Annotated in this window: 40 protein-coding genes and 1 tRNA gene (2 of these 41 only partly in view); 24 read left to right on the top strand and 17 right to left on the bottom strand. The window is 69.3% G+C overall.

Going from position 1 to position 57,671, the window contains the following annotated elements:
• The 5 genes from ilvD to DY023_RS13170 form a co-directional block, all read left to right on the top strand.
• On the top strand, positions 1–1,710 hold the 3' portion of the coding sequence (gene ilvD / locus DY023_RS13190) for a dihydroxy-acid dehydratase (protein ID WP_116242793.1). 12 nt of this gene lie to the left of the window's left edge; the window shows 1,710 of its 1,722 coding nt (coding positions 13–1,722); its start codon lies off the left edge, out of view; the stop codon is at positions 1,708–1,710.
• A gap of 48 nt (positions 1,711–1,758) precedes the next feature.
• On the top strand, positions 1,759–3,561 hold the full coding sequence (locus tag DY023_RS13185) for an acetolactate synthase large subunit (protein ID WP_116242792.1): 1,803 nt from the start codon (positions 1,759–1,761) through the stop codon (positions 3,559–3,561).
• A 2-nt stretch (positions 3,562–3,563) separates the two neighbouring features.
• On the top strand, positions 3,564–4,073 hold the full coding sequence (gene ilvN, locus DY023_RS13180) for an acetolactate synthase small subunit (RefSeq protein ID WP_116242791.1): 510 nt from the start codon (positions 3,564–3,566) through the stop codon (positions 4,071–4,073).
• A gap of 79 nt (positions 4,074–4,152) precedes the next feature.
• The gene (gene ilvC / locus DY023_RS13175) at positions 4,153–5,181 is read left to right on the top strand and encodes a ketol-acid reductoisomerase (protein WP_116242790.1); all 1,029 of its coding nucleotides are present in this window, start codon (positions 4,153–4,155) and stop codon (positions 5,179–5,181) included.
• A gap of 99 nt (positions 5,182–5,280) precedes the next feature.
• Positions 5,281–6,549 (top strand): alpha-L-fucosidase, encoded by a 1,269-nt coding sequence (locus tag DY023_RS13170; protein WP_116242789.1) that lies wholly within the window; start codon positions 5,281–5,283, stop codon positions 6,547–6,549.
• 3 nt (positions 6,550–6,552) lie between these two features.
• Here DY023_RS13170 and DY023_RS13165 read toward each other — a convergent pair whose 3' ends face one another.
• On the bottom strand, positions 6,553–7,221 hold the full coding sequence (locus DY023_RS13165; RefSeq protein ID WP_245958700.1) for an ROK family protein: 669 nt from the start codon (positions 7,219–7,221) through the stop codon (positions 6,553–6,555).
• Between DY023_RS13165 and DY023_RS13160 the strand changes: the two genes are divergently transcribed.
• Positions 7,186–7,737: an alpha-L-fucosidase gene (locus DY023_RS13160; protein ID WP_245958699.1), complete on the top strand. Its 552-nt coding sequence runs from the start codon at positions 7,186–7,188 to the stop codon at positions 7,735–7,737. The genes DY023_RS13165 and DY023_RS13160 overlap by 36 nt on opposite strands.
• On the top strand, positions 7,734–8,495 hold the full coding sequence (locus tag DY023_RS13155) for a copper homeostasis protein CutC (RefSeq protein ID WP_116242787.1): 762 nt from the start codon (positions 7,734–7,736) through the stop codon (positions 8,493–8,495). The genes DY023_RS13160 and DY023_RS13155 overlap by 4 nt, the downstream gene beginning before the upstream one ends.
• A 22-nt stretch (positions 8,496–8,517) precedes the next feature.
• On the opposite strand, the gene DY023_RS13150 is transcribed toward DY023_RS13155, so the two are convergent.
• From DY023_RS13150 to DY023_RS13135, 4 genes are all read right to left on the bottom strand, one after another.
• A complete protein-coding gene (locus DY023_RS13150; RefSeq protein WP_116242786.1) occupies positions 8,518–11,847 on the bottom strand; it encodes an ATP-binding protein in 3,330 nt (1,109 codons plus the stop codon).
• Between the two features lie 81 nt (positions 11,848–11,928).
• Positions 11,929–14,829, bottom strand: a complete 2,901-nt coding sequence (locus DY023_RS13145) for an FG-GAP repeat domain-containing protein (RefSeq protein WP_116242785.1) — start codon at positions 14,827–14,829, stop codon at positions 11,929–11,931.
• Positions 14,826–17,372, bottom strand: a complete 2,547-nt coding sequence (locus tag DY023_RS13140) for a S8 family serine peptidase (RefSeq protein WP_116242784.1) — start codon at positions 17,370–17,372, stop codon at positions 14,826–14,828. The genes DY023_RS13145 and DY023_RS13140 overlap by 4 nt, the downstream gene beginning before the upstream one ends.
• A gap of 188 nt (positions 17,373–17,560) precedes the next feature.
• Positions 17,561–18,472 carry a hypothetical protein gene (locus tag DY023_RS13135; protein WP_245958698.1) on the bottom strand — a complete coding sequence of 304 codons (912 nt, stop codon included), beginning with the start codon at positions 18,470–18,472 and terminating at the stop codon, positions 17,561–17,563.
• 75 nt (positions 18,473–18,547) lie between these two features.
• On the opposite strand from DY023_RS13135, the gene DY023_RS13130 reads away from it, so the two are divergent.
• The 3 genes from DY023_RS13130 (at position 18,548) to serA (ending at position 21,123) form a co-directional block, all read left to right on the top strand.
• Positions 18,548–19,054 carry a hypothetical protein gene (locus DY023_RS13130; protein ID WP_116242783.1) on the top strand — a complete coding sequence of 169 codons (507 nt, stop codon included), beginning with the start codon at positions 18,548–18,550 and terminating at the stop codon, positions 19,052–19,054.
• Positions 19,051–19,392: a hypothetical protein gene (locus DY023_RS13125; RefSeq protein ID WP_245958697.1), complete on the top strand. Its 342-nt coding sequence runs from the start codon at positions 19,051–19,053 to the stop codon at positions 19,390–19,392. Before DY023_RS13130 ends, DY023_RS13125 begins: the two co-directional genes overlap by 4 nt.
• 126 nt (positions 19,393–19,518) lie before the next feature.
• A complete protein-coding gene (serA, locus tag DY023_RS13120) occupies positions 19,519–21,123 on the top strand; it encodes a phosphoglycerate dehydrogenase (protein WP_116242782.1) in 1,605 nt (534 codons plus the stop codon).
• 117 nt (positions 21,124–21,240) lie between these two features.
• Here serA and DY023_RS13115 read toward each other — a convergent pair whose 3' ends face one another.
• The gene (locus DY023_RS13115) at positions 21,241–21,783 is read right to left on the bottom strand and encodes a TetR/AcrR family transcriptional regulator (protein ID WP_116242781.1); all 543 of its coding nucleotides are present in this window, start codon (positions 21,781–21,783) and stop codon (positions 21,241–21,243) included.
• 102 nt (positions 21,784–21,885) lie between these two features.
• On the opposite strand from DY023_RS13115, the gene DY023_RS13110 reads away from it, so the two are divergent.
• From DY023_RS13110 to DY023_RS13065, 10 genes are all read left to right on the top strand, one after another.
• Positions 21,886–23,415: an MFS transporter gene (locus DY023_RS13110; RefSeq protein ID WP_116242780.1), complete on the top strand. Its 1,530-nt coding sequence runs from the start codon at positions 21,886–21,888 to the stop codon at positions 23,413–23,415.
• A 34-nt stretch (positions 23,416–23,449) separates the two neighbouring features.
• Positions 23,450–24,499, top strand: a complete 1,050-nt coding sequence (locus tag DY023_RS13105; RefSeq protein WP_116242779.1) for a 3-isopropylmalate dehydrogenase — start codon at positions 23,450–23,452, stop codon at positions 24,497–24,499.
• Between the two features lie 53 nt (positions 24,500–24,552).
• Positions 24,553–25,665 carry a branched-chain amino acid aminotransferase gene (locus tag DY023_RS13100; protein WP_116242778.1) on the top strand — a complete coding sequence of 371 codons (1,113 nt, stop codon included), beginning with the start codon at positions 24,553–24,555 and terminating at the stop codon, positions 25,663–25,665.
• A gap of 143 nt (positions 25,666–25,808) precedes the next feature.
• Positions 25,809–26,579 (top strand): fumarylacetoacetate hydrolase family protein, encoded by a 771-nt coding sequence (locus tag DY023_RS13095; protein ID WP_116242777.1) that lies wholly within the window; start codon positions 25,809–25,811, stop codon positions 26,577–26,579.
• Positions 26,576–27,841 carry an MFS transporter gene (locus DY023_RS13090; protein WP_116242776.1) on the top strand — a complete coding sequence of 422 codons (1,266 nt, stop codon included), beginning with the start codon at positions 26,576–26,578 and terminating at the stop codon, positions 27,839–27,841. The genes DY023_RS13095 and DY023_RS13090 overlap by 4 nt, the downstream gene beginning before the upstream one ends.
• Positions 27,838–28,596, top strand: coding sequence for a class I SAM-dependent methyltransferase (locus DY023_RS13085; protein ID WP_116242775.1), 759 nt, complete (start codon positions 27,838–27,840; stop codon positions 28,594–28,596). Before DY023_RS13090 ends, DY023_RS13085 begins: the two co-directional genes overlap by 4 nt.
• Before the next feature lie 44 nt (positions 28,597–28,640).
• Positions 28,641–29,390 (top strand): class I SAM-dependent DNA methyltransferase, encoded by a 750-nt coding sequence (locus DY023_RS13080; RefSeq protein WP_116242774.1) that lies wholly within the window; start codon positions 28,641–28,643, stop codon positions 29,388–29,390.
• Between the two features lie 43 nt (positions 29,391–29,433).
• Complete coding sequence (gene gltX / locus DY023_RS13075) at positions 29,434–30,945, top strand: glutamate--tRNA ligase (RefSeq protein WP_116242773.1); 1,512 nt, start codon at positions 29,434–29,436, stop codon at positions 30,943–30,945.
• A gap of 85 nt (positions 30,946–31,030) precedes the next feature.
• Complete coding sequence (locus tag DY023_RS13070) at positions 31,031–32,320, top strand: threonine/serine exporter family protein (protein WP_116242772.1); 1,290 nt, start codon at positions 31,031–31,033, stop codon at positions 32,318–32,320.
• Between the two features lie 91 nt (positions 32,321–32,411).
• A tRNA-Gln gene (locus DY023_RS13065) sits at positions 32,412–32,483 on the top strand.
• Between the two features lie 47 nt (positions 32,484–32,530).
• Here the strand turns inward: DY023_RS13065 and DY023_RS13060 are convergent.
• Both DY023_RS13060 and DY023_RS13055 read right to left on the bottom strand, forming a co-directional pair.
• Positions 32,531–33,139, bottom strand: coding sequence for a GH25 family lysozyme (locus DY023_RS13060; RefSeq protein WP_245958696.1), 609 nt, complete (start codon positions 33,137–33,139; stop codon positions 32,531–32,533).
• Between the two features lie 144 nt (positions 33,140–33,283).
• Complete coding sequence (locus DY023_RS13055) at positions 33,284–34,516, bottom strand: glycosyltransferase (RefSeq protein WP_116242771.1); 1,233 nt, start codon at positions 34,514–34,516, stop codon at positions 33,284–33,286.
• Between the two features lie 96 nt (positions 34,517–34,612).
• On the opposite strand from DY023_RS13055, the gene DY023_RS13050 reads away from it, so the two are divergent.
• The gene (locus tag DY023_RS13050) at positions 34,613–35,485 is read left to right on the top strand and encodes an LLM class flavin-dependent oxidoreductase (protein ID WP_116242770.1); all 873 of its coding nucleotides are present in this window, start codon (positions 34,613–34,615) and stop codon (positions 35,483–35,485) included.
• 66 nt (positions 35,486–35,551) lie between these two features.
• Here the strand turns inward: DY023_RS13050 and DY023_RS13045 are convergent, their stop codons facing one another.
• The gene (locus tag DY023_RS13045) at positions 35,552–37,402 is read right to left on the bottom strand and encodes a bifunctional metallophosphatase/5'-nucleotidase (RefSeq protein WP_116242769.1); all 1,851 of its coding nucleotides are present in this window, start codon (positions 37,400–37,402) and stop codon (positions 35,552–35,554) included.
• A gap of 85 nt (positions 37,403–37,487) precedes the next feature.
• Between DY023_RS13045 and msrA the strand changes: the two genes are divergently transcribed.
• Positions 37,488–38,045, top strand: a complete 558-nt coding sequence (msrA, locus tag DY023_RS13040) for a peptide-methionine (S)-S-oxide reductase MsrA (RefSeq protein ID WP_116242768.1) — start codon at positions 37,488–37,490, stop codon at positions 38,043–38,045.
• A 56-nt stretch (positions 38,046–38,101) separates the two neighbouring features.
• On the opposite strand, the gene DY023_RS13035 is transcribed toward msrA, so the two are convergent.
• From DY023_RS13035 to DY023_RS13020, 4 genes are read right to left on the bottom strand one after another with little or no spacing between them, the layout of a single operon-like run.
• Positions 38,102–38,512 carry a DUF7144 family membrane protein gene (locus DY023_RS13035; RefSeq protein ID WP_116242817.1) on the bottom strand — a complete coding sequence of 137 codons (411 nt, stop codon included), beginning with the start codon at positions 38,510–38,512 and terminating at the stop codon, positions 38,102–38,104.
• A 32-nt stretch (positions 38,513–38,544) separates the two neighbouring features.
• The gene (locus DY023_RS13030) at positions 38,545–40,908 is read right to left on the bottom strand and encodes an arylsulfatase (RefSeq protein WP_116242816.1); all 2,364 of its coding nucleotides are present in this window, start codon (positions 40,906–40,908) and stop codon (positions 38,545–38,547) included.
• Positions 40,909–40,913: 5 nt separating this feature from the next.
• Positions 40,914–41,228, bottom strand: a complete 315-nt coding sequence (locus DY023_RS13025) for an SHOCT domain-containing protein (RefSeq protein WP_245958695.1) — start codon at positions 41,226–41,228, stop codon at positions 40,914–40,916.
• Positions 41,229–41,266: 38 nt separating this feature from the next.
• Entirely contained in the window at positions 41,267–41,704 is a 438-nt protein-coding gene (locus tag DY023_RS13020) for a DUF6325 family protein (protein ID WP_116242766.1), read from the bottom strand.
• A 216-nt stretch (positions 41,705–41,920) separates the two neighbouring features.
• Between DY023_RS13020 and DY023_RS13015 the strand changes: the two genes are divergently transcribed.
• Positions 41,921–42,262: a carboxymuconolactone decarboxylase family protein gene (locus DY023_RS13015; RefSeq protein WP_116242765.1), complete on the top strand. Its 342-nt coding sequence runs from the start codon at positions 41,921–41,923 to the stop codon at positions 42,260–42,262.
• Between the two features lie 8 nt (positions 42,263–42,270).
• Here the strand turns inward: DY023_RS13015 and DY023_RS18290 are convergent, their stop codons facing one another.
• The 4 genes from DY023_RS18290 to DY023_RS12995 all read right to left on the bottom strand — a co-directional run bounded on the left by DY023_RS18290 (position 42,271) and on the right by DY023_RS12995 (position 57,090).
• On the bottom strand, positions 42,271–44,481 hold the full coding sequence (locus DY023_RS18290; RefSeq protein WP_116242764.1) for a LuxR family transcriptional regulator: 2,211 nt from the start codon (positions 44,479–44,481) through the stop codon (positions 42,271–42,273).
• Between the two features lie 53 nt (positions 44,482–44,534).
• Positions 44,535–45,584, bottom strand: a complete 1,050-nt coding sequence (locus DY023_RS13005; protein ID WP_245958694.1) for an AI-2E family transporter — start codon at positions 45,582–45,584, stop codon at positions 44,535–44,537.
• Between the two features lie 213 nt (positions 45,585–45,797).
• Complete coding sequence (locus DY023_RS13000) at positions 45,798–54,770, bottom strand: DUF5979 domain-containing protein (RefSeq protein WP_147303305.1); 8,973 nt, start codon at positions 54,768–54,770, stop codon at positions 45,798–45,800.
• Positions 54,771–54,846: 76 nt separating this feature from the next.
• The gene (locus DY023_RS12995; protein WP_116242761.1) at positions 54,847–57,090 is read right to left on the bottom strand and encodes an MMPL family transporter; all 2,244 of its coding nucleotides are present in this window, start codon (positions 57,088–57,090) and stop codon (positions 54,847–54,849) included.
• 77 nt (positions 57,091–57,167) lie between these two features.
• Here DY023_RS12995 and DY023_RS12990 point away from each other — a divergent pair, with 77 nt between their 5' ends.
• Positions 57,168–57,671: the 5' end (the start) of a heavy metal translocating P-type ATPase gene (locus DY023_RS12990; protein ID WP_116242760.1), read on the top strand. It continues 1,383 nt past the right edge of the window; 504 of the gene's 1,887 nt are visible here — the first part of the coding sequence; the start codon lies at positions 57,168–57,170; its stop codon lies off the right edge, out of view.

The following is a 57,671-nucleotide window of genomic DNA, read 5'->3' as shown; positions in this document are numbered from 1 at the left end:
GAAGCACCCGACGCCGCTCCAGCGATCGACATCAAGCCCCGCAGCCGCGTCGTCACCGACGGGATCGAGGCCACCACGTCCCGCGGCATGCTCCGCGCCGTCGGCATGGGCGACGCCGACTGGGACAAACCCCAGATCGGCATCGCATCCAGCTGGAACGAGATCACGCCCTGCAACCTCAGCCTCGACCGCCTCGCGCAGGGCGCGAAGGAGGGCGTGCACTCCGGCGGGGGCTACCCGCTGCAGTTCGGCACCATCTCCGTCTCCGACGGCATCTCGATGGGCCACGAGGGCATGCACTTCTCGCTGGTCTCGCGCGAGGTCATCGCCGATTCCGTCGAGACGGTGATGATGGCGGAGCGACTGGACGGCTCCGTGCTGCTGGCGGGCTGTGACAAGTCGATCCCCGGCATGCTCATGGCCAGCGCCCGCCTCGACCTGTCCAGCGTCTTCCTGTACGCCGGCTCGATCGCGCCCGGCTGGGTCAAGCTCTCCGACGGCACCGAGAAGGACGTCACGATCATCGATTCGTTCGAGGCCGTCGGCGCCTGCCGCGCCGGCCTCATGAGCGAGGAGGACCTCAAGCGCATCGAGTGCGCCATCGCACCCGGTGAGGGCGCCTGCGGCGGCATGTACACCGCGAACACGATGGCGTCGGTCGCCGAGGCCCTGGGGCTCAGCCTGCCCGGCTCCGCCGCCCCGCCGGCGGCCGACCGCCGTCGCGACTACTACGCGCACCGCTCCGGTGAGGCCGTGGTCGAACTGCTCCGTCAGGGCATCACCACCCGCGACATCCTCACCAAGGAGGCGTTCGAGAACGCGATCGCCCTGGCGATGGCGCTCGGCGGCTCGACCAACGTCGTGCTGCACCTGCTCGCGATCGCCCGGGAGGCCGAGGTCGAGCTCAGCCTGCACGACTTCAACCGGATCGGCGACAGGGTTCCGCACGTGGCCGACATGAAGCCGTTCGGCAAGTACGTCATGAACGATGTCGACCGGCACGGCGGCATCCCGGTGATCATGAAGGCGATGCTCGACGAGGGCCTGCTGCACGGCGACGCGCTCACCGTGACCGGCAAGACGCTCGCGGAGAACCTCGCCGAGCTCGACCCGCTGCCGATCGACGGCGAGGTCATCCACACCTTCGACAACCCGATCCACGCCACCGGCGGTCTGACGATCCTGCACGGTTCGCTCGCGCCTGAGGGTGCTGTCGTGAAGACCGCCGGCTTCGACGCCGCCGTCTTCGAGGGCAAGGCACGCGTGTTCGAGCGCGAGCGGGCGGCGATGGACGCGGTCGCGGAGGGCTCGATCGAACCGGGCACCGTCATCGTGATCCGCTACGAGGGTCCCAAGGGCGGCCCCGGAATGCGCGAGATGCTCGCGATCACCGCGGCCATCAAGGGCGCGGGGCTCGGAAAAGATGTACTACTCTTGACAGACGGACGATTCTCAGGCGGCACAACCGGCCTGTGCATCGGCCACATAGCACCCGAAGCGGTGGACGCTGGTCCTATCGCCTTCGTGCGCGATGGTGATCTTATTCGGGTCGATATCGCGGCTCGTGCTCTCGACCTACTCGTCGACGAGTCCGAGCTGAGCTCCCGCCGTGAGGGCTGGGAGCCGCTTCCCCCGCGCTACACCCGAGGCGTTCTCGCCAAGTACTCCCGACTCGTGCGCTCCGCTGCAGAAGGAGCCACCACCGGTTGAGTGCCCAGGCATCCCGACGAATCCGCCAGATCACATCAGGAATGACACATGACTGCTGACACCGCACCGGCCGTGCCACGGCCACCCGCCCGTCCTGCCGCCGCCCCGGACATCTCCGGGGCCGAGGCCGTCGTCCGCTCGCTCGAGAAGCTCGGCGTCACCGACGTCTTCGGCATCCCGGGCGGCGCGATCATGCCCGTGTACGACCCGCTGATGGACTCCACCGGTGTCCGCCACGTGCTCGTCAGGCACGAACAGGGCGGCGGGCATGCGGCCGAGGGCTACGCCACGGCATCCGGCAAGGTCGGCGTGACCATCGCGACCTCCGGCCCCGGTGCGACCAACCTCGTGACCGCGATCGCGGACGCCTACATGGACTCGATCCCGATCGTGGCGATCACCGGACAGGTGTTCTCCACGCTGATGGGCACCGACGCGTTCCAGGAGGCCGACATCGTCGGCATCACCATGCCGGTGACGAAGCACTCCTTCCTGGTGAAGGACGCCACCGAGATCCCCGGGGCCATCGCCGCCGCGTTCGAGATCGCCTCGACCGGCCGCCCCGGCCCGGTGCTCGTGGACATCACCAAGGACGCCCAGCAGCAGGTCGCACCGTTCGTGTGGCCCCCGAAGGTGGACCTGCCCGGCTACCGCCCGGTGACGAAGGCGCACGGCAAGCAGATCCAGGCCGCGGCCGCGCTGCTGGCCGAGTCGAAGAAGCCGGTGCTCTACGTCGGCGGCGGCGTGATCCGCGGCAAGGCGTCGGAGCAGCTGTACGCGCTGGCGGAGTCGACCGGTGCACCGGTCGTGACCACGCTGATGGCGCGCGGCGCGTTCCCCGACTCGCACCAGCAGCACCTCGGCATGCCCGGCATGCACGGCACGGTCCCGGCCGTGCTGGCGCTGCAGGAGTCCGATCTCATCGTGTCGCTCGGGGCACGGTTCGACGACCGCGTCACCGGCAAGGCATCACTGTTCGCGCCGAACGCGAAGGTCGTGCACGTCGACATCGACCCGGCGGAGATCTCCAAGATCCGTACTGCTGATGTGCCGATCGTGGGTGACCTGCGCGAGGTCCTCGTCGATCTCGACACCGCCTACCGCGGCATCACCTCGGGGGCGAAGCCCGACATCGAGGAGTGGTGGTCCTACCTCGACGGCCTGCGCACCGAGTTCCCGCTCGGCTACTCGCAGCCCGAGGACGGCCTGATGTCGCCGCAGTACGTGATCCAGCGCATCGGAGAGCTCACCGGCCCCGAGGCGGTCTACGCCGCCGGCGTCGGCCAGCACCAGATGTGGGCCGCGCAGTTCATCAAGTACGAGCGCCCCAACTCCTGGCTCAACTCCGGCGGCGCCGGCACGATGGGGTACTCGGTCCCGGCGGCGATGGGCGCCAAGGTGGCCGAGCCCGACCGTGTGGTGTGGTCGATCGACGGCGACGGATGCTTCCAGATGACCAACCAGGAGCTCGCCACCTGCGTCATCAACAACATCCCGATCAAGGTCGCGATCATCAACAACTCGTCGCTCGGCATGGTGCGGCAGTGGCAGACGCTGTTCTACGACGGCCGTCACTCGAACACCGACCTGAACACCGGGCACGGCACCGCCCGCATCCCCGACTTCGTCAAGCTGGCCGAGGCCTACGGCTGCCTCGCCCTGCGGGTCGAGAAGGAGGAGGACGTGGACGCCGCGATCCAGACGGCCCTCGAGACGAACGACCGCCCGGTGGTGATCGACTTCGTGGTGAGCGCCGACGCGATGGTGTGGCCGATGGTGCCGCAGGGCGTCAGCAACAGCTACGTCCAGTACGCCCGAGACCACGCCCCGGCGTTCGACGAGGAGGACTGATCATGTCGAAGCACGTGCTGAGCCTGCTCGTCGAGGACCGTCCGGGTCTGCTGACCCGCGTCGCGGGGCTGTTCGCCCGCCGCGGCTTCAACATCGAGTCCCTCGCGGTGGGGGTCACCGAGGTGCCTGGCGTCTCGCGCATCACCGTCGTGGTGGATGTCGAGGACCTGCCCCTCGAGCAGGTCACCAAGCAGCTGAACAAGCTGATCAACGTGATCAAGATCGTCGAGCTCGAGCCGACGGCGTCGGTGCAGCGCCATCACATGCTCATCAAGGTGCGCACCGACAACAACACCCGTTCGAACGTGCTCGAGGTCGTGAACCTGTTCCGCGCCTCCGTCGTCGACTACGCCCCGGACGCCCTGGTGGTCGAGGTCACCGGCGACAAGGGCAAGGTCGAGGCCCTGCTGCGCGCCCTCGAGCCCTTCGGCGTGAAGGAGCTGGCGCAGTCCGGGCTCGTCGCCATCGGCCGCGGCGGCAAGAGCATCACCGAACGCGTGCTGCGCGGCTGATCCGCGGAAACCATGCTTGCCCGCTCGATTGCTGAGCGAGCGAAGCGAGACGAAGTACCACTATCAAGGAGAAATACAAGTGAGCACCGAGATCTTCTACGACGCTGACGCCGACCTGTCGATCATCCAGAGCAAGAAGGTCGCGATCGTCGGCTACGGCTCGCAGGGTCACGCCCACGCGATGAACCTTCGCGACTCGGGTGTCGAGGTCGCGATCGCCCTCAAGGAGGGCTCGAAGTCGATCGCCAAGGCCGAGGAGGCCGGCTTCCCGGTCAAGTCCGTGGCGGATGCCGCCGAGTGGGCCGACCTGATCATGATCCTCGCGCCGGACCAGCACCAGCGCGGCATCTACTCCGACTCGATCAAGGACAAGCTGGCCCCGGGCAAGACGCTGGCCTTCGCGCACGGCTTCAACATCCGCTTCGGCTACATCGACGCGCCCGAGGGCGTCGATGTGATCCTGATCGCCCCGAAGGCGCCCGGCCACACGGTGCGCCGCGAGTTCGTCGCCGGCCGCGGCATCCCGGACATCATCGCCGTCGAGCGCGACGCATCGGGTCAGGCCTGGGACGTCGCACTGTCGTACGCGAAGGCGATCGGCGGCACCCGCGCCGGCGTCATCAAGACCACGTTCACCGAGGAGACCGAGACCGACCTGTTCGGCGAGCAGGCCGTGCTGTGCGGTGGCATGAGCCACCTCGTGCAGGCCGGCTTCGAGACCCTCACCGAGGCGGGCTACCAGCCGCAGATCGCCTACTTCGAGGTGCTGCACGAGCTGAAGCTCATCGTGGACCTGATGTGGGAGGGCGGCATCGCCAAGCAGCGCTGGTCGATCTCCGACACCGCCGAGTTCGGCGACTACGTCTCCGGCCCGCGCGTCATCGACGCCGGCGTGAAGGCCCGCATGGGCGAGGTGCTGGCCGACATCCAGTCCGGCGCCTTCGCGAAGCGCTTCATCGAGGACCAGGACAACGGCGGCGCCGAGTTCCTCGCCCTCCGCGAGAAGGAGCAGGGACACCCGATCGAGGCGACCGGCAAGGAGCTGCGCGCTCTGTTCGCCTGGAAGCAGTCGGACGAGGACTACGTCGAGGGCAGCGCTGCGCGCTGACCTGACAGACACCGGAGAAGCGGATGTCGCCCAGCGGGCGGCATCCGCTCTTCTGTCTTCACCGACACAGACATCCGATGTCTGTGCCAGGATGGAGGTATGCGGCAGCAATGGTTCGATGAGGCCCGGTTCGGGATGTTCGTGCACTTCGGTGCGTACAGCGTGGCGGCGCGGCACGAGTGGGTGCAGAACTACGAGCGCCTGACGGATGAGGACTACCGGCCCTACGTGGAGCACTTCGACCCGGATCTCTTCGACGCACGGGCGCTGGCCCGCAGGGCGAAGGAGACCGGCATGGGCTACGTGGTGCTGACGACCAAGCACCACGACGGGTTCTGCCTGTGGGACACCGACCAGACCGACTTCTCGTCGGTCACCACCTGCGGGCGCGACATCGTGCGCGAGTTCGTCGACGCCGTGCGCGCCGAGGGGCTCCAGGTCGGCTTCTACCACTCGTTGCTGGACTGGCATCACCCCGACTTCACCGTGGACTGGAACCACCCGCGCCGTGACGACGTCGATGCGGCTGAGCTCAACGAGAGCAGGGACATGGCGCGTTACCGCGCCTATCTGCACGCGCAGGTGCGGGAGCTGCTCACACGCTACGGCACGCTCGACTACCTGTTCTTCGACTTCAACTACCCGGAGAGCCGGGACGGCTGGGCCGGAAAGGGCCCCGAGGACTGGGGATCCGAAGAGCTGCTGGCCCTGTGTCGCGAGCTGCAGCCGGACATGCTGGTCAACGACCGGCTGGGCATCCCCGGCGATCTGGTCACGCCCGAGCAGTACCAGCCGACCTCGCCCCTGGTCGACCGGAACGGCGTACCCCAGGTGTGGGAGGCCTGTCAGACCCTGAACGGCTCCTGGGGATATCACCGCGACAACCACGACCAGAAGTCCTCGACCCTGCTCGCGCAGATGCTGGCGGACTCGGTGTCGATGGACGGCAACATGCTGCTCAACGTCGGTCCGAACGGGCGCGGCGAGATCGCACCGCGCGACGAGGCGACGCTCGCCGAGATCGGGGAGTGGATGCGGCTGCACCGGGACGCGATCGTCGGAGCGGGGCACGCCGACTTCGTGCCGCCCCGCGAGGGCGTCTACACGCGCCGCGGCGACCGGCTCTACCTGCACCTGTTCTCGTGGCCGCTGGGCTTCGTGCACCTGCCGGATCTCGGTGGTCGCGTGAGCTTCGCGCGGCTGCTGAACGACGGCTCGTGGCTGCGCACGTCCGTGATCGACCCCGACCAGCAGGCGGTGAACATGACGCCCGCGGGGCAGGCCGAGGGCACCCTCACCGTGCACCTGCCCGTGCAGCGGCCGGACGTGCTGATCCCGGTGATAGAGCTGACGCTCATCGGCGTGTGAGCGTCAGGGGGCCCGCAGTTCGAGACCGTCCATCGCCAGCCGGGCTGCGCCCTGCAGGATGGCGTCCGCTCCCGTGCGCGCGGCCTCGATGCGCAGGGTCTGCGTGACCAGTGGGTGGCAGGCCTCGTAGACCCTGCTGCGGACGGCGGCCAGGAACGGCTCGGACGCGCTCATGCTGCCGGTGAGGAACAGAGCGTGCGGGTTGAAGAAGTTCACCACCCCCGACAGCGCCTGACCGAGGTGGTTGCCCGCCGTGCGCACGAGCGTGGTCGCATCCGGGTGCGCGTCCCTGGCGAGCGCGAGCACGTCCTCGGTGGTGTGCACCGTGCTGTAGCCGCGCTCGTGCATCTGCCGCACGAGGCTGGCGCCGCTGGCGACCGTCTCCAGGCAGCCGGTGTTGCCGCAGGAGCACGGGATGTCGCCGCTGCCGTCGATCCTCGTGTGCGTGATGTCACCGGCGGCTCCGGTGGCCCCGCGATGCACCCGGCCGTCCACGATGATGCCGCTGCCGATCGCGGTGCCCGCCTTGACGGTGATGGAGTGCTTCTCCGCACCGAATTGCGCGGTGTGCTCGCCGAGCGCCGCCAGGTTCGCGTCGTTGTCGACGGCCGCGGGGACGCCGTGCCGGGCGCGCAGGTGCTCGCCGACACGGAATCCCGGCCAGCCGGGCATCCGGGACGGCTGATCGACCGAACCGGTCGTGACGTCGACCGGACCGGGGATCAAGCGCGTGGGGGCCGTGACGGAGGCAAGGGCGACGACGACTTCGCCGTCGCCGCGCTGCTGATCCGCATGCTCGTCGACGTCGTCTCGAAGAACGGCAACCTGCTGATCAACGTCGGCCCCGCGGCTGACGGCTCGATCCCGCCGCTGCAGCTGGCCGCCATGCGCGCGATGGGTTCCTGGCTGGGCGAGAACGGCGATGCGATCTACGGCACCCGGCCATGGGTCCGCTTCGGCGAACCGCTCGCTCCCGTGCGGTACACGGCGTCGTCCGCGGGCGTCTATCTGCACGCGCTCGATCCGGCGACCGGCGAGGTGACGCTTCCGCCCGAGCTGGCCGGACGCGAAGCCCGGTGGGCGGACGGATCGATCGCCGCGGCGACGTCGCACGCCGACGGCACCGCGACCCTGAGCATCCCGGACGGACTGCGCGGCGCGGCCGTCGCGGTGGCGACGATCGGATGATCACCGCCCAGGGCCGGGAGCATCGCGTTCAGCTGGAGATCGCCGTGCAGGACGCCGCCGGTGCGCGCACCGCGTTCGGTGCCGGCGCGGATCGCGTCGAGCTGTGTCAGGCGCTCGCGGAGACCGGCGGACTCACACCATCCGCCGGTGCCGTCGAGGCGGTGCTCGCTGTCGCGGGTCATGCTGATCGCGTCGCAGTGCTCGTGCGCCCCCGGCCCGGCGGCTTCGTCTACGACGCCGACGAGATCTCTGTGGTCACCGCCGACGTGCGTGAGGTCGTACGTCGCGGGGCAGGAGCGGTGGTCATCGGAGCGCTGGACGCCGAGGGCGGGATCGACGTGGAGGCGCTCAGGCGCTGGGCGGATGCCGCAGAGGGCGCCGAGGTCGTCTTCCACCGCGCCATCGACACGCTCAGCACCCCGGAGGACGCCATAGATCGGCTGGCCGAACTCGGCGTCCGCCGTGTGCTGACCAGCGGAGGCGCCGCGCGCAGCATCGACGGACGAGGCACGATCGAGGCGCTCGTCCGCAGGTCCGCCGGCCGCGTGCAGATCATGCCAGGCGGGGGAGTCCGCGCCGTGGACATTCCCGCACTCGTGTCGGCAGGGGCGGTCGCGGTGCATCTCTCCGCCCGCCGACCCTCCGGCGACGCCGCGCCGAGCGGCCCCGGCGGAGGAGCGGCCGGATTCGATGCGACGGACGCGACGATCGTCGCCGCAGCGCGTGCAGCGATCGATCGGGTGAACGCCGCACCCTGAGACGGAACGAGGCCACGAGTTGTCACCGGCGTGCGCGTGCGCGCGCCAACTGGACCAGCGCAGCCGGGTACGGCAGTCGCGTCGCGAGCTCCTCCGCCTCGGCGAACTCCTCGTCCGCGCGCGGTCCCAGACCCTGGGCGGCGAGCGCGGCGGCGTGGGCGATCCTCGCATCGACCTCGGAGAGCAGCTCGCCGCCGGTCGCAGAGCGCGCGATCTCGGCGGCGGAGAGCTCGGCGGCAGCGGCTGCATCGCCGAGGCCGAGGTGCGCCCACGCCTCCGCAGTCGCTGAGCCCCTGGTGAGTCCTCCGAGGACGCGCAGGGCCTCGTCATACGCGCCCGTCTCGATCAGCCAGGTCGCCCGCGCCCTGCCGGCTTCGTCGATTGCCTGACGATCGGCCGAGGCCTCTGCAGCGCGCTGAGCCTCATCGAGGACTGCGGAGGGGTCCTGTTCGCGCCGTATGAGCACGAGTGCGCGCGAGACCAGCGCGTAGGGCGTGGAGAGACCAGCCTGATCGGGAGGCGCGGTGCACGCCGCATCCGCCAGTTCGGCTGCGACGTCGACCTCGTCGACGAGGAGGTGCAGCTCGGCGAGATTCGCCTGCTCGAACGCCTGCGACAGCCGCTCGCCGGATCTCTCGGCGAGCTCGAGCGCCTGGCGCCCCATCGCCAGTGCATCGTGCAGGCGGCCCGAGCGTCGCGCCTGCTCGCGCCGGACGGACAGCACCGAGGCGAGGATCTGCGGGTCTCCGTAGGCCTCGGCATGGGGAAGTGCCTCATCGGCGACGGGGCCGGCCTCTGCGACTCGCCCGGCAAGGGCCAGCGACACCGCCTGGAACTGGAGCGCGCGGGCGATCAGGCCGCCGCGGCGCTGCTCCGGCACCTGACCGGCGGTCTGCTGCGCGCGGGCGGCGAAGTCCACGGCGTCGGAATAGCGACCTGTGACGAGCAGCGCCCTGGTGCGTGCCAGGTGGTGCGTGGTGGCCGCCAGCGCGCCGGATCCCGCAGAGACAGGCGCGGTGTCGAGCGTCGCCAGTGCATCGTGCGGCGAGGCCGTGCTGATCAGCACCTCCGCCATCCGCGCCGTGGCGAGGACGACGCCGTCATCGTCATCACGACGCCGGAGATCTCCGAGCGCCTCGGTGAGCACCGCCAGCGCCTCGTCGAACCGGCCGGTCCGCTGCAGGATGACGCTGCGCTCGAGCCGCACCCACGCGGCCTCCGCGCTCACGGCGTCGAGGCGGCTGATGAGCTCCGAGTAGTACAGATCGGCCGTGTCATTGGCGCTCAGTGCGGCTGCGCGTTCGGCTGCCTGACGAAGGTACGTCGTCGAGCGTGGGTCATCGGCACGGGAGAGGTGGGTGGCGAGCGTGTCGACGGCGTGCGGACGCCGGCGGAGCACCACGTCGGCGAAGGCACCGTGCAGCACCTGACGGCGCGCCTGGGAGAGCTCGTCATAGGCGGTGAGCCGCACGAGCGGATGCTGGAAGACGAGGCCGGGCACGGGCCGGCCGTCGATGACGAGGTCGCGCTCGAACAGTACGGATGCGTTGAGGGCCGCGTCGACGGCCTCCGCGGCCTCGCCGTTCGAGAGCGGAGGGTGCAGGGCGTGCGTGGCGACGTCGATCACCTCGGAGACCGCCGCCTCACCGCCCGCGATCGCGACCACCTCTGCGACACGACGCGCGGTGAGCGGCAGCCGGGCCAGGCGTGCCGCGACGAGCGGACGCACCCCCGACGATCCAGGGCTCCTCGTACCGAGATCGCCCGCCTCGCGCGCGAGCTCGATCGCGAACAGCGGGTGGCCGAGCGACAGCTGCCAGACGCGGTCGGCGACCGCGTCGCCGGCGATGTCGAGCGCGAGGGCGCGGCAGTCCTCACGGTCGAGCCGGGGCACGGCCACCTCCGCGGCGACGCCGTCATGCTGCAATCCGTCGAGGATGCCGCGCCGCGCGTCGTCGGCGACGAGTTCGTCATCTCGGAAGGTCGCGATCGCGCGCCAGCGCGCGCCTGTGGCTGTGGCCCGGCGGGCCAGGCTGCTGAGCAGCTGCACGGTGCCGAGGTCGGCGGTGTGCAGGTCATCGAGCACGAGGAGCACGGGAGCCGTCGCGGAGAGGTCGCCGAGCAAGGCGTCCGCGGCGAGGAACAGGCGGCGGCGTTCGTCGTCAGGGCTGCGCTGCAGGGTGGGCGAGGCCGAGCCGAGGCTCGGGAGCAGCGCCGCGAGTTCGGGGTACTCGCCGCCGACTCTCGCCCGCTCGGCGGCCGGACGGCCGGCCAGCCACCCGTCGAGTGCCTCCACCACGGCGCCGTACGGCGTGTGCGCATCCGCATCGCGGGCGGCGCCCCAGAGCACGAACGATCCGGCGTCGAGCATGCGACGGGCGGCCTCGGTGACGACCCGCGTCTTGCCGATCCCGGCCTCACCCGTCACGAGGAGCACGGCGGGCGCGTCATCGGCGGCGAGCCGAGCGACGATGGCATCTCGGCCTCTGAGAGGGCTCGCCGGCGGAGTCCGCAGCACAGGCGGCGGCAGCACGGCACCGTCGACGGAGCGATTCGCACCGGGGTGGCGCACATCGAGCGCCTGCAGATGCAGCGCCTCGGTCTGCGGTCCCGGGCGCACGCCCAGCTCGTCATCGAGCGCCTCGCGGCAGGCATGGTACTGATGGATGGCCTGACGCCGGAGCCCCTGGGACAGGTACGCGCGCATGATCGTGCGGTGCGCCCGTTCTTCGGCGGGGTATGCGGAGAGCGCCTCTCTTGCCGCTGCGACCGATTCCTCCGTGCGTCCCGCGTCGAGCAGTGCGTCGGCGAGCTGCAGCTGCACGCGGGTGCGGGCCTCGGCGAGTCTGCGGCGGAGCGGCTGGGACCACTCGGCGTAGCGATCCTCGGGCAGCAGATCGCCGGCGAGCGCCGTGGCGGCGGCCGTCAGTTCGGGGACGCCGCCGTCGGCGAGCGCCGCCGCGGCAAGTGCCTCGGCCTGGTCGGCGTCGATCTCGACGGTCGCCGTCTCGAGCCGGAGCAGGGCAGCGTCTGTGGTCAGGTAGCTCGATGGCTGCCGCGCCGCGAGTTCGGGCTCGAGTGCACGGCGCGCAGCGTGCAGAGCGACGCCGAGGCTGCGCTGGGCGGCCTCCGGTGTCGCGTCCGGCCAGCAGACGGCGATGATCTCGTCCCGATGCAATCGGTGCCCCGGTGCGACGGCGAGCAGCTTCACGAGGGTGCGTGCGCCGGGCCGCGTCCACTGCTCGGGCAGGGGCGGTCCGTCGTCGCGCGACGCACGGAAGCCGCCCAGCAGGTGCAGGTGAAGGCGCGGTGCGCCCGGTGCCACCGCCGGGGCGTCCTTCGCACTTGCCATGTAACCGAGATTAGTCGCCGGAACGGCCCGTGGCCCCTCGCCGGAGGGCGAGAGGCCACGGGCCGCGTGCGCTCCCGCCGGTCAGGGTGCGTCGACGGACACGACGATGAACTTGCGCATCGCCGTGAACGGCGTGGAGTAGGCCGAGCCGAAGAGCCCAGCCGCCCGGTCGGTGCCGCGCGCGTTGTAGTTGAGCGACACCGCCTCGACGCGTCCGTCGCCGTCGAGGTCGCCGAGCGCCAGCTCGCGTGCGGCGATCGCGTTGATCGAGGCCACAGAGGGCAGGAAGCCGGGCGAGTTCACCGTCAGATTCGACGCAGGCCACGACGAGAGGCCACCCTCCGAGCCCGCGACGACGATGCGCTCACCGCTCGGAGCCGTCGCGAAACCGGCGTCCACGAGGGTCGGCACGGTGCGCATGATGGTGTCGTCACCCTCCGCGCCGAACGTGGTGATCGCGCCGGTCGTGACCGCCATGAGGCCTTCGGGACCGGTGAACCAGCCGCCGAGGTTGTGCGGCCCGCCGAGGCGCGCCGAGTGCAGAACCTCACCCGAGCGACCGTCACGGATCTCCATGAACATCGCCGGCGGGAGCGCGGGGGTGGGGCGGCTGAGCCACGTGTACACGACGGCGTGCCCGTCGGCGTACGGGATCTCCGGCGACGCGAAGGTCGCAGCGCGCTGGGTGGCGCCGTAGACGGTGCCATCGAGGCCGAGCCCTTCCGGCACGGTCGGCGTCTCGCGCCAGACGACCGCGCCGTCGCGCGCCTTCAGCGCGACGGCGCCGAGTGCGATCTCGGACGCGGGGAGCCCGAGCGAGCCACGCGACGCGTACTCCGCGTAAACCCGGTCGCCGTCGAACGAGACGTCGCCGAACACGACGCCGTCCTGCGGCTTGTACCGCCATGCCAGCTTGCCGTCGGCGTGGTACGCCTGCACTGAATCGGTGGACAGCACGATCTCGGCCTTGCCGTCATCGTCGAGGTCGGGTGTGCCGAGCGTGCGGACGAACTCACCGGAGCCGTCGATCGTACGGATGGTCTTGCCGGTCGCGGCATCGATGACGACGGCGGCGGTGTCGGCGGCGACGACGATCTCGTCGCGGCCGTCTCCGTTCACATCCGCGAGCACGGTCTTCTGGACCGAGCCGGGGAGAGTCGCCGTCCAGATCAGCACCTTCTTGCCGGCGACGAGCGAGGGCCCGTCATAGGCGAACAGCCCGAACGAGTTGCCGCCCACGACGAGGTCGTCGATCCCGTCGCCGTTGACATCCGTCGTGACGGCAGACGAGGAGTCCGCGGGCAGCGGCGTGATCGCGGTCTGCTTGCCCGAGCCGACGTTGTACGTGCGCACGTTCTGCAGGGTGTCGACCGTGCGAACCCGCACGTCCTTGCGACTCACGAGCACCTGCGACCACAGCTGCGAGGCCGCAGTGCCGGTGTGCTCCCACTTGACCGCGCCGTTGTTGCCGGCGAGCGCGGTGATCCGACCGAACCACGTGCCGCTCCGGTTCTCACCGGTCTCCGACTTCGCGTCGTCCCGGATGTTCAGGACGACGCGTCCGCCGACGATCGTCGTGCCCCAGACGAGCGGGCCGTTGCCCGTACTCTCCGCGTCGCGCTTGGTCGTGTACGACCATCGCTGTGCCGCCGAGTCGCCGTCGAGGCCGCGCACCGTCGAAGCGTTGAAGGTCGTCGGTCCGTCGAGCGTGGTCTCGCTCACGACGATCTCCGACCGCCCGCCGTCACCCAGGTCGCCGACGGCCGCGGCGAGCGGCATGGCGTTGACGCGTGTGTCGAGCACGCTGCGCGCGCCGTCGGCGAGCGCGTAGGCCACGACCTGGTACTGCACGCCTTCGTTGGGGTCGGACTGCTCGAGCGCGACCAGACGGTCGCGCGAGGCGTCCAGGTGCAGCTGACGCGAGTAGAGGCGATCGGTCGCGGTCCACTTCACGCTGCCGTCGGCGGTGTCGATCACGAGCGTGTTGCCGCTCGGAACGGTTGCGAGGGCGTCCTTGCGGCGGTCCCAAGCGACCGCGAGCAGGCCGTCACCGATGGGCTCGAGGTCGGCCCAGCTGGACGCCTTCGGGGCGGCGGGGTCGTAGGTCCACTCCGATTCGGTCTTCAGCCCGTCGCCGGACTCGGCGAAGGTGAGGCCGCGCAGCGTGAGGGTCGATCCCGCCGGCGAATTGATGTTGACGTACGGCGAGTCGGCCAGCACGAGGGTGCCGTCGACGAGCGAGAGGCCGTACACGGCGGCGTACAGCTTGTGCCAGAGCGTGCGGCCATCGGCGCCGTCGACGATCGTCACGAAGGTGCCGGTCGACGGTGTACCGACCATGGGACGGTACGGATTCGAACCGACTTCAGCGGAGAACACCAGATCGGCGACACCGTCACCGGTCAAGTCTCCCGTCGCGAAGCCGTTCTCCGAGGCCGGCCCGAACGGGCTGACGGCGTTGTAGCCGACGACGATGCGGGCCGGGTACGGCTCGGCCTGCCACGGACGGACAGGCTTCACGCCCCACTCGGCATACCACGAGGTGTTGTCTCGCTTCCACACCTCGGAACCGCCTGCGGTGCGCCGCTGCACGAGTCCGAGCGAGTCGATGGCGAAGTAGTCGTCGCCGGCGCCCGCCACGGGCACGGTCTGCACCATGCCGTAGTCGCCCTCGGCGGCTGCGCGCTGCGTCAGCTTCCACGCCGCCGCCTCGGTCTCGGTCTGCAGGGTGTTGCCGCCGTCCGACGTCTCAGTTTCAGCGTCGCCCTCAGCGGGCGCGTCCTGGGTCGCGGCCGCGGCGTCGCGGTAGACATCGGCCGAGAGTGCGGCCGAGAGCTGCTCGGCCTGCTCAGGAGTGAGCACCATCGGCTCATCGGCCGTGCCGGCCGCGAACGCGGGGGTGGCCATGCCGGCGGCCATCGCGACCGCCGCGCACGTGGCGGCGACGCCGAGGCCCCGGCGCTTGTTGCGGGTGAACATCATGCTCCCTTTCGGATGAAGCTGATCGCCGAGCCGTCGGTGATGACGGCCTGGTTGAAGGAGTACTGCAGGGCGTCGGTGCCTGTGGCGTTCTCGATGCCGATCGTCGCCGACGATCCGCGCTCGAGTGCGCTTGCCGCGACATCCTTGTACTGCAGAGTGACGGTGCCGGTCTTCTCGTCGAAGACGACCTCGAACGAGAGACGCACGCTGGTGTCGGCGGCGATGGCGGCGTTGTTCCAGACCAGCGCGAACTTGCGGGAGCCTGCGGTGCCGGTCAGCGCGGTCTGCACGCTCGCCTTCTTGTCGATCACGAGGTCGTCCCAGTAGGCGGCGATGATCGAGTTCGGCGCGGACCCTGTCGGCAGCGCCGAGTTCGCGAAGTCGCCGAGGCGCGGAGCAGCGAAGTTGACGAGGCCGTTCGTCGTGACGGACGCCGAGGTGTACGTCGTGCCGTAGAACGTCACCGGGAAGGGCAGCGCAACGGTCTCGGCATCCTCATCGCCCGAGATCGCGACCTTCGAGGCTCCCTTTATCCACGAGTACGAAGCGGGTCGGCACGAGGTGCCGGCCGCGTCGGTGCGGGCGGGCAGGTCGATGTCGTTCACGACATCGGCGCCGACCTCGAGCGGTCCGCGGGAGATGCCGTTGCAGAGCACGGGAGCGGCCGGAGTCGCGGCGAGCGAGAACGTTCCCTCGGCGACATCGGGCAGCGTGTAGCGGCCCTGAGCGTCGGTGGTCACCGTGGGGACCGGGGTGTTCTCGACGGCGACGGTGACGCCGGCGAGCGGAGCGCCGGTGACATCGCGCACGATGCCAGAGACTCGGTGGTGCGCGACGGCGTTCAGCGCCAGATCGTGAACCGCATCGGTGCCGGCGGTGACGACGTAGCCCTCGTCGACGAGCGGTGCGTAGCCGTAGCCGCTCAATTCGAAGCGGAAGGTGCCGGCGGGCAGCACGACGCGGTACTCGCCGTGAGCGTCGGTGGTGGTCGTGCGGTCGAAGCCGGTGCCGGTCACGTGGACGGTGAGGTTCGGCAGCGCGGCGCCGGTGACGGCATCGGTCGCAGTGCCCGTGATGATCGAGCGCGTGTGCGGGGCCGCATCGACGGCGGCGAGCACATCCAGCTTTCCGTCGCCCCAGACGTTGTTGCGGCCGGGCGTGCCGCCGCAGTGGGTGTCGTCGACGTCGCGGGCAGTGCTGTTGAGCAGGGCCTGGGTCGCCTCGATGTCACCGATGAGGCTCGGGGCCTCCGCCCAGAGCAGGCCGACCGCGCCCGAGAGGTGCGGGGTCGCCATCGAGGTGCCGTTCATCGCCTGGTAGCGGCTGCCGGCGACGGCGGAGCGCACGTTCACGCCGGGGGCGGTGATGTCGGGGCGCAGTGAGCCGTCGACGGGCGACGGCCCGAAGCCGGAGAAGTTCGCGATCTTGCCGTTCACGTCGTACGCGCCGACGCCGTAGACCTCACCGAGGCCGCCGGGAGCGGCCGTCGTCGAGCAGGTCACGCCGTCGCCGTCGTTGCCGGCCGCGAAAGCCTCGAAGATGCCGGCCGCGTTCCAGGCCGCGATGATGTCGGTGTAGAACGACTGGTCGTCGCTGCCGCCCCAGGAGTTGTTGATGATGTCGGGGGCGAGGTCGGGACGCGGGTTCTGGCCGTTGTGATCGGTCGGGGCGAGCATCCACTGGCCGGAGGCGAGCAGGAACGGGTCGGAGCAGGAGCGGCCCTCGCAGCCCTTCGCGGCGATCCAGGTGGCGCCGGGGGCGACGCCGATGCCGTCCGCGCCGACCATGGTGCCCATCGTGTGGGTGCCGTGATTGTTGTTGTCGCAGGGGACTCCGGTGGTGCAGACACCGGTCGGGTCGTACCAGTTGTAGTCGTGCGAGAACGTGCCGTTGCCGAGGTTGCCGCGATAGTTGCCCACGAGGGCGGGGTGGTCGTACTGCACGCCGCTGTCGATGTTGGCGATGACGATGCCCTCGCCCCTCACGCCGTACTGCGACCAGACCTGATCGGCCTTGATGTCGGAGATGCCCCATTCGACGGGAGTGTCGGCGGTCACAGCCGCCGACTCGGTCGCACTCGCGACGACCGTGTCGTCGATGGCGTAGCGGCGCTCGGGCAGGATCTCGGCGACGTCCTTGCGAGCGGCGAGGTCTTCGATGAGCTCGACGTCCGAGGAGGTCGCCCGGATGGCGTTCGCGATCCAGTACGGCTGGTACTCGACGTCGTTCTTGTCGAGGAAGTTGCGCAGCGGACGCTGGGTGTTCGCCGCGGTCGTGGTCAGCTCCTCGTAGGCGAGAGTGGCCTTCTTCTCGTGACCCTTCGCCTTGCGCGCACCCGAGAGGTCGGCCTTCTCGGTGAGGACGATGAAGAAGGAGGTCTCCTCGCCCTTCTGGGCGGCGTCGAGGACGCTCTGGTCGATCTTGTCCGCGGCGGGCGCGGGGGGAGCGGCGAGTGCAGGAGGCGCGGTGATGACGAACGCTGATGCTGCGGCTGCAGCGGCCAGCGTCGCCACCCACGCTCGGGCGGTTCTGAGGAGGTGCATGTCGTGTCCTTCGGGGCGGTTGACGGCAGGTCCCGCGTGCGGCGACGTTGGCGCACACGGGATTTCGTCACGCTACCGAGACGTTCTTACAGACGAATTACAGAAGCCGCGCAGGGGTTCGCGCAGACAAGAAGGGAGGACGCCCGCAGCGGGCGTCCTCCCTTCCTTCCTCTCCGGGCGCGGTCGTCTCACTCCGCGGGCGCCGCGTCCTCCACCACGATCGGGGGAGTGACGTCGTCGCCCCACACCGGGGCGGGCAGAGGCGTGTTCTCGCTGCCGGCCTGGATCTCGCGGAGCGCGTCGGCGATCTCATCGGCGTTCTCAGGTACGGGCAGACCGCACGTCTTGAGCTCTGAGGCGAAGCGCAGGGTGAGGCGGTACTTGCCGGCCGCGACGGCCTCTGCAGTGGTGCCGGTGAGCTTCTCGCTGCCGGTCTGGATGTCGGGCACCTCGTCGCACACGTGGTAGACCTTGCCGCCCTCCACCCAGACCACCTCGTCCTCGCCGAGGATCTGGATGACCGCGGACTGGTCTGCGGTGTACTGCTCGACCGAGGCCGGCGCGAAGTCGATGCCGATGTAGGTGGCGAGCAGGGCGAGGGCGATGCCGACGATGCCCGCCGTCGCCTTCTGACCCTTGTCCATGTCCTTGTTCAGGAAGATCAGGATGACCAGCGGAAGGAAGGCGACGATCGCGATGATCGCGCCGAGCTGGTTCTGCACGAAGAACCGCGCCTTGTCGGACTTGCGTGCCGGGTCCAGGCGGTTCGCCTTCTTCCACAGCACGGAACCGGTGATCGACAGGGCGGCGATCACGACCAGCAGCACCAGCAGGGCGATGAACGCCCATTGCGGGAAGATCGCGGTCACCCCGCTCTCGGTCACCAGCCCGGTCTCGGGGTCGCGGGTGAACGTGCCCTCCTCGCCGACGTACACGCGCTGACGCAGCAGCCAGAAGATGCCGACCGCTTCGCCGATGATCGCGACGATCCAGAGCGCGACGGCGATCCAGCGGAACGTGGTGGCCTTCTTCTTCGCCTCGGGCGTGGGCTTCCAGCCCGGCGCATCCGTCTCGACTGCCTGCTCGTCGCTCTCCGCCACGATGGCCCCCTCCTGAGTGTTTGCTGAACGCCCTGAGCCTACTGGGCGCATGATTCTGATCGCTACGCTGGAGACATGACATCCGATCCCGACGATGACGCCCTGAGCTGGGGTGGCGATTCCGACGTGGATCGCCCCACGCTGCCGAAGGGCTGGCACGCCGTCGGCCGGGGGAGAGAGGACGTCGAGTCCGCACCGGCGGAGGATGCCGCTCCCGCGAAGGTCTCGTCCGCGGCATCCGCCGCTGACGAGGTCGCGGAAGAGGAGGACGACGAGGAGTACGAGGGGCTGTCCACCGGGATGCTGCTGGCCCTCGGCGCCGTCGGCGGCATCTACCTGCTCTACACGATCGGCTGGCTGATCGGCGGCATGCGGATGCAGGCGGGCGCGCTGTTCCTGATCCCGAGCGTGATGTACACCGCCACCCTCGTGATCGCCGTCGCCGCGCCCGCGCTGTGGTTCGCGGCGTCGTGGATGCTGACGCGCGGTTCGCGCAGCTGGGTGCGACTGGTCGCACTGATCGCCGGCGTCGTGTTCCTCGTGCCGTGGCCGTTCGTGATGACCGGGGGAGTCGCCGCATGAGCGTCGCAGAGAACGCCGTCGACCCCGCGCCCTCGCGTCTTCGTTCCGCGCTGACCGGGTTCATCACCGGGCTGGCCGGTCTCGCCTATGCGTACCTGATCTGGAACGCCATCGCCTTCCTCATCGGCGTCGCTCCGTTCGGGCTGCAGGCGATGGACTGGGTCGCGCTGCTGTTCGCGGCCGTGCTTCCGGCGCTCGTCTTCACGGCCGCGATCGTGCTCGCGCGGCGGCGACCGCTCTGGCAGTTCATCATCGCGCTGCTCGCCGGGCTCGGCCTGTCGGCGGTGTTCTGGCTGAACGTGCTGTCGTACATGATGCGCAGCATCGCGATGGCCTGATCCACAGGGCGTCATACGGTCGGGAGCACCGTGCCGCCTCGGGTACAGTGGTGCTCGATCGCGCCCCCGACGGTGTGCGGCGCATCGGCTCTCTCCCGCCTGCCGCGCTGCCCCGAAGGATCCACTGTGCCGAAGCCCGTCGTGCTCATCGCCGAAGTCCTCTCTCCTGCCACCATCGAGGCCCTCGGCCCCGATTTCGACGTCCGCGACGTCGACGGCACCGACCGCGAGGCGCTGTTCGCCGCCCTCGCCGACGCCGATGCCGTCCTGGTCCGATCGGCGACGAAGATCGACGCCGAGGCGCTCTCGCACGCGCCGAAGCTCAAGGTCGTCGCCCGTGCCGGCGTCGGACTCGACAACGTCGACATCAAGGCCGCCACGGCCGCAGGCGTCATGGTCGTCAACGCGCCGACCTCGAACATCGTCTCGGCCGCCGAGCTGACCGTCGGTCACATCCTCAGCCTCGCCCGGCACATCCCCGCAGCGCACGCGTCGCTGGCGGCCGGGGCGTGGAAGCGCTCGAGCTTCACCGGCACCGAGCTGCTCGAGAAGACCGTCGGCATCGTCGGTCTCGGCCGCATCGGCGCCCTGATCGCCGCCCGCCTGAGCGGCTTCGACGTGCGTCTGATCGCGTACGACCCCTACGTCACCAGCGCCCGCGCGCAGCAGCTCGGCGTGCAGCTCGTCTCGCTCGACGAGCTGCTGGCCGAGGCCGACTTCCTCACGATCCACATGCCGAAGACGCCGGAGACCACCGGGATGATCGGTGCGGAGCAGCTCAAGGCGATGAAGCCCTCGGCGTACGTCGTCAACGTCGCCCGGGGCGGCCTGATCGATGAGGACGCGCTGCTCGAGGCACTGCAGACCGGTGAGATCGCCGGTGCCGGACTCGACGTGTTCACCTCCGAGCCGCCGGCCGAGGGCAGCACCGCGCGCGCTCTCACCGAGCTGCCGAACGTCGTCGCCACCCCGCACCTCGGCGCCAGCACCGAAGAGGCGCAGGAGAAGGCCGGTGTCTCGGTCGCCCGCTCCGTCCGCCTCGCGCTCGGCGGCGACCTGGTGCCCGACGCGGTCAACGTCGCCGGCGGTGTGATCGACCCCTACGTGCGCCCCGGCATCGCGCTGGTCGAGAAGCTCGGCCAGGTGTTCTCCGGCCTCGCGCAGTCGCCGCTCACCAGCCTCGACGTCGAGGTGCACGGCGAGCTGAACGACTACGACGTCAGTGTGCTCAAGCTCGCTGCGCTCAAGGGCGTGTTCGCGAACATCGTCAGCGAGACCGTGTCGTACGTGAATGCACCGCTGCTCGCGGAGCAGCGCGGCGTGGCCGTCCGACTGCTCAAGGATGACGTCAGCGAGGAGTACCGCAACGTCATCACACTGCGCGGCGCACTCTCGGACGGATCGCAGCTCTCGGTCTCCGGCACGCTCACCGGTCCGAAGCAGATCGAGAAGCTGGTCGGCATCAACGACCACGCACTCGAACTGCCGCTCGGCCAGCACCACGTCGTGATGCTGTACACCGACCGCCCCGGAATCGTGGCCGTCTACGGCCAGAAGTTCGGCGAGGCCGGCGTGAACATCGCGGGCATGCAGATCGCCCGCCGCGCCGCCGGTGATCAGGCGCTGAGCGTGCTGACGCTCGACTCCCCGGTCGGCGACGAGCTCATCGACGAGATCCGCGAGGCGATCGACGCCGACCTGTTCCGCCAGATCGAGGTCACCACCCTCTGACAGCGCTGCGGAACGGCCCGTCCTCACACGAGGGCGGGCCGTTCCGCTTGCCGTCGGCGACCGTGCGCGGGGGCCGACGGGCGCGATGTCATGCCCGAGAAAAGGTCTCGGCGCCGCTCAGGCGGTCGCGTTCAGCACGAGGGCGATGAGTGCCCGCATCCGCTCCTCGTCGGGGACCAGGCGCTCTCCGCCGTCGCCGCCGAGTGCGTTGTTGAAGTACAGCCCGTCGCTGAGCATCATCACGAGGTCGAGCGCGGCCTCGTCGCGCACATGCGGTGCGATCGTCGCCGACCAGCGCCGTCTCACGTCGTTCAGGGCGGCGATCGCGCCGACGTGCCCTCCTTGCGCAAGGCGCGAGGCGGCGATCAGGGCGCGATCGAGCGGGTCATCGATCGCGACCGAGGTGCGGAGGTAGTAGGCCACGACGCCTTCGGCGGCGGCGTTCATCCGCTCGATGTCGGCGTCGACGAGGTCGGAGAGCCGCTGGATCAGCCCGGTGGCGAGATCCTCCTTCGAGCCGAAGTGGTAGAGCAGGCCGCCCTTCGAGACGCCTGCCGCCCGCGCGGTGGCGTCGAGAGTGGCAGCGCGCTCGCCGTCCTCGATGAGGAGGCGCTCATAGGCGTCGAGGACGCCCTCCCTGGCGCGGGGCGGACGCGGCATGGGAACTCCTCTGCTCAGTGGATGCTCAGGCCTGCACCCATTACTATACCAACCGGACGGTATAGTTATCAGGTCGTCCCCGAACAGGAAGAGCGTGAAATCATGGCCACCACCGCATCGATCCCCGTGCAGGAGACCGACGGACCCCGTGTCGGGGCACGCGGCTGGTGGGCGCTCATCGTGCTCATGCTGCCCGTGCTGCTCGTCTCGGTCGACAACACCGTGCTGAGCTTCGCGCTGCCCGAAATCTCCCTCGCCCTGTCGCCGAGCGGAGCGGAGCAGCTCTGGATCATCGATGTCTACCCGCTCGTGCTCGCGGGTCTGCTGGTGACGATGGGCACGCTCGGCGACCGGTTCGGCCGCCGACGGATGCTGCTCATCGGTGCCACCGGCTTCGCCGCCGTCTCAGCCCTCGCGGCATTCGCGCCGACGGCGCTCACCCTGATCGCTGCCCGCGCGCTGCTCGGCTTCTTCGGCGCGATGCTGATGCCGTCGACGCTGTCGCTGCTGCGGTCGATCTTCACCAACCGCGACCAGCGCCGCATGGCGATCGCGGTGTGGGCGTCCGCCTTCTCGGCGGGGTCCGCCCTCGGGCCGATCGTGGGCGGATTCCTGCTCGAGCACTTCTGGTGGGGCTCGGTGTTCCTGATCGCGGTGCCGGTGCTCATCCCGCTGCTGATCTGCGCGCCGCTGCTGGTGCCCGAGAGCCGTGACCCGAACCCGGGCCGCATCGACCCCATCAGCATCCTGCTGTCGATGGCTGCGATGATCCCCGTCGTCTACGCGATCAAGTCCTTCGCCGTCGACGGTCCGACCTGGGCCGGGGGAGCGTGGGCCGCGCTCGGCATCGCGATGGGTGCGTTGTTCGTACGCCGTCAGCTTCGTGCCGACATCCCCATGCTCGACATGACGCTGTTCCGCCGCGGCACGTTCTCTGGCGCGATCCTGGTGAATCTGCTCAGCGTCGTCGCGCTGGTCGGCTTCCTGTACTACGTCTCCCAGCACCTGCAGCTGGTGCTCGGGCTGACCCCCATGGTCGCCGGGTTCGCCCTGGTGCCGGGCATGGTGGCGATGATCGTGTCGGGCCTGGCGATCGTGCCGGTCTCGCGTCGCGTCTCGCCGCACATCCTCATTCCCGCCGCACTGATGTTCTCGGTGCTCGGCTATCTGCTGGTGGCGTTCACGAGCGGATCGATCGCCGCGCTGGTGCTGTCGTTCGTGTCGCTCGGCATCGGCATCGGCGCGGCCGAGACCATTTCGAACGAGCTGATCCTCGCCAGCGCACCGCCGGAGAAGGCGGGCGCTGCCAGCGCGGTCTCCGAGACCGCCTACGAGCTGGGCGCGGTGCTCGGCACCGCGATCCTCGGCGGCATCATCACCGCCTTCTACCGCGGAGCCCTGGTGCTGCCGGAGGGGCTGGATGCTGCGGCGACGGAGGCGGCTCGGGAGACTCTTGCCGGTGCGTACACCGTCTCGCACGACCTGTCGGAGCCGCTGGCGACGCAGGTCTGGGATGCCGCGACCGCCGCCTTCGGCTCCGGCGTGGGCGTGACATCGATGATCGGGGCGGGACTCGTCGTGCTCGCGGCGGTCATCGCGGCGACTACGCTGAAAACACGCACCCGCTCCTGAGGCGTGGCGGGGCGGTCCCCGAGCAAGGAGTGTCATGTCGCGTGTTGTGAAGCTGGCCGTCATCCCCGGTGACGGCATCGGACCCGAGGTCATCGCCGAGGCCGTGAAGGTGCTCGACGCCGTGACCGCCGGCGGCGAGACCGTCTTCGAGAAGACGCCGTTCTCGCTCGGCGCGGCGCGTTACCTCGAGACCGGCGACACGCTCACCGACGACGACCTCGACGCGATCCGCGCGCACGACGCCATCCTGCTGGGTGCGGTCGGCGGCCAGCCGGGCGACCCGCGCCTGAAGGACGCGAACATCGAGCGCGGGCTGCTGCTGAAGCTGCGCTTCGAGCTGGATCACTACGTGAACCTGCGTCCGTCGAAGCTGTTCGCCGGCGCGCCCGGTCCCCTCGCCGAACCAGGGGAGGTGGACTTCGTCGTGGTCCGAGAGGGCACGGAGGGTCCGTATGTGGGTAACGGCGGCAGCATCCGCCGCGGCACGCCGCATGAGGTCGCGAACGAGACCAGCGTGAACACCGCCTACGGGGTGGAGCGCGTCGTGCGCTACGCGTTCGAACTCGCCGAGCGGCGCGACAACCGTCTGACCCTGGTGCACAAGACCAACGTGCTGGTGAACGCCGGTGGCCTGTGGAAGCGGGTCGTCGACGAGGTGGCGCAGGAGCACCCCGGCGTCGCCGTAGACTATCTGCACGTCGACGCGGCCACGATCTTCCTGGTCACCAACCCTTCGCGTTTCGACGTGATCGTCACCGACAACCTCTTCGGCGACATCCTCACGGATCTGGCCGGCGCCGTCACCGGTGGCATCGGACTCGCAGCCTCGGGCAACATCAACCCGACCGGCGCCTTCCCATCGATGTTCGAGCCTGTGCACGGCTCGGCTCCCGACATCGCGGGCCAGCAGAAGGCGGATCCGACCGCCGCCATCCTGTCCGTCGCCCTGTTGCTCGACCACCTCGGGCTGCGTGACGAGGCCGCCCGCGTGCAGCAGGCGGTCGAAGCGGACATCGCCGAGCGAGGAGCTGCACGCAGCACCGCGCAGATCGGCGACGCGATCATCGCCCGGCTCCGGGCGTAATCTGGAATGCGGCGCAGTACTCGCCAGCTTTCGACCTGTCAGGACACCACATCATGACCATCGGACTTCCCCTTCAGGCTCCTTCACCCGCCGGCCTCATCTGGCAGGTGACCCGTAATGAGAACGCCCGCTCCGACGCCGAGCGCGACGAGATCCTGAGCAGCCCCGGGTTCGGCCAGCACTTCACCGACCACATGGTCGACCTGTGCTGGTCCGAGAAGGGCGGCTGGCACCGTCCGCGTGTTCAGCCCTACGGGCCCATTCCGCTCGACCCGGCCGCGGCTGTGCTGCATTACTCGCAGGAGATCTTCGAGGGGCTCAAGGCCTACCGGCACGCCGACGGCTCGGTGTGGACGTTCCGCCCCGACCGCAACGCGGCCCGCCTGCAGCGATCCGCCCGTCGGCTCGCGCTGCCCGAGCTGCCCGAGGAACTGTTCATCGAGTCGCTCAAGCAGCTCGTCGCGCTGGACGCCGACTGGGTGCCGAGCAACCCCGAGGAGAGCCTGTACCTGCGGCCGTTCATGTTCGCCAAGGAGGCGTTCCTCGGCGTTCGGGCCGCGAAGAAGGTCGGCTACTACCTGATCGCCAGCCCGGCCGGCGCGTACTTCCCGGGCGGCGTGCAGCCGGTGAACATCTGGCTGTCGACCGACTACGCCCGTGCAGGGCACGGCGGCACGGGAGCTGCCAAGACCGGCGGCAACTACGCCTCGAGCCTGCTCCCGCAGGAGGAGGCGTACGCCAAGGGCTGCCAGCAGGTGCTGTTCCTCGACGGCGAGTACATCGAGGAGCTCGGCGGCATGAACCTCGTGCTCGTCACCGATGACGGGCGCCTGCTCACGCCGGAGTCCGACTCGATTCTGGAGGGCATCACGCTCGCGTCGATCCTGCAGCTCGCCGAGGACCGCGGCCTGAAGGTCGAGCAGCGCAAGATCTCGATCGACGAGTGGCGCGAGGGCGCGGCATCCGGGGAGATCGTCGGCGCGTTCGCCTGCGGCACCGCCGCCGTGGTCGTGCCGATCGGCAAGCTCATGGCGAACGACTTCGAGATCGTGCACGAGGGACCGCAGTCGACCGAGCTCGCGATGTCGCTGCGCGAGGAGCTCACCGACATCCAGTACGGCCGCCGCGAGGACAAGCACGGCTGGCTCCTCCGCCTCGACGCCTGACCCGCCTCGACGCCCTTCGTCTCGTCGCTTCGCTCCTCGCTCAGGATCCGACCTCCGGGTCCTGAGCGAGGAGCGAAGCGAGCGTCGTACTGAGCGAGCGAAGCGAGTCGAAGTGACGAAGGACGGGTGGCTAGGCTGAGCGGGTGAAGATCGCGCGTTTCAGTCATGAGGGCAGCATCCGATTCGGCATCGTGGACGACGGGGATCTCGTCGTACTCGAGGGTGACCCGATGTTCGCCGGATACGAGCCGACGGGGGAGCGCGTGCCGCTCGCCGACGCCGCGCTGCTTGCGCCCGTGATCCCGCGCTCGAAGGTGCTCTGCGTCGGCCGCAACTACCACGACCACGCCGCCGAGTTCGGCAACGTCGCCCCCGAGGAGCCGCTGCTGTTCCTGAAGCCGAACACCGCGGTGGTCGGCCCCGGTGACGCCATCGTGCGTCCTGCCGCCCTCTCGGAGCGGATCGAGTTCGAGGGTGAACTGGTCGCCGTGATCGGCCGGATCGCGAAGAACGTCAACGCCGAGAACGCGCTCGAGCACGTGTTCGGCTACACGGTCGGCAACGACGTCACCGCACGCGACCTGCAGCGCAAGGACGGCCAGTGGACCCGCGGCAAGGGCTTCGACACGTTCGCGCCGCTCGGCCCGATCATCGAGACCGAGTTCGATGCGGCATCGGCGACCATCGAGACCCGCGTCAACGGCGAGGTGCGCCAGCAGGCACCGGTGTCCGACATGATCCACTCGGTCGCGGACATCATCGCCTACGCATCCGCCGTGTTCACGCTGCTGCCGGGCGACGTCATCATGACCGGAACCCCGGCGGGCGTGGGCCCGATCGTCGCGGGCGACACTGTCGAGGTCGAGGTCTCCGGCATCGGCACGCTCCGCAACCCGGTGCGCGACGCCTCGTGACCGCGACCGAACTCGGTCAGGGCGATCTGGAGCGCATCCAGCGCCGCACGGTCGGCGTCCTCGCGCTCGGCCAGGTTCTCGGCGGCATCGCCTTCGGCGCCACGGTGTCGCTCGGCGCGCTGCTGGCCGCCGATCTCTCCGGTGACGACGCACTCTCCGGTCTCGCGACGGCATCGGTCACCCTCGGCGCCGCCGCCGCGGCCATCCCGCTGGCTCGGTTCGCGAGCCGTCGCGGTCGCCGGCTGTCGCTGACCGCCGGCAACCTGCTCGCGCTCGTGGGCGTGGGCATCGTGATCACCGCGGCATCCATCCGCAGCTTCCCGGTGCTGCTGGTGGGCGTCATCCTGATCGGCATGGGGAATGCCGGCAATCTGCAGTCGCGCTTCGCCGCGACCGACCTGGCCTCTGCGCAGCATCGGGGCCGCGATCTGTCGATCGTGGTCTGGTCGACGACGATCGGCGGCGTCGCCGGGCCGTTCCTGCTCACGCCTGGTGAAGTCATCGGGCAGGCACTGGGGATGCCGCATCTCACCGGCTCGTACGTCTTCTCGCTGATCGCCCAGGCGCTCGCACTCGCGCTGTACCTGATCGCGCTGCGGCCCGACCCGCTGCTGCTCGCGCTGCGGATCGCCCGCGACGAGGGCAGAGGAGCCGTGCTCGGTGCCTCCGTCGACCGCCCCGTCGCTGCGCGCTATGCGATCTTCGCGGTCGCCGGCTCGCATGCCGTGATGGCCTCCGTGATGGCCATGACCCCGATCCACCTCTCGCACATGGCTCACGGCATGCACGGCATGGCGACCACGGAGACCGATGTCACCACGCTTGTGGGACTGACGATCGGTCTGCACGTGGCCGGCATGTACGGACTCTCTCCGGTATTCGGCATCCTCTCCGACCGCTGGGGACGTGTCCGCGTCGTGCTGCTCGGCCAGGCCCTTCTCACAGCTTCGCTGCTGACCGCGATCTTCGCGGGTGAGAACCCGGTCGGCGTCATGGCGGCGCTGATCCTGCTGGGGCTGGGCTGGAGCGCAGCGACCGTGGCGGGCGCCGCGCTGCTGACCGAGTCGTCGACGACGCTGCAGCGTCCGCGCCGGCAGGGCATCAGCGACTCGCTGATGAGTCTGACAGCTGCCGTCGGCGCGGCACTGGCCGGACTGGTGCTGACGAACTTCGGCTACGGGGGCCTCGGCGCGGCGGCTCTCGTGATCGTCATCGCGATCACCGCGCTGTCGCCGCTGGCGCGCGTGCGACCGGCCGCATGAGCTGGGCCGGCACGGGCGACGCGTACGCCGCCTCCTACGCCGCGCTGTGCGCCGGCACGGGCGCGCGGCTGCGAGAGCTCGCCGGCGCGGCCGACGGCCGTACCCTGCTCGACGTCGGCGCCGGCGACGGCACGCTGGCCGCGGCCTGGGCCGACGCCGGGTGGCGGGTCACAGCGGCCGAGCCGGAGCCGAGCATGCGCGAGGCGGCACTCCGGCGGCATCCGTCGCTGCGAGTGACGGACGGCATGCTGCCGGAACTGGCCTTCGAGGACGGCGCGTTCGACGTGGTCGTGGCGAACTTCGTGCTGAACCATCTGGCCGATCCCCGCGCGGGCGCTGCGGCGCTGCGGCGTGTCGCACGGAGCACCGTGATCGCCAGCACCTGGTCGGCGTCACCGTCGAGCTTCTGGGCGGACGTGACCGCACGATCCGGCCTCACGCCGGCGACCGGTAACGGCCTCCCCGCGGACAAGGACTTCGAACGGACGGCCGCAGGCTTCGGTCGGATGCTGCGGGATGCAGGCTGGACGCCGCAGGTCACCGAGCTCACCTGGACCTGGCGGCCCTCCGCTGAGACGCTGTGGACCTCCGTGACCGGAGGAGTCGCCGGAGCCGGAGCCTTCTACGCCGGACTCTCAGCCGAGGAGCGGGAGCGATTCCGCACGGCCTTCGACGAGATCGTCGCGACGACGGCACAGGACGGCGCGCTCCCGCAGACGCAGACCGCTGTGCTCGCGATCGACCGACTGCGCTGAGGCGCCGCGCGACGACGCCGGTGTTCCGGCTCTAGGCTGTCGGGATGAGCGACAGCGATGTGCCCAGCGACCTGTGGACCAAGGCGACCGCCGACGCGTATGACGACCCGGACGATCCGATGTTCGCTCCGGAGCTGCTGGCCGCGACGTCGGCGTTCCTCGCCGAACGCGCGGAGGGGCGTCCCGCACTGGAGTTCGCGATCGGCACGGGCCGCGTCGCGATCCCACTGCAGGAGCGCGGCGTCGCCGTGAGCGGCCTGGAGTACTCCCCGGCGATGGCCGGTCGACTGCGGGAGAAGACGGATCGCATCCCGGTGGTGATCGGCGACATGTCCTCCACGACGGTGCCCGGCGAGTTCGGCCTCGTGTACCTCGTCTTCAACACGATCGGCAATCTCTGGACGCAGGACGCGCAGGTGGACTGCTTCCGCAACGCCGCGCGTCACCTCGTGCCCGGCGGGCGCTTCGTCGTCGAGGTCGAGGTGCCGGCCGCGCGGCGGATGCCGCCGGGTCAGGCCGCCGCGCCGTTCGACGTATCGGAGGAGCATGCCGGGATCGACACGTACGATTTCGTCACCCAGCGCGCGATCTCGCACCACTACACGCGTCAGGACGACGGCAGCTACCGGTACGGGGCGCACCACTACCGTTACGCGTGGCCGGCGGAGCTCGACCTGATGGCGCGCATCGCGGGCATGTCCCTGGAGTCGCGGCACGCGGACTGGACCGGCGTGCCGTTCACGGCGGAGAGCGAGTCGCACGTCTCGGTGTGGCGGAAGGATGCCGCGTTCTGAGGCGCCGGGGAGCGGCATCCGCTCTCGGTAGAATCGAAGGGCTATGGCTACTCCTGATCCCCGCACCACCACCGCCACCGGAGCCGACGTCCGTGTGCGCTTCTGCCCGTCGCCGACCGGTCTGCCGCACGTCGGCCTGATCCGCACGGCCCTGTTCAACTGGGCGTACGCGCGGCACAACGGCGGCAAGCTCGTGTTCCGCATCGAGGACACCGACGCCGCGCGCGACAGCGAGGAGAGCTACCAGCAGCTGCTCGACGCGCTGCGCTGGCTCGAGATCGACTGGGACGAGGGCGTCGAGGTGGGTGGCCCGCACGGGCCCTACCGTCAGTCGCAACGTCACGACATCTACCGCGAGGTTCTCGACAAGCTCGTCGCCGCAGGGCTCGTCTACGAGAGCTTCTCCACCGCCGAGGAGATCGACGCCCGCAACGAGGCCGCCGGTCGCGCGAAGCAGCTCGGCTACGACAACTACGACCGCGACCTCACCGACGAGCAGAAGGCCGCGTTCCGCGCCGAGGGCCGCGAGCCTGCGCTGCGCCTGCGCGTGCCCGACCACGACCTCACCTACGTCGACCTGATCCGCGGCGAGGTCACCTTCCCGGCCGGGTCCTTCCCCGACTACGTGATCGTGCGCCCGAACGGCGTGCCGCTGTACACGTTCGTGAACCCGGTCGACGACGCGCTGATGGGCGTCACGCACGTGCTGCGCGGCGAGGACCTCATGCCCTCGACGGCGCGCCAGCTCGCGCTGTACGCCGCGCTGATCGACGCCGGCGTGACCACGTTCATCCCGCGGTTCGGTCACATGCCGCTCGTGCTCGGCGAGACCGGCAACAAGAAGCTCTCCAAGCGCGACCCGAAGGCCGACCTGTTCCTGCACCGCTCCAGCGGCATGATCCCCGAGGGACTGCTGAACTACCTGGCGCTGCTGGGCTGGTCGATCGGTCCCGACCGCGACGTGTTCTCCCGTGACGAGATGGTCGCGGCATTCGACATCGCCGACGTCAACCCGAACCCGGCCCGCTTCGACCAGAAGAAGGCCGTGTCGATCAACGGCGACCACATCCGCATGCTGGACGGCAAGGACTTCGCCGAGCGGCTGCTGCCCTACCTGGCAGCTGCCGACGTGTTCGGCGGCGCTGAGCCCACGCACGAGCAGATCGTGCTCGCCTTCCGCGCGGCGCCGCTGGTGCAGGAGCGGATGCAGCTGCTCGGTGAGGCGCCCGGCATGCTCGGCTTCCTGTTCGCCGACGAGGTCTCGTACGAGGACGACGCGATGAAGGGGCTTCCCGCGAACGCGGCCGAGGTGCTGCAGGCATCCGTCGCCGCCCTCGAGCCGCTCGACGAGTTCACGCCCGAGACGATCCAGGAGGCGCTGTCCGCCGCGCTGATCGACGGCCTCGAGCTGAAGCCACGCGTGGCCTACGGCCCGCCGCGCGTCGCGATCACCGGCCGCCGCGTCTCGCCGCCGCTGTTCGAGTCGATGGAGCTGCTCGGCAAGGACGAGTCGCTGCGCCGGTTGCGGGCACTGGGGGAGAAGCTCGCGGGCTGACCCGCGCCACGTTCCGTGGTCCGGGTCCTGAGCGAGGAGCGCAGCGACGAGACGAAGGGCGGCACACGATCATGAGGGAGATCCCGTGACCGCGGAGTCCGGAACGGACGTGATCCTCGGCGACCTCGGGGTGCTGCTGCTGGAGTGCGGCACGTCGGTCACCGATGTGCGCGGCACGCTCGAGCAGGTGAGCCGGCGCACCCTGCCGGACTCGCCCGTCGAGTTCGCGATCCTGCCCGAGATGGTGATGGTGAGCCGCCCCGGCGCCGCGTCAGCGACGACGACAGTGATCGGCAAAGGGGCGGCCCTCACCTTCCGGCAATCCGCGAAGGCCAGCAGACTGGTGCGCGACCTCGAGTCCGGTGCAATGCCCCTGGAGGCCGCGCCCGCCCGGATGACCGCGATCAGGGCGACGCCGAGGCGGATGCCGGGGCTGCAGAGCCTGATCGGCTGCGGGCTGCTCGCGGGATCGCTGGCCGCGCTGTTCCGCTGCCCCTGGTGGGCGATCCTGCTGGCGCTGGTCGTCGGGCTCATCGTCGGCGGTCTGACGCTGATGATGATGCGGGTGCGCGCCGCGGCCGCGGTCGCCCCGTTCGTGTCGGCGTTCGTCTCGACGATCCTGGTCGGCACGGCCGCGAACGCCCTGGACCTGTCACCGGTGCCGCTGTTCGCGGTGTGTGCGCCGATCGCGATCCTGGTGCCGGGTGCGCTGATCACGAACGCGCTGCTGGAGCTCACCTCGACGGACATCGTCACCGGGGCGTCCCGGCTGATGTACGGACTGATCATGCTCGCATTCATGGCGGCGGGCGTCTTCGCGGGCGCCACGCTGACGGGGATGCACATCGATTCGGCATCCGCGGCCCTCGTCGGAGACGCGGTGCAGCTGACGAACGACCACAGCGGATGGGCGTCTCTGCCGCCGCTGTGGATGGCGTGGATCGCCGTGGTGATCCTCGCGATCGGGATCGGCCTGGCATTCGGATCCGGCTTCCGGCTGACGGTGGTGTGCGTCGTCGTGATGACCGGGACCTACGCCGTGCTGGCGGTGCTCAGCCCGATGATGGGGAACGTCGTGGCGACCGGCGTCGCCGGTGCCCTTCTCTTCGTCGCCGCGCGAGTGCTGGAGCGCGTCACGCTGGCCGTGCCCGCCACCGTGTCGTTCCAGCCCGCCTTCCTTCTGCTGGTGCCCGGCACGATCGGCCTGGTGTCACTGGCGAGCTTCGATCCGCAGGCCGTCACGACAGCGCTGATGATGTTCCTCAGCCTGAGCATCGGCACGAAGGTGGGGGCGCTGCTCGCCGACCTGGCACGGATCACTCGGTCGACGGTGTTCCTGCGCTGGGTCAAGCCGGCACGCATGGGCGAGTTGTGAGCCGCGACGCGCGCGGGATACCGAGCCGGTTTTGCCCCTGCGCAGGAGTCGGGTAAGCTTGACTCTCGGTGCGGAGCTCCGGTTTCGCCCTTGGGGTATGGTGTAATTGGCAACACAGCGGTTTCTGGTACCGCCATTCTTGGTTCGAGTCCAGGTACCCCAGCAGATGAGAAAACCCCCGCTCCGGCGGGGGTTTTCTGCTTTCCGGAGTCACCTGACGAGCTCGGCCATCGCGTCTCGCGTGCCGCCTGCGACGTTCATGTCGATGTACTGCTCCTCGCCGCGGTAGCCGTCCAGCCGGTCGTGGTCCGAGTACTGCCAGATGGTCCAGTTCCGTCCGTCGTTCAGCCCGGGTGGCAGCACGAGAGAACGACTCCAGATCGGATTCTCCGGATAGGCGCCCGAGAGGTACCGGTCGTAGGACTGCGACGTGGCGTAGATGACCGGCGGTGCCCCGTAGTGCTCCTCCAGGCGCTGGATGAGCGGACCGAGGATCGCGTCCACCTCGGCACGCGTGGGCGGGTGCGCGAAGAACTCCCCGTAGTACTCCAGATCCAGGGCGATCGGGAGCGTTCCGCCCACAGGGACCGTCTCGATGATGTGCGCGGCCTGCGCCTCGCCGCTGCTCTCGAAGCTCACGAAGTGGTAGGCGCCGAACAGCAGATCGGTCCGCCCGGCACCGGCCCAGTTCGCGGCGAACCGGGAGTCGATCGCCGAGGAGCCCTCGGTCGCCTTGATGTAGGCGAAGTCGATGTCCTGTGAGGCGAGGACATCCCAGTCGACCTCGCCCTGCCAGGCCGAGATGTCGATGCCGCGCACCGGGTAGCCCGGCCAGCATCCGCGAAGGCCAGACGACTCCGGTGAAGATGAGGATCGCGAGGGCGCCGAGTGTTGCGACGATGCTCGTGGAGATGATGACCAGGCGTCTTCGCAGGCGACTCATCGCCCCAGTCTGCCCCATGCTCACAGACGCGAGTCGACCAGCTCGCGGATGAATCGCGCAGATGCCGCAGCACCGTCCTCGGACGCGTACGCGGCGCGCACGCGTTCCGCGGCATCCCGTATGGCCTGATCCGATAGCAGCCGGCGTACGGCGTCCGTGAGGGCGGAGGAGCCGGCCCGCTTCGGCGAAAGAGCGAGCGCGTTGCCCTGTGCCACGCACTGATCGACGTTCCAGACCTGTTCCGGCTGCAGTCCCATCCCGACGAACGGGATGCCGGCTGCACAGGACGTCTGGACCGTGCCCTGCCCGCCGTGCAGCACGGCGGCGTCGACCAGCCCGCCCAGGCGGTGTGCGGGGAGCAGATCCGTGACGTGCACGTTCGCAGGCAGCACGTCGTCATCGCGCAGGTAGTGCCTCACCGGGGCGATGACGTTCACCGGCAGAGTGGCCAACTGCGATGCCGCTGCGAGCACCATCGACCGGTTCGCCGAGGAGCCGAGGCCGAGGTAGACCAGTGGGGTCTCCTGCGCGGCGAGCTCCTCGACCAGCCGGGGCATTGGCACCTCGATGTGCGCGAAGATCGGTCCCACCCGCGTATACGCGGGCGGCAACCGGTATCCATCCAGCTCCCATGGCATCACGGTGAGCAGATTGTGATCGGCCTCGAGCATCGACACCAGCGTCTTCAGCGGCGGGGCACCGTTCGCCCTCGCGACCCGTCCGAACGATCGCGGTGCGAGCGGCGCGTGGTCGTACGCCAACCGCATCGCCCAGGTCGCCATCCGATCCAGGGCGCGCGCCATGCGTCCCGAGCCGCGCACGAGTCCGAGCCTGGCCGTCTGCTCCACCTGCGGGCGGGTCAGTGCGAAGGGCACGGCGTAGACCAGAGGCACATTCTCAGCGCGAGCTGAGATCATCGAGGTCACGTTCGAGCCGATCACCACCGCCGCGGCGCCGATTTCCCGGATCATCTCCCGTTCCACGTCCACGCGCGCGGAGACCAGCGTGTCGGTCAGAGGGCTGCGTAACGTCCTGCCTTGGTCGAGCTTCATCAGCTGGTCGCGCTCGTCCCTGGTCAGGGCCGGCTGACAGGGGCGGTACTCGAAACCCGCATCCGTGATGAGGTGCGCGAAGTCCTCCTCGTACCCCATGAACACGGCGTGATCGGCGGGGTCCAGGGCCCGCGCGATCTCGATCATCCGCGTCGTCTCGGCGAGGTTGAACGTCACGGGACAGAACAGGATCGTCGCCATCAGTGCCTCTCGGCCGCGCTCCGGAACAGCGGCAGTCCATCATCCCAGGACCGGCTCCCCGCAGCCAGGTGCGGAGGTGAGGAACAGCCTGGGCTCATGCGAACCAGCACCTGCATCCTGCCCGTCTGGCGATGGGGCGAGGCATCCGCGATCTGGCGGGCGGCCGACGATCTGGGCTTCCACGCGGCTTACACCTACGACCATCTGTCCTGGCGCACCTTCCGCGATGAGACCTGGTTCGGTGCAGTGCCGACGCTCGCGGCGGCTGCGGCGGTCACCACGAGGCTGCGCCTGGGCACGCTCATCACTTCGCCGAACTACCGCGAGCCCGTGCTGTTCGCGAAGGACGTGATGACGCTGGACGACCTCTCCGGCGGACGGATCACGATCGGTCTCGGTGCGGGGACGACCGGATTCGACGCGACCGTGCTCGGCCAGGAGCCGTGGTCTCCACGAGAACGCGCCGACCGGCTCCGGGACTTCACGGCCCTGCTCGATCGGCTGCTCACCGAGCCGGCGGTCACGCAGACGGATGGCGCGTACCGCGCGCATGAGGCGCGGAACATCCCCGGTCCGGTGCAGCGGCCGCGCGTGCCGTTCGCGATCGCCGCCACGGGCCCGCGCGGGTACCGCCTCGCTGCGCGGTACGGGCAGGCCTGGGTGACGACCGGCGGCGGCGAGACTGCCGCAGAGTCACTCGCGCTGGTGCGCGAGCAGGTCTCGCGGCTGGAGCGCGCCTGCGAGGAGGCCGACCGGGAGCCGGCGACCGTGGAGCGCATCCTGCTGACCGGATTCACCGAGGATCGGCCGCTCGACAGCGTCGAGCAGTTCCTGGACACCGCCGGAGACTACCGGGATGCCGGCATCACCGAGATCGTGCTGCACTGGCCGATCCCGGACACGCAGTTCGCCGCGGATCAGCGTGCGTTCGAACGGATCATCACCGAGGGCGCACCGCAGCTGCTCTGAGCGTGCCGAAGGCCCGGCGCTGCCGCGAGAGCAGATGCGCCGGGCCTTCAGCGTGGCCTCGGAACGTCAGAACACGGGCGTGCCGGCGCGCGTGAGCCGCCAGTTCTCGACGTGGAAGTTCTTCGGGTCGATGGTGCCCTCCGCCGACGCCGTCGCCACGATCGCCTCGCGGATCGCGACCTGTGCGTTGTAGATCACCGGCGCGGTGGCGATGTGCGGGAAGTTCCCACCGCCGGACTGACGGTAGTTGTTCACCGCGAGCACGAACTTCTGCTCCGCCGTCACCGGGACGCCGTTCCACGCGAGGTTCACGATTCGCGAACCGCGCGGCTGAGCGATGTCGATGTCATAGGTGACGCCCGAGAGCTGGTCGAAGTAGTAGTCAGCCGTGCCGTCGGCGCGGGTCCAGCTGTCGGGAGCGATCGGCGCATCCGGGGCGACCTGCGTGAAGTACTTCGCCGAATACTCCAGGTAGTCCTTCACCTGCGCGCCGGTCAGCACCGATCCGAGCAGGGTGTTGTCGAAGGTGTACAGACCCGCGACATCGCGCACCGACACGGCACCGGCCGGGAAGGACGCCGTGCGACTGAACGGCGCGACGATCGACAGCACCGGCAGCCCCTCGTCCGCCGTCCCGGCCAGCGCCTTGGTGACGGTCTCGACCTGAACCTTGTGGATGTAGTCGAGGATGGCGGTGTCGCGCCAGCAGGACTCCGCCGTCGACAGCTCCTCCGTGGAGGTGGCGATGGTCGTGTTCACGTACTCGACGACCGTGTCGTGCTGCGCCTGTACGACCGCGACCACTTCGGGATCCTGCTGCACGCCGCCGGTGAGCAGGGTCGTGGCCTTCTTGGAGACGACCTTCCACTGCCCCTTGACCTGCTGCAGCTCGATGTCGAAGACGCTCAGGCGCTGGCCGAAGCACATCGGCTCGCTGAGCACGACCTGCTCACCGGTGGCCGCGTTCGTGACGAAGCGCTGCGGGATGTCCTTGTGCGCGTGCCCGAGCAGGATCGCGTCGATCCCGGGCACCTGCTCGGCCAGCAGAGCGGCGGCGTTCTCGACAGGCAGGTCGTCTCCGTACGTGGACTTGCCGCTGTCGCCGGAGTGCAAGCTGACGATGAGGACGTCGACGCCTTGATCACGGATGATCGGCACCCAACGCTGTGCGGTCTGGACGATGTCCAGCACCTCGAGTCTGCCCTCGACGTAGGGCTTGTCCCAGATCACGATGCCGGGGTTGGTCAGCCCGAGCACGCCGACTCGGATGGGCTTGCTGCCCTTCAGGTTCAGGGTCTTGATCACATACGGCGTGTATGCGGGAACCGTCGTCCCCGCGCGCACGGCGTTGGCACCCAGGACCGGGGCGTCCATCTGCGAGATCCAGGCGCCGAGGAAGTCCAGACCGTAGTTGAACTCGTGGTTGCCCAAGGCGACGGCGTCGTAGCCGATCGCGTTCATCTGACGGGCGATGGGGTGCGTCTCGCCGGTCTCGGTGATCGGCTTCACCGTGGCGTAGTACGAGCCGAGCGGCGTGCCCTGGATCGTGTCGCCGGCGTCGAACAGCAGGGTCCGGTCCGATCCTCGGTCGGCGCGGACCTTCTTGATGACGCTCGCCAGGCCGGCGAGGCCGACGGCGTTGCCGTCCTTGTCGCTGTACTGGGCATCCTTGTAGTAATCCCAGTTCAGCGCGTTCGAGTGGATGTCGGACGAGCCCATCACGGTGATCGTGACGGTCTTGCCGACGCCGCCCTGCTCCGCCGATGCGGACTCGGGGTTCGCCGCCCAGCCCGCGGCGGCGAGGGCGCCGGCGGCGGTGACGCCGGTGAGGAATCCACGCCGGCTGACGCCGGAACGGTGGTCATGGATGATGTCGGGAGTTTCAGCCTGGGGAAGGTGCTGAGTTTCATCTGTCATGAGACTCAAGATACGTCAGGCGGGAACTTCTGAGGGAGGAAGATGGTTGAAGAGGATGAAGACCCTCAGACGAAGGAGCACCGCCATGACCAGCGGCATCACAGACACCGGATCCATCACTCGTCAGCCGGGCGCAGAGACCGCCGTCCTCGCCGGCGGCTGCTTCTGGGGCATGGAGGATCTCATCCGTCGCCAGCCCGGCGTGCTGAGCACTCGCGTCGGATACACCGGCGGGCAGAACGACCACGCCACCTATCGCAACCACCCCGGCCACGCCGAGGCCGTCGAGATCGTCTACGACCCCGAGAAGACCACGTACCGCGACATCCTCGCCTTCTTCTTCCAGATCCACGACCCGTCGACCCTGAACCGGCAGGGCAACGACATCGGCACCAGCTACCGCTCGGCGATCTTCCCGCTCGACGCGGAGCAGGAGCGGGTCGCTCGCGACACGATCGCCGACGTCGACGCCTCCGGCCTGTGGCCGGGAGAGGCCGTGACCACCATCGAGGCACCCGGTCCGTTCTGGGAGGCTGAGCCCGAGCACCAGGACTACCTGATCCGCTACCCGGACGGCTACACCTGCCACTTCCCGCGCGCGGGATGGGTACTGCCCCGGCGGGACGCGGACGCGACCGCCTGAGTCTGTGACGGCACAAAGGCCCCCGCCGAAGCGGAGGCCTTTGTGCCGGGGGACGGTCAGCGCGCGGCAGCGGTCTTCAACTCCCGCCCGTGCACGGTCAGCGCGTAGATGACGAGGATGTCGATGACGATCACGATCGTCGACCACCACGGCTGCACCGGCAGCAGGAACAGCTGGCTGATCGCGCTCAGCACGGCGAGGATCACGCCGATGACGCGGGCCCAGGTCGCACCGCTGAACAGCGCGATGCCGACGATGATGAGCAGGGCGCCGCTGATCAGGTGCCACCAGCCCCAGCCTGCGACATCGAACATGAACAGGGTGCCGGTTCCCGTCAGGAAGTAGGCGCTGTCGGGGCCGACGATCGCGACCAGGCCGTAGATCGCGTCGAAGATCCCGGCCGTCATCAGCATGATCGCGGCGAACCAGCCCCAGCCGACCCATCCGGTCGTCTCAGCAGTGGACATCATGTCTCCTTTCCGTAGGTCCTTCAGGTGCCTCACGCGCCGGCCGGCACGTGATAGGCGATGTGGACGGCATCGATCGATCCGTCGAAGGCGAACGGCATCCGCTCCGCGTAGCTTCGGGAGACGGCGCCGCCGTAGGCGCGTCCGATGTCGAGGCAGTCGTTCGCCGAGAACAGCAGCGGCGCACTGACCGGAACCGTTCCGGATCCCACCTCCGCGCCGTCGGCGCGGATGACCACCTTCAGCGGACCACCGGGACGAGGCTCCAGGTACGTCGTGTCGATCTCGATGGTCATCGCGCCCGCAGGCAGCGGCTTCTCCGCGGCGATGATCGTGCGCTGCACGAGGAACAGGTTGTACTCGTAGTGCAGCACGCCGTCGACGACGTAGGCCGTGAGGCCGCCGCCGGCGCCGCCGAGCTTGTAGAGCACGCCGTTCGCCTTCTCGGGCAGTGTCGCCTGGATCGTGACGGTGTTCGGCTTGTTGCCGAGCGCCGGCGCGCAGAACTCCGGGATGCGCACCGTGTCGCCGGACAGCTCCCACTCCGTGTACGACGGTCCCAGCCGGAACTCCGGGTGGTACACCGGCACCCACAGCCCGCCGCCGACGGGCAGAACGTCGTTCTTCGCCGCCTCGATCGCGAACAGCTCCTTCAGCTGGGTGAGCTTGTCCGGGTGCTCAGCGGAGAGGTCGTGCGCCTGACTCCAGTCCTCGTCGAGGTTGTAGAGCTCCCACACATCGGCATCCGGCGTCCACGTCGCGATGCCGGGAGGCGCACCCGGCACCCACGGCAGACGGGGTCCGGTGGCCGACGCGATCCACCCGTCCGAGTAGATCGACCGGCTCGCCATCACCTCGAAGTACTGCACCCGATGGCGTCCTTCGGCCTGTGCATCGTCGATCGAGTAGGCGAAGCTGGTGCCGTCGATCGGATCCTGAGGGATGCCGTTCACCGTCTCCGGATGCGAGATGCCGAGGATCTCGTAGATGGTCGGGACGACGTCGATCACGTGGTGGAACTGCGTGCGCGGCTCCGGGTCGTGTGCGATGCGCCCTGGCCATTGCACGAACATCGGGTTGCGCGTACCGCCGAGGTGCGAGGCCATCAGCTTCATGCCCTGATACGGCGTCGAGCCCGCCCAGGCCCACGCTGCGTGGTACTGGTTGTCGGTCGCAGGGGAACCCAGCGCGTCCAGCCCGCCGAGTTCCTCGAGCGCCGCGAGGTGCTGGTCGATGGTCGTCGGGATCATGTTCTGCGCGAGCAGTTCGCTGATCGTGCCGTTCTGGCCCTCGCCGGACGAGCCGTTGTCGCCCCAGATGTACAGGATGATCGTGTCGTCGAGGTAGCCCAGCCGCTCGACCTCGTCGATCAGCCGCCCGGCCTGCACATCGGCGTGTTCACCGAATCCGGCGCACACCTCCATCAGGCGCGCCTGGAAGGGCTTCTGATGGTCGGGGATCTCGTCCCAGCCCTGCAGGTTGTCCGGGCGGGGAGTCAGCTCGGCGGACTCCGGGATCCACCCGGCCTCTTTGGCGCCGGCGAAGGCGGTCTCGCGATACGCGTCCCACCCGTCGTCGAACTTCCCGGCGTATTTGTCCGCCCACTCCTTCATGATGTGGTGCGGTCCATGGATCGCACCGGTCGCCCAGTACATGAAGAACGGCTTGTCCGGGGCGTTCGCCTTGTGCTCGCGCAGCCAGTGCATCGCGTCGTCCGCGATATCCTCGCTGAGGTGGTAGCCCTCCTCCGGTGTCTTCGGTGGCAGCACGCCGGTGGTGTTGCGCACGAGGTTCGGCTCGTACTGCGACGCCTCACCCGCGAGGAAACCGTAGAAGTACTCGAAGCCGTAGCCGGTGGGCCAGCGGTCGTACGGACCCGCTGAGGTGGTCTCCTCCGCGGGCGTGTTGTGCCACTTGCCCCAGGCCGCGGTCGAGTACCCGTAGTTGCGGAGCACCTCCGCCATCGTCGCGCTCGACTTCGGGATGTGGCCCGAGTAGCCGTCCCAGTCGTTGGCGAGCTCGGCGATCTGTCCGCTGCCCACGCGGTGATGGTTGCGACCGGTGAGCAGTGAAGCCCGGGTCGGCGAGCACATCGCCGTGGTGTGGAAACGGTTGTAGCCGAGGCCGTTCGAACGGATGCGGTCGAGTGTCGGAGTCTCCACGAGCCCGCCCAGCGGCTTGGGCAGCGCCGGACCCGCGTCGTCGATGAGGATGACGAGCACGTTCGGCGCCTGCTCTCCGAGCCGGCGCTCGGCGGGCAGAGGCGAGTAGGTGGACTCCGCGAGCGTGCGCCCGGGAATGCTCCCGGAGGGCTTCGGCGGGAAGGGCAGCGTGCGCGCGGTGGGCAGCGGTGCTCCGATGACGGAGCGGGGCGATGCGGCGTTCTCCTGGGTCATGACCGTCACCCCAGCAGCCGCGCCTTGGCGGCTTCGAACTCGGCGTCTGTGAGCAGCCCCTGGGACTTGAGCGTCGCCAGCTTCTGCAGTTCGGCGACGACGTCGACACCGCCGGCGGTCGGCGCTGCGGGAGCCGGAGCAGGCGCCGGAGGCGTCGGGGCCGTGGCCGGGGCCGGGGCCGGGGCGGCCTGCGCGGCCGCCTGCTGCATCTCGTACTGCTGCGCCTCGTACTTCTGTTCAGCGCGGGCGTTCTGGCGTCGCGCCACATTGCCGCTCACCGCTGTCGCCGTGCCGGCGACGACCGCCGTCCGTGCAGCCATTCCGATCAGACCGGGTCGGCCCATCCTTCCGAGCATGACTATGCCTCCACTCCGTCGAGTTCGCCGCCCGCGGCGAGTGCTTCGTTCACGATCGCCGCGGGAATGCGGATCGAATCGATGACCTCGCCGCCCGCGGCGACGAACTGCGAGGCGAGGTGCTTCGCCCAGGTGAGTTCGACCGCGAGCAGCAGCGCCGCGCTGCCGGGTGGCAGGCGGTCGCCCAAGTCGTTGAGGTCCTCCTCGGTGACGAGTCCCTGTTCCGCGAGGTCGAGTTCTCCGAAGGAGATGCTCGACTCGTCGATCTCCACGAACCGCAGCGTGCCGTCCTCGCCTCGTGCGACATCCACGAGATCGAGCAGACGCACCGTCCCCGCATCCGCCAGCTCCAGCACCGCGTCGATGATCCCTGCCGGTGATGCGGCGGCGTCGTACGTCGCCAGCACGAACTCGACGGGACCGTACTCCAGATCCTGCATGATTCCCCGATTCCTTCCGATTCTGCGGAGAGGCGCGTGGCAGTGCCCGCGCATCCCGGCCCTCCCCGCCGTACCGCCATCCTGACCAGCGGCGCAGGCGGAGGCATCATGTAGATCGCATGAACCACCCGGGTTCGTCCGATCTGCATGATGCGGTGGTGCACGGTACGGCGTGGAATGGTGAAGTCCGGACGATCAGCGGCAGGGAGGGCGACGGTGGATCACATCGAGCAGCTGCGCCGCCTCGCCATCCACTCGCAGGACATCGACTCCGATCTCGTCCCCGCCTCGGCGGCCCAGGAGAGTGCGCCCAGAGACGACCTCATCGCACGCTTCGCCGCGCTCATCGCCGTGGGCGGGACGGATGCCTCTTTCGGGGCCATCGTGGATGAGGCGGTGCGCGCGCAGGTGAGCGCCGCGGAACTGGTGCGGATCGTGATGATCACGGCTCCGACCGTCGGGGTGCCGAGAGTGGTCGCCGCTGCGCAGCGCCTCATCGTGGCCCTGGGGCTCGATGAGGATCAGGCCGGGCCGGTCGACCGGTTCCCGTCCGCGTGAATGCCGGATCAGCCCAGGATGCCGATCTCCGTCGCCCTGTCCACGGCTTCGCTCCTGGTGGTCACGTCGAGCTTCCGGTAGATGGACGCGACCTGGGAGCTGACCGTGTTCCGAGAGACGAAGAGGCGGGTCCCGATCTCCGCGATCGTGAGATGCGTCTGCAGGTACGGGAGCAGCCGCTGCTCGGCGGGGGTCAGCGGTGAGCCTCCGAGCAGGGCGCGGCTGCGATCCAGGGAGTGACGCAGCTCTGCCACCACGACGGGCAGCGTGCCGAGATCGGGGCGGATGCGCAGCAGATCGTCGATCTCGTCCAGCAGGTAGGCGGCCGTCGTCGAGTTCCCGAGCATCATGAACACGCGGCACAGCTCGACGCGCACCTTCACGGCGAAGATGGGGGTGACGTACGTGGACTGCCCGCGGTCGCGCATCGCCCGCACGAGCAGCTGTTCGGCACGCTGGGGGTCCTGCCTGCGCAGAGCGATCCGGGCTCCCACCGCGAGCGCGAGGCACGTGGTCTGATAGCCGTGCAGACCACCGGCCTCGATGACCGCCATCGCCTCCTCGGCGTGCCGCTCCGCCTCGGCGACCGAACCCGCGTCAAGTGCGATCACCGCGAGCTCGGACTCGGCGAGCAGCACCGAGTCGTAGTTGCCGAACGCGATCGCCTGGCGGGTGCACTCCTTGTAGGCGGCCACCGCGCCCGGCAGATCGCCGGAGAGCTGCCGCATCCAGCCGTGCAGATGCAGAGCCTGGTCCCGCCAGCTGCTGCTGGGCGATTCGCAGCTCACCGCGTAGGCGGCCGAACGCGCGGCAGATGCCACGCCGTTCCGGCACATGATCGCGCGCAGCATCGCCCGGCCGGACGCGTACGTGGGCAGCCCCCGTTCGGCGGGCGCGTCGTCCTCGGTCTGCTCGATGATGTTCGCCCAACGATCGGCCTCCGGGGCGTTGCCGTCCAGGACCGCGCGCAGCCCCGCCAGCACGAGCAGCGGGGGATAGGAGCGGATCGCCTTCTCTCCGAGAGCGGACATCCAGCGCTCCAGGGCCGCGATCTGGCCCGCCTGGTAGGCACTCTGCGCACGTTCCGCGACCATGCGCACCGAGCGCTCGCGCTCGCCGGCGGACAGAAGCTGGTCGATCGCCTCCGACGGCATGCCAGCGGACTCGTACCACTCGGCCGCCGCGAGATGCAGGCGCGCCTTCCGTTCCGGTTCGACCCGTGACAGCTCGTCGAGCAGGAACTCGCGGAACAGCTGGTGGTAGCGATAGGCGCCGCGGGGAGCATCGAGCGGTGTGAGGAAGAGGCCGTGGTCCTCCAGCGCACGGAGTGTGCCCTTCGAGCCCTGCGCGCCGAGGACGGCGTCGCAGCACTCGGGGAAGACCTCCGGAAGGATGGCCGTCCGGCGGAGGAACGCCTGGTCGTCCGGTCCCAGCCTGTCGAAGCACGCGCGGTGCAGGTACTCGGAGACCGGACGATCGTCGCCGAGGATGCTCAGCGGATCGCCGCCTTCCCGCGCAGCGATGGCCGCCAGAGCGATGGCGGTGGGCCACCCCTCGGTGCGCTCGAGGAGCACGGAGAGGGCGTCGTCGGTCAGTCCGTGGGAGGCGAGGGCGTCGAACACCGTGCGCGCGTCCTCACCATCCATCCGCAGGTGCGATGCCCCGATGTGCAGCACCTCGCCCGTCGGCTGGATCCGTGCCAGGAACGGCTGCGGACGCCGCCCGGCGAGCACGACCTGCGAGCCGGCGGGGATGCGCGAGAGCGCGACCTCGAGCACGTCCTGGCAGCTCGGCGTCGCCGCCTCGTGGAGGTCGTCGATCAGCAGGATGAAGGGTTCGGCGACCTCGGCGATCGTCGCGGCGAGTCGCGGCGCAAGGCGGCCGAGGACGGCAGGGCCCGAAGCCGGCTGCGTCGCCAGCGTCGCGAACGCCCCGACGCCGGGCATCCTCGCAGCGAATGCGGCGGCCAGGCTCGCCAGCAGGGCGAGCGGGTCGTTGTCGAACGGGCCGAGCGAGACGACGATGGGCCGGCGGGGATCGAGCTCTGCCCATTCCCGAAGCAGCGTGGACTTGCCGTAGCCGGCCGGAGCCGTCACGACGACGAAGGCCGCCGCGGACAGCGAACGCTCGATGATGCTCCTGCGGCTGACGGCTCCGCGCCTGCCGAGGATCTCCGCGTCGACGTCGTCGGCAGCACGAAGTGAAGAACCCCCATCCATACCCGCAGTCTAGGGGCATACGGGGGACGGCCAGGACCTGTGTCCGCCCGTCATCACACCTTGGCGTCCTGACGCGGCACGACGATCTCCCGGATGATCAGCAGGATCGTCGCCATGACCGGCAGGGCGATGAGAACACCGAGGATGCCGAGAAGAGTCCCGCCCACCATGGCTCCGATGAGCACGAGGGCGGCCGGAATCGCGATCGCCCTGTTCATGATCCTCGGGGTCACCACATAGGACTCGATCTGGATGTAGATCAGATAGAAGACCCCGAAGGCGATCGCCTGCGTCGGACTCGACAGCAGCGCGACCAGTGTGCCGAGGACGAGGAAGATCACCGAGCCGAACAGCGGCACGAGGGTGATGACGAAGGCGATCGTGGCCATCAGGACTGCGAACGGAAGACCGAGGAGCAGGTGCAGCGCCAGGACGACGGCCGCGTTGATCGCGGAGATCGTCACGGACCCGAGGAGCGAGCTGCCCACCGATGCGGTCACACGCTCGGTGATGTCGGAGAACCTCGGCCGATTGCGTGCCGGCGCGAGCGAGTACAGGGCCTGCTTCATGCCCGAGAGCGAGGACAGGAAGTAGAGCGTCAGTGCGACGACGATGAATCCTGCGGACACCGCGCTCGCGATGCCGACGCCCACCGCGAGGGCGCCCCCGCCGACCGCGGCGAGCGTGCTGGGCTGGGACAGCGCCTCGGATGCCTCATCGAGGGCCTGCGACAGCGCCGATTGCGCATCGGGTGGCAGTGACCGATACCACTCGTTCGATTCCAGGTTCTGCGCGGCGTCGCGCACCGAGACGACGAACTGTCCGATCTGCGCGATGATCGAGGGGAGCACGAAGACGAGGACCGCGGCGGCGAGCAGCGCGAACACACCGAAGACCAGTCCGATCCCGGCTCCGCGTCGCATGCCCCAGCGTTCGAGCATCTTCACCACGGGATCCAGACCGAGCGACACGAACAGCGCCAGCACGATGTACACCAGGACTGTCGTGATCGACCCGACGGCGGTGCCGAGGACCAGCCCGCCGAGCACTCCGATGGTCGCGATGAACGCGATGACCAGGGGACGCTCGAGTATCGCGCGCACGCTGCGCCCCTCGGACGATGGCGATGCGGCCGGCGTAACGGCCGGCGCGCTCGGGGTCCGGGACAGCAGTCGTGTGCGCTTCATGACCGCAAACTAGCCCGGCTCGGGCGAGACCGCGTCGCACAGTAAGGACGAAATCCGCCCAGCGGCGGGTGACTGCGCCCTTCGACAGGCTCAGGAACCCGGGCGGGTCGCTGAGCCTGTCGAAGCACGTCAGCTCACTCGGCGCCGACGCGCCGTCGCGATGAGCATCAGCCCGGCCAGCAGCAGGGCGATGCCTCCCGTGACGGCGATCGCCACGGTGCGGGTGTCGGCTCCGGTGGCGGGCAGCGGTGCGATGAACGTGTTCGTGAACGCGATCGACACGTGTCCCGAAGCGAGAGTCACGGTGCCGGATGCGCCGTTCTGCGTCTCACCGTCCACTGTCATCGTGGTGCGGTCGGCGTCCCCGGCATCCGTCTCGGTCACGGTGCACTCGCTGCCGGCCGGCAGGTCGGCGACCTCTGCGGTGAGCCGCGACGGACCGCCGATCTGGAAGGTCTCGTCACGGACCACCAGGCCAGGGGCCGGGTGCGACGGGTCGACGAGCACGCATGTCACCTGCACCGGGAAGGTGCGCGTGACGGCGGATGCTCCGGAGCCGTCCACGACCTTCGAGATGCTCAGAGCGCTGACCCCGAACGTGTTCGTGATCGCCACAGAGGTCTGGTCCGCGGCATCCGTGTTCGGCAGGGGAGCGAGCTCGGTCGTCGTCGCGTCCTGCGGCTCGCCTTCCGTGCCGCCCTGGGTGACCACCATCGTGGTGGACTCGGCGCCGGCGGCGTCGGACTCGGTGACCGTGCATTCGGCGTCCTGCGGCAGCTCGGTCCAGGTGACGGTCTCGCCGCCGGAGATCTGCTGGGTCATGGGCTCGGCGGCGGTCACCCGCTGTTCGTCCCACATGCACGTCAGCGTGACCTCGAACGGTCCGTACTCGACCGGCTCGCCGTTCGCGTCGACCGCGCCGCCATTGTCGACGGTCTTCGTCACGGACACCTGCGCGAGGTTGAACGTGTTCTCGACCGTGAGCGACGGCTGCGGCTGGTCGTCGACGCTGAGGATCGTCGGATCGGTCTCGACGGTGAAGTCGTAGCCCTCTCCGTCGCCCGCGACGACATCGCCGTTCTCGTCCAGGATCTGCGTGGAGCTCGCGCCGCCGTCATCGACCTCGGTCAGGCGGCAGTTCGCGCCGGTGGGCAGGTTCTCCCAGAGCGCGGTGGGGGAGTCGGCGCTGACGATGCGGATGGCGCCCTCGGGGATGTCCACGACCTCACCGTCGCGCACGCAGCGCAGGCTCAGCTCGTAGGCGGAGGTGCCGTACTTCTCGGCACCGTCACCGGCGAACGTCTTCGTGACCTGCAGCGAACCGGTGAGGTACCAGTTCGTCGCGGTGACGGTGACGACGCCTCCGCCCTCGGGGATGGTGACGACTCCGGTCGTGGTGTCCTCGCCGTCGTTCGGCGTGAACACGACGGCGTCAGCGCCGTTCAGGTCGTCCTCCGTGACGGTGCACACCGTGCCCTGCACGAGGTCGACGATGGCGCTGGTCCACCCGTTCTCGGCGTTCAGCTCGACCTGGCCGGCGAAGACGACCTCGCCCGCGTACTCGCACGAGTAGCTGAAGGTGAACGTCTGGTCGAGGCCGTACTGGTCGGCTCCGGCACCCTCGAACTCCTTGTTCAGCACCACCTGCGAGGTGCCGAACAGGTTCGTGTACGTCACCGTGTTCACGCCCGCGGTGTCACCGGGCTGCAGTTCGGGGATCACGACGGTGCGCGTCTCCTGATCGATCTGCGGTGCCAGATCGCCGTCCACGCCGGAGACATGTGCCCGGGTGACCGTGCCGGTCGCCTCGCGATCGTCGGTCTCGGTGACGGTGCACTCCGAGCGCGCCGGGATCTCGTCGATCGTCTCGGTCTCATTCGCGTTCAGCGTGAACGTCTCGTCGACGACGGTCTCGCCCTGGTAGGTGCAGACGACGTGGAACTCGAACTGGGTCGGGATCGCGGTCGAGTCCGAGACGACCTTCTTGCCGACCTCGAGGGACGCCCACTCGTAGGTGTTCTCGATCGTGAAGCCGAAGGTCTGATCCGCCTCGGTGACGGTGACCTGCTCCGGAGAGACCGTGGTGCCGGTCTGTCCGGCGTCGTCCTCGGCGACGGAGCAGACCGAGCCGACGGGCACGTCATCGATCACCACGGGGTCCTCGCCCGGCACGATCGTCACCTCGCCGTCGTTCGCCAGCGGCACCGCCGCACCCTGCCAGGTGCAGGTCACTGTCGCGGTGAAAGACTCCGGCACCGGATAGCCCTCGGGGGCGTCGATCGTCTTCTCGACCGACACCGAGCCGTTGTCGAACTCGTTGGTGACGGTGACGACCACGGGGGTGGTGCCGTCACCGATCTCCACCGGCTGGTCGGGACTGATGGTGTGCCCGGTCGCGTGACCGTCGTCCGTCTCGGAAACGATGCACTCGGCGCCGGTGGGCAGCCCCTCGTACAGGGCGGTGCCGGCACCGGTGATCGTCCGGGTGGCGCCGCCGGGGATCGTCACGGGGACGGTCTCGCCGTTGACCTCACGCGTGCAGGCCAGGCTGACCTGGTACTGGAACGTGGTCGCGGGGTCGAGCGCATTCGCGGGGGCGCCTTCGAGCTCCTTCTGCACCTGCAGCGACCCGACGGTGAACGTGTTCGTGATGTCGGCCTCGACCGGCGCGGCCGGGTCGGCGCCGACCGTCACCGTGACGCTGCCGCTCGAGCCGTTGGCCCCGCCGTTCTCGGTCTCGGTGATCACGCAGGTGGCACCGGTCGGGAGGTTCGGCACGGTCCAGGTCGGATCGTCACGACTGAGGGTGTGCGTGTCGTCGTACACCGGGTTCGGGGTCACGCCGTCCAGGGTGCAGACCATGCGGACGGTGAAGGTGCTGCCGCCCCAGGCGTCGCCGCCCGAGCCGGCGATGATCTTCGTCACCTCGACGGCGCCGACGGTGTACACGTTCTCGAACTCGACCACGGTGAGCGCCGTCGAGCCGTCCGCGTAGGGGAGGACAGGGAAGGATGCCTCGGCGGAGGCCTCGGAATCGCCGGCATCACCGTTCTCCGTGACGACGACGTTCGTGATCGGCGCTCCACCGGCATCCGTCTCCGTCACGGTGCAGTCCGCACCGGCGGCGATGTCGGAGAACGTCTTGCTCTCGCCGTCGTCGAGCGTGAACGTGCGGTCGGCCTCGGGGACGACCTCCTGATCCAGATAGGTGCAAGTGGCCTCGAACGCGTAAGTGCGGTCGTAGACGATCGCCTCGCCGTCCTGGTTCTCGGCGCCGCCGTCGTCCACGGCCTTCTCGACGGTGAAGCCGCCGGCACGGTAGACGTTGGAGACCTGGATGGACGCCTGTTCGACGTCGCCGGTGTACGGATCCCACACCGCGTCGTCCTCGGCGAGATCGCGCTCCGCTGTCACGCCGTCCTCCGGGTCGACGGTCACGACCACGCCGGGGATCTCCGGGTCCTCCACGATGGTGCAGGTGGAGAACAGCGGCAGGTTGACCGGGCCCGTGGTGTTGTCGTAGACGAGGACGGTGCCGTCCGCGTCGAGGGTCGGCCTGCTGGCATCCGAACCGTCGGCGTGCAGCAGGGTGACGTCTTCGCCGCCCGAGGTGCACGTGACGAGCATCGGATAGCTGTCGGGCAGGGTCACGTCGGTGGAGAAGTCCGGGGCGTCCACCGCCTTCGACAGGAGGAGCTGACCGGTGGCGGTGGCCACGCCGACCTTCTGCGGCTCCACGACGAGCGAGGGGCGCTCCGGCTGGGTGACGGTCGAGTTGGAGCGTGATGCTGTGGCGAACGAGTTGTAGGCGACGGGCAGGCCGTTCGCGACCGCCGACTCGGCGGGCAGCTGGTACGGGGTCTGGGTGTCGAACTCGACTCGCAGCGTCTCACCCGGTCGCAGACCCGGCGCGGGTGAAGCGCCCGTCGGGTTCTGATACTCCAGCACCAGCATCACGCTGCGCGCGGCCCTGAGCACCTCCGGCGGAGTGCTGGCATCGGCCTTCACCCAATCGAACGCGCAGCCGGGGTCGGGCGTCGCACCCTCGGTGTACACCTTGATGGCGTTCGTGTTGCACGCCTGGCTCAGCTGCACGAGAGACAGGTAGATGCCGGTGTCCGAGTCCACGCTGTCGGCGAGCTCGTCGAAGTTCGCCTTCAGACTGCCGGTGAGGGTCACGCCGTACTGCGACCCGCGGTCTCCGGGGACGATCACGCCCTGGTCGTCGACCGAGGGCAGAGTGTCCACTGCTGCGACCACCTTGGCGGCGGTGTTGCCGGTGTTCGTGAAGTCGAGACGCCAGGTCTCGATACCACCCGGGCGGATCACCGGCGCGCAGGGGTAGGAGTAGAAGCCGTCGTTCGTGACGCCGCCCTGGCTCGCATCGCAGGCCGCGGCGTCGCCGGTCACGTTCAGGACGCCGAGGTCGTCGTCGCCGGCCACGGCCGGGTCACCGCCGTCGTTGCCCTTGACGTACTTCTTCGCCGCGATCGTCGCGTTGGCGAGGGGGGCGATCGACGTGTCGGCCGAGCAGTCGTCGACCCCTGGCGGGGTGTTCTCGACGGGCTTCGGCGTGAGGTCCTTGCCGTCCACGACGGTGGTGCCTTCGCAGGTCTCGAAGAGCCGGTCGGAGGTCACGGTGGCCTCGTTGGTCACGACGGTGTCAGGGGTGACGTCGTCGCGGAACTTCAGCGGCGCGTTCATCGTCAGGGTCCAGCCGTGCATGAACACGAAGTCGTCGGGCCCGTCGATGGTCAACTCACCGGTCTGCTCGTTCAGCGACGCGCTGAAACCGGGATCGCCGGAGGGCGCTCCGTCGCCGGTCAGCGTGAACGTGTACGCCGTCGGGTCGGGTTCGACCAACAGCGACCCCTCAGCGTCCGTCTGCACCTGGTCGACCAGGTGGAAGCCGGTCATGTCCCACTGCCCGGTGTTGGTGACCGTCACGACGTAGGGGATCGTGCCCGTCGGACTGATCAGGGTGGACGAGCCGCGGGTCTTGGTGATCTTCACCGCGTTCGGACGGTGCAGCACCACGGTGTCGTCGGCCGCCTCGCCGTCCTCGGTGAACTTCTGCTGGCCGAACTGCGCTTCGCTGTACGACTGCACGTCGTCGCTGATCACGCCGAGGTCGGTCTCGCCGGGGTTCGGCTCGAGGTCGGGCCGCGTGGTCGAGACCAGCGTGTCCGGGTCGCTGCGCAGCGTGTCGCGGCGCTCGGTCGTGACCGAGTACGTCAGCTGCGGGTTGTACGGGCGCTCCCACTGGAGCACGTTCCCGTCGCCGTCGACCTCCTGGGCGCGGAACCGCACGCCGACCACCGTGGTCGGGTCGCTGACACCGGCGGGCAGATCGAACACGACGGTGTCGCCGGCCGCGGCATCCACCCAGGCGCCCTGCACCCAGCAGGGTGAGGTGTCGGTCAGCGGCAGACCGTTGCACAGCGCCGTGAGGGTGCCCGCGACGTCGACGTAGGTCACGCCGGTGCTGAGCACATCCATCGCCACCTGGTTCACCGGGGCGGGCACGACGATCTGCGCACCGGTGAAGTCCATCGTGTTCCAGAACGTCGGCGTGGTGTCGGTCAGCGTGAACAGCGTGGTGCGGGCGGTGCCGTTCGGGCGCCCGCCGAGCTGCGTCGTGTAGTCCTTCGACTCGTCCTCGTACACGGATGCCGGGTCGATCGACTTCGTGGTGGTGATGTCGTAGCTCGCCGCGACGATGATGAACTCGTCACTGGCATCCGCGGCTCCCGTGCCGCACTGATCGTCGGCGCAGTCCTCGAGCACGGCGCTCTCGAGCTGGGCGTGGGCGTCGTTGACGATGGTGTCGCCGGCGGGGGTCACCGTCACCGGAGTGGCGGGATCCGAGCGCAGCGTCTCCCGCAGCTGCCAGGTGAACGTGACGCCGCCGGTGCCGTTGGTCGGGATCACGGCGCTGCCGTCATCGGAGCGGAACGCGATCTGAACGGCGGTGACGTCGGCCAGATCGCCGGGCGTCAGCGCGAGCGCGTCCGCATAGGAGTAGTCCGTCGCGGTTCCGCTCCGCGACAGGGTGACCGTGGTCTCCGCCTCGCTGATGCCGTTCGGCAACTGGATCGCGTCGATGTCGTACAGGTTCAGCGTGTCGAACACCGTGTCGGGCAGGGCTTCGCCGTCGGTGGGCTCGTCGATCACCATTCCCGACACGCGCGCTGCGGAGGTGTTCGTCGCGGTGATGGTGGCGCTGATCAGCGGGTAGTCGGACGGATCGATGTCGAGGGCGGGGTCGGGAAGTCCCAGCTGATCCTGGTCGAACGACTTCGTCATGTCGGCGTTGATCGGCTCGTCGACGATGAGGATGGTGTCGTTCGCGACATCCGTGCTGTCGACACCGGTCGACTCGTTGATGCCCCGCGCACTGGCGGTGTTGTCGACCAGACCCGGCTCGCCGGTGTTGTAGCCGTACGGGTGCAGGTCGCCCAGTACAGCCTGTGACGGGTCGCTGCGCAGGGTGTCGCGCACGCGGAAGTCGAGATCGAACGGCCGGCGGTCGTACGAGGAGCCGACGCCCGCGCCGGGCGTCCTCTCGGTCAGCACGACGCGCACGGCGAGCGCGTCGGCGCTCTGATCGTCCGTCAGCGTGTAGCCGCCGAACTGGCCGTCGCATCCGTTCGCGCAGGCCTGCGCGGTGATGTCCGTCCAGCCCTGTCCGTCGAGGTAGAGCGACACCTCGGTGATCACGTCGTTCACGATCAGCGGATCGGTGTCGGCGGTGATCGGATCGATACGCACCAGGTCGAACGCGTCGTAGACGCTGTCTGCCGTGGCGGTCGGGTCCTCGGTCTCGGAGATGTCGGTGAGCGTCATCTCGGTGATGTTCAGGCCGTCCGTCGACCACCACAGCCGCGCCGTGCGGGTCTCGCCGGAGAGCGCCGGAACGTCGTCGTCCGGGGTCCACTCCTTGTCGAGGAGGTCCGCTCCGTCGCCGTCGCCGTCGAGCGGCAACAGGTGGATGTCGTCGGTCGCGGTGTCGGTCTTCTCACCGCCGGCATCCGGATTGTCGACGAGCGACTGCGCGTCGTTCTCGTAAGTGACCTCGGTGTCCTGCGGCTGCGTCACCGACACGTCGATGTGCGTCACCACGGTGAATCCGGGCGGCAGAAGCGCCGGGCATCCGTCTCCGGCGGCAGGGAGGTACTCGAACTGGATGCCGCCGATGTCGTCCTGCAGATCGGCGGGGATCTGATAGGACCAGAGCTGCTCGGGCCCGGGCACCTCGGTCGCGCCCGGGAAGTCGGTCCAGGGGCCGTCGGTCGACTTCGGCCAGTACCGCACGGTCAGCGTCGTGCACTGGGGGATGTCCGTGTTGTCGATCTCGGTCGCGGTGAAGTTGTCCCAGAACTCGGAATCCTGGGTCGGATCGACCGGGTCGGAGATGACGAGCTTCTCAGAGCCGGCGGTCGACTCGGGAGTGACGTTGCCGGTGAGCGTCATGTTCGCGTCGGTGCCGGGCACGCCCCAGATGGTTTCGGGCGTGATCTCCTTGGTGACGCTGGTGTCGAGCGTCAGCGGCTCGATGGTGAACGGGGCCGATGCGTCGTCGACGCCGGTCTGGCCCTGAGTGTTCTCGACCTCGGTGTCGACCGCGTTCGTGCTGGAGACGGCCGCCTCGGTCGGCAGCGCGGTGACGTTCAGGGGGAGGGCGGCGTAGGCACCGGAGACGATGTCGTCACCCTCGGCGGAGAACACGACCGTGAAGCCCTCGACCGTGCAGCCGTCCTCGGCAGCGGGGAGGGTGTTCTTCGTCGTGGTGGACGCCGTGCTGTCCGGACAGTCGGAATAGGTGTAGGTGATCTCCGCTGCCGTGGCGGCCACCGGCCACTGGACGCCGTCGCCGAACCCGTCGAAGCTGAGCCCCTGTTCGGTGAACGTCGGAGTGCCGGCGGTGGGCTCGGTGATGGTCAGCGTCTGCACGTTCTGCTCGCCGACGGTGGCCTTGATGTTCGCGGTGGTGCTCTGCCCGCTGACCAGGGTGTTGTCGGCGAAGGTCTTCTCGATCGACACATCCGGCTTGCGCTGCGCGAGCACGATGCTCGCGTCGTCGGTGACGGGGTCACTGGTGTCGTCGCCCTTCGACACCGTGGTGGAGGCGTCGTTGGTGACCGTCTGCTGCGACTGATCGGGGATGCCGGTCACGGAGTCGTTCGTCTCCGTGTGCACGACGAGTGTGCCGGTCGCACCGGGGGCGAACGTTCCGGTGAACGTCACTCGGATGCCCTGGGCGTCCGAGATCGGATCGGGTTCGGTCGTCGTCCAGGACCCGTTGACCCAGTACTCGGTGGTGGTGCCGGTGGTGCCCTCGGGCGGGGTGATGTCGTAGCCGGTCACGTCGAGATAGCCGCCGAACGTGCCCGGCGGTGACACCGGGTCCTGCACGACGATCGTGTCGACGTTCTGGTTGGACCCGTTTCCGGGTGTCACGGTCCAGTCGATCGCCTGCCCTGGTACGGCCGGGAGCGTTCCGGTGGGGGAGACATCCTTCTTGATGCTCGGTGCGAGAGTGGTCTCGACGTCGAGGGTGACATCTGCGCTGGAGTTCGCGACCGGGGCGTTGCTGCCGTCGACGCCGGCGGTGTTCGTGACGGTCTGGCCGTCCCAGGTGCCGTCGGTGTCGGGCTTCACGATGGCGTTGACGGTCACCGTCATGCTGTTGCCGCCGGCCCAGACCTTGGGGGTCGCGTCCAGGTCGGTGGCGGGGGTGACGGTGAAGCTGTTGCCGTCGGTGTCGATGACGCGGTCGTACTCGCCGATCGGCTGGCCTGCCGGCGCATTGAGCTGCACCGTCACCGCCGGGGTGATCGCGGGGTTGAACATCAGCGGCTCGGGGAGGGAGTCGCTCAGCACCGTGTCGTCGCATCCGCCCTCGTTGGTCGACGAGCAGTTGACGACGATCTGATAGGTGATCGTGTCGCCCGGTCCGAACGGCCCGGGCTCGACCACCGACTTCTGGATGCCGTACTGCGCCGTGTCCGCTGCCGCAGCGGGGACCGCGGCGACGAAGACCGACGCGGCGGCGAAGAGCAGCGCGGTGAGACCTGCGAGTACTCGGTTCTGACGTTTCATCGGCCGGACCCCCTGGCGAATGGTGACGTTCGCCACCTTAGGGGCGATTCATAGGGTTTCGCCAGGGCATACTCCGTTACGGGTGAGGCGCGTGTGACTCCTGTGCGTCGGATTCGGCGGGCCGTCGCGACAGCTTCGACGGCCACCAGATCGCTCGTCCGATGTCGTAGCTCAGCGCCGGAACCAGCAGCGAGCGCACGACGAACGTGTCCAGCAGCACGCCGAACGCCACGATGAACGCGATCTGCACGAGGAACAGGATGGGGATGACGCCGAGCGCGGCGAAGGTCGCCGCCAGCACCAGCCCCGCCGACGTGATCACACCACCGGTGATCACGAGGCCCCGCAGGATGCCCGACCGTGTTCCGCGCTCGAGGGACTCCTCCCGCACCCGCGTCATGAGGAAGATGTTGTAGTCGATCCCCAGCGCGACGAGGAACACGAAGCTGTACAGCGGGACCGCCGGGTCCGCGCCGGGGAAGTCGAACACGTGGTTGAAGAACAACGCCGCGACGCCGAGGGCGGTGCCGAACGACAGCACCGTGGTGAGCACCAGCAGGATCGGCGCGACGACCGCGCGCAGCAGGATCATCAGGATCACGAGGATGACGACGAGCACGAGCGGGATGATCAGCGTGCGGTCGTGGATCGACGCGTCGTTCGTGTCGACCGCCGTGGCCGTCACCCCGCCGACGAGCGCGCCGGGCACCGTCTCATGCAGGGCGCTGCGGATGCTGCGGACGGTCTGCTCGGCGGCAGCCGAATCGGCGGCGTCCGACAGCGTGGCCTGCAGCAGCACGTCGCCGTCCGACACCGTCGGCTCCGGCGTCGGGGTGCCCGGAGGGCCGAACGCGGTGATCCCGTCGGAGGTCACCTCTGCGCTGCCGCTCGGGCTGTCGGCGGACACCACGCTCACGCCCTCCACGCCGTCCTCGGCGAGCAGCACATCGGCGGCGTCCTGCAGTTCGGCCTCGGGCACGATCACAGAGGCAGGGCTGCCCGAGCCGGCGGGGAAGTGCTCGCCGAGGATCTGCTGCCCCTCCCGTGCCTCCGAGGTGCCGAGCACCAGGTCGGACTGCGGCACCCCCGAGGCGTTGAGCTGCGTCGCACCGAGCACGCCGACGGCGAGGACGAGTGCCGTGATGATCCAGATCGGGCGGTGGCGGCGACGGATGCACCCGGCCAGCCACGCCCACGGGCCGCGGGAGGGCATGCCGTCCTCGGCCTCGACGACCTCCGGCTCGTAGACCGGACGACGCGGCCAGAACGAGGCGCGTCCGAACAGGAAGAGGATGGCGGGCAGCAGTGACAGCGACGCGAGCATCGCGAACACGATGCCGATGGAGGCGACCGGTCCGAGTGCGCTGTTCGATTTGAGATCGCTGAGCAGCAGGCAGAGGAGACCCGCGATCACCGTGCAGCCGGACGCCACGATCGGCTCCACCGACCCGCGGATGGCCCGCATCGCGGCGACCCAGGTGTCGGTGTTCACCCGCAGCTGCTCCCGGAATCGCGAGACGAAGAGCAGGGAGTAGTCCGTCGCCGCGCCGATCACGAGGATGAACAGGATGCCCTGGGTCTGACCGCTCAGCAGCAGGAGCCCCGCCTTCGCCAGCCACCACACCGTCAGCAGCGCCGCAGTGAGGGCGAAGACGCTCGTGGTGAGTACCGCGACCGGCAGGAGGAAGGACCGGTACACGACGATGAGGATGATGAACACCGCGAGCAGCGCGACGCCCAGCAGCAGACCGTCGATGCCCGTGAACCCGTTCACGAGATCCGCGGTGAAGCCGGCGGGCCCGGTGATGTGCACCTGGACGCCGTCGGGTGCCGCATCGCGCAGCGCCGTGTCGACGTCGGCGACGGCCGCCCGCAGCTCTCCGCTCTCGGCAGTGATGGGCACGAACGCCTGTGCGGCCTCGCCGTCCTCGGAGGGGATCAGCGGCGAGACGTCCGCGCCCACGCCGTCGACGTCGTCGGGGAGCGCGGCGACCGCGTCCGACATCCGCTCCAGATCGTCGTCGGACAGCACATCAGCGGCGGACACCACGACGACGGCCGGGATGGCGTCGGAGTCGCGGAACCCGCTCAGCATCGACTGCACCTCGGTCGCCTCCGCGGAGGACGGCAGATACGCGGACTGCTCGTTGGACGAGACCTCGCTCACGCGTCCGAAGTACGGGCCGCCGACACCGGCGGCGACGAGCCAGATCAGAATGAGCAGCGCGGGGATGACGATGCGCAACCACGCCGGCACCCTGCTGTGGGGGGCGCGCCTGCGGCGCTGATCCGATCCGGCATCCGGTGTCGTGCTGGGCATGAGGGGCTCCCTACAGAGGGGGACGGCCCTCGAGTCCATGAAACCACGCGGAGCGGCTCCCGCATGAGAATAGGGGCATGACCACCGCCCTCCGTTTCCTGAAGCGCTATCCGGTCGTCCCGCTCACCGTGCTGGTCGGAATCGGCGTGCTCGCTCTGCACACGGCCGGCTTCGCATTCGCAGCCCAGGTCATCGCCACGGTGTTCGTGGCGGCGTTCATGCTCTGGACGATCGTCGGCATGGTCCGTTCGCTGCTCAAGGGACAGTTCGGGCTCGACATCCTGGCAGTGGTCGCGATGGGGGCCACGCTCGCCGTGGGGGAGTACGTGGCCTCGCTCATCGTGGTGCTGATGCTCTCCGGTGGTGAGGCGCTCGAGGACTTCGCGTCGTACCGTGCGCGCCGGGACCTGAACGCGCTGCTGGAGCGCTCGCCGCAGCGCGCACACCTGCTTGACGCCGACGGCTCGCTGCGGGAAGTCCCGGTCGAACAGGTCGGTGAAGGCGACCTGCTGCTGGTCCGGCCGTCCGAGATCGTGCCGACGGATGCCGCTCTGCTGGACGATGTGGCGGAGTTCGATGAG

The sequence above is a fragment of the Microbacterium bovistercoris genome, from assembly GCF_003387575.1.
Lineage (GTDB): Bacteria > Actinomycetota > Actinomycetes > Actinomycetales > Microbacteriaceae > Microbacterium > Microbacterium bovistercoris.
This window is presented reverse-complemented; position numbering and strand designations above follow the sequence as displayed.

Coding starts and splice junctions, on each gene's coding strand:
- DY023_RS13185 (WP_116242792.1), top strand. CDS start 1,759: ATGACTGCTGACACCGCACCGGCCGTGCCACGGCCACCCGCCCGTCCT.
- ilvN (WP_116242791.1), top strand. CDS start 3,564: ATGTCGAAGCACGTGCTGAGCCTGCTCGTCGAGGACCGTCCGGGTCTG.
- DY023_RS13170 (WP_116242789.1), top strand. CDS start 5,281: ATGCGGCAGCAATGGTTCGATGAGGCCCGGTTCGGGATGTTCGTGCAC.
- DY023_RS13165 (WP_245958700.1), bottom strand. CDS start 7,221: ATGCCCGGCTGGCCGGGATTCCGTGTCGGCGAGCACCTGCGCGCCCGG.
- DY023_RS13155 (WP_116242787.1), top strand. CDS start 7,734: ATGATCACCGCCCAGGGCCGGGAGCATCGCGTTCAGCTGGAGATCGCC.
- DY023_RS13150 (WP_116242786.1), bottom strand. CDS start 11,847: ATGGCAAGTGCGAAGGACGCCCCGGCGGTGGCACCGGGCGCACCGCGC.
- DY023_RS13145 (WP_116242785.1), bottom strand. CDS start 14,829: ATGATGTTCACCCGCAACAAGCGCCGGGGCCTCGGCGTCGCCGCCACG.
- DY023_RS13140 (WP_116242784.1), bottom strand. CDS start 17,372: ATGCACCTCCTCAGAACCGCCCGAGCGTGGGTGGCGACGCTGGCCGCT.
- DY023_RS13130 (WP_116242783.1), top strand. CDS start 18,548: ATGACATCCGATCCCGACGATGACGCCCTGAGCTGGGGTGGCGATTCC.
- DY023_RS13125 (WP_245958697.1), top strand. CDS start 19,051: ATGAGCGTCGCAGAGAACGCCGTCGACCCCGCGCCCTCGCGTCTTCGT.
- DY023_RS13115 (WP_116242781.1), bottom strand. CDS start 21,783: ATGCCGCGTCCGCCCCGCGCCAGGGAGGGCGTCCTCGACGCCTATGAG.
- DY023_RS13110 (WP_116242780.1), top strand. CDS start 21,886: ATGGCCACCACCGCATCGATCCCCGTGCAGGAGACCGACGGACCCCGT.
- DY023_RS13105 (WP_116242779.1), top strand. CDS start 23,450: ATGTCGCGTGTTGTGAAGCTGGCCGTCATCCCCGGTGACGGCATCGGA.
- DY023_RS13100 (WP_116242778.1), top strand. CDS start 24,553: ATGACCATCGGACTTCCCCTTCAGGCTCCTTCACCCGCCGGCCTCATC.
- DY023_RS13085 (WP_116242775.1), top strand. CDS start 27,838: ATGAGCTGGGCCGGCACGGGCGACGCGTACGCCGCCTCCTACGCCGCG.
- DY023_RS13080 (WP_116242774.1), top strand. CDS start 28,641: ATGAGCGACAGCGATGTGCCCAGCGACCTGTGGACCAAGGCGACCGCC.
- gltX (WP_116242773.1), top strand. CDS start 29,434: ATGGCTACTCCTGATCCCCGCACCACCACCGCCACCGGAGCCGACGTC.
- DY023_RS13055 (WP_116242771.1), bottom strand. CDS start 34,516: ATGGCGACGATCCTGTTCTGTCCCGTGACGTTCAACCTCGCCGAGACG.
- DY023_RS13050 (WP_116242770.1), top strand. CDS start 34,613: ATGCGAACCAGCACCTGCATCCTGCCCGTCTGGCGATGGGGCGAGGCA.
- DY023_RS13045 (WP_116242769.1), bottom strand. CDS start 37,402: ATGACAGATGAAACTCAGCACCTTCCCCAGGCTGAAACTCCCGACATC.
- msrA (WP_116242768.1), top strand. CDS start 37,488: ATGACCAGCGGCATCACAGACACCGGATCCATCACTCGTCAGCCGGGC.
- DY023_RS13035 (WP_116242817.1), bottom strand. CDS start 38,512: ATGTCCACTGCTGAGACGACCGGATGGGTCGGCTGGGGCTGGTTCGCC.
- DY023_RS13030 (WP_116242816.1), bottom strand. CDS start 40,908: ATGACCCAGGAGAACGCCGCATCGCCCCGCTCCGTCATCGGAGCACCG.
- DY023_RS13025 (WP_245958695.1), bottom strand. CDS start 41,228: ATGGCTGCACGGACGGCGGTCGTCGCCGGCACGGCGACAGCGGTGAGC.
- DY023_RS13020 (WP_116242766.1), bottom strand. CDS start 41,704: ATGCAGGATCTGGAGTACGGTCCCGTCGAGTTCGTGCTGGCGACGTAC.
- DY023_RS18290 (WP_116242764.1), bottom strand. CDS start 44,481: ATGGATGGGGGTTCTTCACTTCGTGCTGCCGACGACGTCGACGCGGAG.
- DY023_RS13000 (WP_147303305.1), bottom strand. CDS start 54,770: ATGAAACGTCAGAACCGAGTACTCGCAGGTCTCACCGCGCTGCTCTTC.
- DY023_RS12995 (WP_116242761.1), bottom strand. CDS start 57,090: ATGCCCAGCACGACACCGGATGCCGGATCGGATCAGCGCCGCAGGCGC.